At 72.3% G+C, this 55834-nt stretch carries 53 protein-coding genes and 2 pseudogenes (1 of these 55 cut by a window edge); 28 read left to right on the top strand and 27 right to left on the bottom strand.

The window, feature by feature from the left end; all coding sequences use genetic code 11:
• Positions 1 to 2550, top strand: the 3' portion of a protein-coding gene (locus tag ACWCV3_RS22870; protein ID WP_451227158.1) for an ATP-dependent Clp protease ATP-binding subunit. The gene continues 30 nt to the left of window position 1, outside the view; only the last 2550 of its 2580 coding nucleotides appear in the window; its start codon lies beyond the left edge, outside the window; the stop codon is at positions 2548 to 2550.
• A gap of 98 nt (positions 2551 to 2648) precedes the next feature.
• On the top strand, positions 2649 to 2939 hold the full coding sequence (locus ACWCV3_RS22865) for a hypothetical protein (protein ID WP_451227155.1): 291 nt from the start codon (positions 2649 to 2651) through the stop codon (positions 2937 to 2939).
• 76 nt (positions 2940 to 3015) lie between these two features.
• Here ACWCV3_RS22865 and ACWCV3_RS22860 read toward each other — a convergent pair whose 3' ends face one another.
• Entirely contained in the window at positions 3016 to 3492 is a 477-nt protein-coding gene (locus tag ACWCV3_RS22860; RefSeq protein ID WP_451227153.1) for a GreA/GreB family elongation factor, read from the bottom strand.
• Between the two features lie 406 nt (positions 3493 to 3898).
• On the opposite strand from ACWCV3_RS22860, the gene ACWCV3_RS22855 reads away from it, so the two are divergent.
• Positions 3899 to 3976: a 50S ribosomal protein bL37 gene (locus ACWCV3_RS22855; RefSeq protein WP_370454205.1), complete on the top strand. Its 78-nt coding sequence runs from the start codon at positions 3899 to 3901 to the stop codon at positions 3974 to 3976.
• A gap of 184 nt (positions 3977 to 4160) precedes the next feature.
• Here ACWCV3_RS22855 and ACWCV3_RS22850 read toward each other — a convergent pair whose 3' ends face one another.
• Entirely contained in the window at positions 4161 to 5450 is a 1290-nt protein-coding gene (locus tag ACWCV3_RS22850; protein WP_451227150.1) for a YhgE/Pip domain-containing protein, read from the bottom strand.
• A gap of 339 nt (positions 5451 to 5789) precedes the next feature.
• Between ACWCV3_RS22850 and ACWCV3_RS22845 the strand changes: the two genes are divergently transcribed.
• Positions 5790 to 7247, top strand: a complete 1458-nt coding sequence (locus ACWCV3_RS22845) for a phytoene desaturase family protein (RefSeq protein ID WP_451227148.1) — start codon at positions 5790 to 5792, stop codon at positions 7245 to 7247.
• Here ACWCV3_RS22845 and gap read toward each other — a convergent pair.
• Positions 7233 to 8228, bottom strand: coding sequence for a type I glyceraldehyde-3-phosphate dehydrogenase (gap, locus tag ACWCV3_RS22840; RefSeq protein WP_451227145.1), 996 nt, complete (start codon positions 8226 to 8228; stop codon positions 7233 to 7235). The two genes, ACWCV3_RS22845 and gap, sit on opposite strands and share 15 nt — an antisense overlap.
• A 94-nt stretch (positions 8229 to 8322) precedes the next feature.
• Positions 8323 to 9279: a GlxA family transcriptional regulator gene (locus ACWCV3_RS22835; protein WP_451227142.1), complete on the bottom strand. Its 957-nt coding sequence runs from the start codon at positions 9277 to 9279 to the stop codon at positions 8323 to 8325.
• 358 nt (positions 9280 to 9637) lie between these two features.
• On the opposite strand from ACWCV3_RS22835, the gene ACWCV3_RS22830 reads away from it, so the two are divergent.
• The gene (locus ACWCV3_RS22830; RefSeq protein ID WP_451227139.1) at positions 9638 to 9859 is read left to right on the top strand and encodes a CbtB domain-containing protein; all 222 of its coding nucleotides are present in this window, start codon (positions 9638 to 9640) and stop codon (positions 9857 to 9859) included.
• A 20-nt stretch (positions 9860 to 9879) separates the two neighbouring features.
• Complete coding sequence (locus ACWCV3_RS22825) at positions 9880 to 10635, top strand: CbtA family protein (protein ID WP_451227137.1); 756 nt, start codon at positions 9880 to 9882, stop codon at positions 10633 to 10635.
• A 40-nt stretch (positions 10636 to 10675) separates the two neighbouring features.
• Here the strand turns inward: ACWCV3_RS22825 and ACWCV3_RS22820 are convergent, their stop codons facing one another.
• The 3 genes from ACWCV3_RS22820 to ACWCV3_RS22810 all read right to left on the bottom strand — a co-directional run bounded on the left by ACWCV3_RS22820 (position 10676) and on the right by ACWCV3_RS22810 (position 12486).
• The gene (locus ACWCV3_RS22820; RefSeq protein ID WP_451227134.1) at positions 10676 to 11239 is read right to left on the bottom strand and encodes a histidine phosphatase family protein; all 564 of its coding nucleotides are present in this window, start codon (positions 11237 to 11239) and stop codon (positions 10676 to 10678) included.
• A 78-nt stretch (positions 11240 to 11317) separates the two neighbouring features.
• A complete protein-coding gene (locus tag ACWCV3_RS22815; RefSeq protein ID WP_451227131.1) occupies positions 11318 to 11452 on the bottom strand; it encodes a hypothetical protein in 135 nt (44 codons plus the stop codon).
• Positions 11453 to 11508: 56 nt separating this feature from the next.
• Positions 11509 to 12486, bottom strand: coding sequence for a DUF5996 family protein (locus ACWCV3_RS22810; protein ID WP_451227129.1), 978 nt, complete (start codon positions 12484 to 12486; stop codon positions 11509 to 11511).
• Positions 12487 to 12938: 452 nt separating this feature from the next.
• On the opposite strand from ACWCV3_RS22810, the gene ACWCV3_RS22805 reads away from it, so the two are divergent.
• Positions 12939 to 13733: an SDR family NAD(P)-dependent oxidoreductase gene (locus ACWCV3_RS22805; RefSeq protein WP_451227127.1), complete on the top strand. Its 795-nt coding sequence runs from the start codon at positions 12939 to 12941 to the stop codon at positions 13731 to 13733.
• Here the strand turns inward: ACWCV3_RS22805 and ACWCV3_RS22800 are convergent.
• Positions 13709 to 14209, bottom strand: coding sequence for a GNAT family N-acetyltransferase (locus tag ACWCV3_RS22800; protein ID WP_451227124.1), 501 nt, complete (start codon positions 14207 to 14209; stop codon positions 13709 to 13711). The two genes, ACWCV3_RS22805 and ACWCV3_RS22800, sit on opposite strands and share 25 nt — an antisense overlap.
• Positions 14210 to 14410: 201 nt before the next feature.
• Between ACWCV3_RS22800 and pgm the strand changes: the two genes are divergently transcribed.
• The gene (pgm, locus tag ACWCV3_RS22795; RefSeq protein ID WP_451227121.1) at positions 14411 to 16051 is read left to right on the top strand and encodes a phosphoglucomutase (alpha-D-glucose-1,6-bisphosphate-dependent); all 1641 of its coding nucleotides are present in this window, start codon (positions 14411 to 14413) and stop codon (positions 16049 to 16051) included.
• A gap of 24 nt (positions 16052 to 16075) precedes the next feature.
• On the opposite strand, the gene ACWCV3_RS22790 is transcribed toward pgm, so the two are convergent.
• The gene (locus ACWCV3_RS22790; RefSeq protein ID WP_451227118.1) at positions 16076 to 16975 is read right to left on the bottom strand and encodes an SGNH/GDSL hydrolase family protein; all 900 of its coding nucleotides are present in this window, start codon (positions 16973 to 16975) and stop codon (positions 16076 to 16078) included.
• A 187-nt stretch (positions 16976 to 17162) separates the two neighbouring features.
• On the opposite strand from ACWCV3_RS22790, the gene ACWCV3_RS22785 reads away from it, so the two are divergent.
• From ACWCV3_RS22785 to ACWCV3_RS22775, 3 genes are all read left to right on the top strand, one after another.
• Positions 17163 to 17819, top strand: a complete 657-nt coding sequence (locus ACWCV3_RS22785) for a maltokinase N-terminal cap-like domain-containing protein (RefSeq protein ID WP_451227116.1) — start codon at positions 17163 to 17165, stop codon at positions 17817 to 17819.
• Positions 17820 to 18033: 214 nt separating this feature from the next.
• Positions 18034 to 19887 carry a M1 family aminopeptidase gene (locus ACWCV3_RS22780; protein ID WP_451227113.1) on the top strand — a complete coding sequence of 618 codons (1854 nt, stop codon included), beginning with the start codon at positions 18034 to 18036 and terminating at the stop codon, positions 19885 to 19887.
• 116 nt (positions 19888 to 20003) lie between these two features.
• A complete protein-coding gene (locus tag ACWCV3_RS22775; RefSeq protein ID WP_451227111.1) occupies positions 20004 to 20855 on the top strand; it encodes a lysozyme in 852 nt (283 codons plus the stop codon).
• A 57-nt stretch (positions 20856 to 20912) separates the two neighbouring features.
• On the opposite strand, the gene ACWCV3_RS22770 is transcribed toward ACWCV3_RS22775, so the two are convergent.
• Positions 20913 to 21269, bottom strand: a complete 357-nt coding sequence (locus ACWCV3_RS22770) for a hypothetical protein (protein WP_451227108.1) — start codon at positions 21267 to 21269, stop codon at positions 20913 to 20915.
• Positions 21270 to 21437: 168 nt separating this feature from the next.
• Between ACWCV3_RS22770 and ACWCV3_RS22765 the strand changes: the two genes are divergently transcribed.
• Positions 21438 to 22076 (top strand): hypothetical protein, encoded by a 639-nt coding sequence (locus ACWCV3_RS22765; protein WP_451227105.1) that lies wholly within the window; start codon positions 21438 to 21440, stop codon positions 22074 to 22076.
• Here the strand turns inward: ACWCV3_RS22765 and ACWCV3_RS22760 are convergent.
• Complete coding sequence (locus ACWCV3_RS22760; RefSeq protein ID WP_451227225.1) at positions 22053 to 23252, bottom strand: AI-2E family transporter; 1200 nt, start codon at positions 23250 to 23252, stop codon at positions 22053 to 22055. The two genes, ACWCV3_RS22765 and ACWCV3_RS22760, sit on opposite strands and share 24 nt — an antisense overlap.
• A 275-nt stretch (positions 23253 to 23527) precedes the next feature.
• Here ACWCV3_RS22760 and ACWCV3_RS22755 point away from each other — a divergent pair.
• From ACWCV3_RS22755 to hypE, 7 genes and pseudogenes are all read left to right on the top strand, one after another.
• Positions 23528 to 25236: pseudogene (locus ACWCV3_RS22755) on the top strand (hydrogenase maturation protein).
• Positions 25233 to 25820: a hydrogenase maturation protease gene (locus ACWCV3_RS22750; RefSeq protein WP_451227103.1), complete on the top strand. Its 588-nt coding sequence runs from the start codon at positions 25233 to 25235 to the stop codon at positions 25818 to 25820. The pseudogene ACWCV3_RS22755 and the gene ACWCV3_RS22750 overlap by 4 nt, the downstream one beginning before the upstream one ends.
• Before the next feature lie 59 nt (positions 25821 to 25879).
• Positions 25880 to 26623 carry a hydrogenase nickel incorporation protein HypB gene (gene hypB / locus ACWCV3_RS22745; protein WP_451227100.1) on the top strand — a complete coding sequence of 248 codons (744 nt, stop codon included), beginning with the start codon at positions 25880 to 25882 and terminating at the stop codon, positions 26621 to 26623.
• The gene (hypF, locus tag ACWCV3_RS22740) at positions 26620 to 28971 is read left to right on the top strand and encodes a carbamoyltransferase HypF (RefSeq protein WP_451227097.1); all 2352 of its coding nucleotides are present in this window, start codon (positions 26620 to 26622) and stop codon (positions 28969 to 28971) included. Before hypB ends, hypF begins: the two co-directional genes overlap by 4 nt.
• Before the next feature lie 46 nt (positions 28972 to 29017).
• Positions 29018 to 29308 (top strand): HypC/HybG/HupF family hydrogenase formation chaperone, encoded by a 291-nt coding sequence (locus ACWCV3_RS22735; protein ID WP_451227094.1) that lies wholly within the window; start codon positions 29018 to 29020, stop codon positions 29306 to 29308.
• Positions 29305 to 30450, top strand: a complete 1146-nt coding sequence (gene hypD, locus ACWCV3_RS22730) for a hydrogenase formation protein HypD (RefSeq protein ID WP_451227091.1) — start codon at positions 29305 to 29307, stop codon at positions 30448 to 30450. The genes ACWCV3_RS22735 and hypD overlap by 4 nt, the downstream gene beginning before the upstream one ends.
• Entirely contained in the window at positions 30443 to 31516 is a 1074-nt protein-coding gene (gene hypE, locus ACWCV3_RS22725; RefSeq protein WP_451227088.1) for a hydrogenase expression/formation protein HypE, read from the top strand. The genes hypD and hypE overlap by 8 nt, the downstream gene beginning before the upstream one ends.
• Before the next feature lie 55 nt (positions 31517 to 31571).
• Here the strand turns inward: hypE and hypA are convergent, their stop codons facing one another.
• The 10 genes from hypA to ACWCV3_RS22675 form a co-directional block, all read right to left on the bottom strand.
• A complete protein-coding gene (gene hypA, locus ACWCV3_RS22720; RefSeq protein WP_451227085.1) occupies positions 31572 to 31919 on the bottom strand; it encodes a hydrogenase maturation nickel metallochaperone HypA in 348 nt (115 codons plus the stop codon).
• A 7-nt stretch (positions 31920 to 31926) separates the two neighbouring features.
• Positions 31927 to 32127, bottom strand: a complete 201-nt coding sequence (locus tag ACWCV3_RS22715) for a hypothetical protein (protein WP_451227082.1) — start codon at positions 32125 to 32127, stop codon at positions 31927 to 31929.
• Between the two features lie 20 nt (positions 32128 to 32147).
• Positions 32148 to 32354, bottom strand: coding sequence for a hypothetical protein (locus ACWCV3_RS22710; RefSeq protein WP_451227079.1), 207 nt, complete (start codon positions 32352 to 32354; stop codon positions 32148 to 32150).
• Positions 32355 to 32374: 20 nt separating this feature from the next.
• Positions 32375 to 32959, bottom strand: a complete 585-nt coding sequence (locus ACWCV3_RS22705; protein WP_451227076.1) for a DUF5947 family protein — start codon at positions 32957 to 32959, stop codon at positions 32375 to 32377.
• A complete protein-coding gene (locus ACWCV3_RS22700; RefSeq protein WP_451227073.1) occupies positions 32956 to 33528 on the bottom strand; it encodes a NifU family protein in 573 nt (190 codons plus the stop codon). The genes ACWCV3_RS22705 and ACWCV3_RS22700 overlap by 4 nt, the downstream gene beginning before the upstream one ends.
• Positions 33521 to 35314 (bottom strand): nickel-dependent hydrogenase large subunit, encoded by a 1794-nt coding sequence (locus ACWCV3_RS22695; RefSeq protein ID WP_451227071.1) that lies wholly within the window; start codon positions 35312 to 35314, stop codon positions 33521 to 33523. The genes ACWCV3_RS22700 and ACWCV3_RS22695 overlap by 8 nt, the downstream gene beginning before the upstream one ends.
• A 69-nt stretch (positions 35315 to 35383) precedes the next feature.
• The gene (locus ACWCV3_RS22690) at positions 35384 to 36475 is read right to left on the bottom strand and encodes an NADH-quinone oxidoreductase subunit B family protein (RefSeq protein WP_451227069.1); all 1092 of its coding nucleotides are present in this window, start codon (positions 36473 to 36475) and stop codon (positions 35384 to 35386) included.
• Between the two features lie 51 nt (positions 36476 to 36526).
• Positions 36527 to 38017, bottom strand: a complete 1491-nt coding sequence (locus ACWCV3_RS22685; RefSeq protein ID WP_451227066.1) for a hypothetical protein — start codon at positions 38015 to 38017, stop codon at positions 36527 to 36529.
• A gap of 126 nt (positions 38018 to 38143) precedes the next feature.
• Positions 38144 to 38800 (bottom strand): DedA family protein, encoded by a 657-nt coding sequence (locus ACWCV3_RS22680; RefSeq protein ID WP_451227063.1) that lies wholly within the window; start codon positions 38798 to 38800, stop codon positions 38144 to 38146.
• 473 nt (positions 38801 to 39273) lie between these two features.
• Positions 39274 to 40302 carry a LysR family transcriptional regulator gene (locus tag ACWCV3_RS22675; RefSeq protein ID WP_451227060.1) on the bottom strand — a complete coding sequence of 343 codons (1029 nt, stop codon included), beginning with the start codon at positions 40300 to 40302 and terminating at the stop codon, positions 39274 to 39276.
• Positions 40303 to 40509: 207 nt separating this feature from the next.
• Here ACWCV3_RS22675 and snpA (ACWCV3_RS22670) point away from each other — a divergent pair, with 207 nt between their 5' ends.
• From snpA (ACWCV3_RS22670) to ACWCV3_RS22655, 4 genes are all read left to right on the top strand, one after another.
• Positions 40510 to 41178 carry a snapalysin gene (snpA, locus tag ACWCV3_RS22670; RefSeq protein ID WP_451227057.1) on the top strand — a complete coding sequence of 223 codons (669 nt, stop codon included), beginning with the start codon at positions 40510 to 40512 and terminating at the stop codon, positions 41176 to 41178.
• A gap of 223 nt (positions 41179 to 41401) precedes the next feature.
• On the top strand, positions 41402 to 42070 hold the full coding sequence (snpA, locus tag ACWCV3_RS22665) for a snapalysin (protein WP_451227055.1): 669 nt from the start codon (positions 41402 to 41404) through the stop codon (positions 42068 to 42070).
• A 518-nt stretch (positions 42071 to 42588) separates the two neighbouring features.
• On the top strand, positions 42589 to 43767 hold the full coding sequence (locus tag ACWCV3_RS22660; protein WP_451227053.1) for a Cmx/CmrA family chloramphenicol efflux MFS transporter: 1179 nt from the start codon (positions 42589 to 42591) through the stop codon (positions 43765 to 43767).
• Positions 43764 to 44774: an IS481 family transposase gene (locus tag ACWCV3_RS22655; protein WP_451227050.1), complete on the top strand. Its 1011-nt coding sequence runs from the start codon at positions 43764 to 43766 to the stop codon at positions 44772 to 44774. Before ACWCV3_RS22660 ends, ACWCV3_RS22655 begins: the two co-directional genes overlap by 4 nt.
• Here the strand turns inward: ACWCV3_RS22655 and ACWCV3_RS22650 are convergent.
• Positions 44771 to 45640 (bottom strand): DMT family transporter, encoded by an 870-nt coding sequence (locus tag ACWCV3_RS22650; RefSeq protein ID WP_451227047.1) that lies wholly within the window; start codon positions 45638 to 45640, stop codon positions 44771 to 44773. The two genes, ACWCV3_RS22655 and ACWCV3_RS22650, sit on opposite strands and share 4 nt — an antisense overlap.
• A gap of 198 nt (positions 45641 to 45838) precedes the next feature.
• On the opposite strand from ACWCV3_RS22650, the gene ACWCV3_RS22645 reads away from it, so the two are divergent.
• Entirely contained in the window at positions 45839 to 46615 is a 777-nt protein-coding gene (locus ACWCV3_RS22645; protein WP_451227045.1) for a beta-glucanase, read from the top strand.
• 255 nt (positions 46616 to 46870) lie between these two features.
• On the opposite strand, the gene ACWCV3_RS22640 is transcribed toward ACWCV3_RS22645, so the two are convergent.
• Positions 46871 to 47608 carry an SDR family oxidoreductase gene (locus ACWCV3_RS22640; protein WP_451227042.1) on the bottom strand — a complete coding sequence of 246 codons (738 nt, stop codon included), beginning with the start codon at positions 47606 to 47608 and terminating at the stop codon, positions 46871 to 46873.
• 209 nt (positions 47609 to 47817) lie between these two features.
• Here ACWCV3_RS22640 and ACWCV3_RS22635 point away from each other — a divergent pair, with 209 nt between their 5' ends.
• The gene (locus ACWCV3_RS22635) at positions 47818 to 48642 is read left to right on the top strand and encodes a helix-turn-helix transcriptional regulator (RefSeq protein WP_451227039.1); all 825 of its coding nucleotides are present in this window, start codon (positions 47818 to 47820) and stop codon (positions 48640 to 48642) included.
• A 277-nt stretch (positions 48643 to 48919) separates the two neighbouring features.
• Here the strand turns inward: ACWCV3_RS22635 and ACWCV3_RS22630 are convergent, their stop codons facing one another.
• On the bottom strand, positions 48920 to 50281 hold the full coding sequence (locus ACWCV3_RS22630; protein WP_451227036.1) for an alpha/beta hydrolase: 1362 nt from the start codon (positions 50279 to 50281) through the stop codon (positions 48920 to 48922).
• A 362-nt stretch (positions 50282 to 50643) separates the two neighbouring features.
• Positions 50644 to 51291, bottom strand: a complete 648-nt coding sequence (locus ACWCV3_RS22625) for a hypothetical protein (protein ID WP_451227033.1) — start codon at positions 51289 to 51291, stop codon at positions 50644 to 50646.
• Positions 51292 to 51422: 131 nt separating this feature from the next.
• Here ACWCV3_RS22625 and ACWCV3_RS22620 point away from each other — a divergent pair, with 131 nt between their 5' ends.
• Positions 51423 to 52034 (top strand): TetR/AcrR family transcriptional regulator, encoded by a 612-nt coding sequence (locus ACWCV3_RS22620; protein ID WP_451227030.1) that lies wholly within the window; start codon positions 51423 to 51425, stop codon positions 52032 to 52034.
• Between the two features lie 68 nt (positions 52035 to 52102).
• Positions 52103 to 52321, top strand: a pseudogene (locus tag ACWCV3_RS22615) (hypothetical protein); the annotation flags it as partial.
• Positions 52322 to 52585: 264 nt separating this feature from the next.
• On the opposite strand, the gene ACWCV3_RS22610 reads toward ACWCV3_RS22615, so the two are convergent.
• Complete coding sequence (locus ACWCV3_RS22610) at positions 52586 to 53260, bottom strand: SDR family NAD(P)-dependent oxidoreductase (protein ID WP_451227027.1); 675 nt, start codon at positions 53258 to 53260, stop codon at positions 52586 to 52588.
• 276 nt (positions 53261 to 53536) lie between these two features.
• Entirely contained in the window at positions 53537 to 54010 is a 474-nt protein-coding gene (locus ACWCV3_RS22605) for a cupin domain-containing protein (RefSeq protein ID WP_451227024.1), read from the bottom strand.
• A 66-nt stretch (positions 54011 to 54076) separates the two neighbouring features.
• On the opposite strand from ACWCV3_RS22605, the gene ACWCV3_RS22600 reads away from it, so the two are divergent.
• Positions 54077 to 55039: a DUF5937 family protein gene (locus tag ACWCV3_RS22600; RefSeq protein ID WP_451227021.1), complete on the top strand. Its 963-nt coding sequence runs from the start codon at positions 54077 to 54079 to the stop codon at positions 55037 to 55039.
• The last annotated feature ends 795 nt before the right edge of the window (positions 55040 to 55834 follow it).

Genomic DNA, 55834 nt, shown 5'->3' with positions numbered 1-55834 from the left:
TCCTCCGACCCTTTCAGTGATCTGCTGAACCGATTCTTCGGCATGTCGCCGGCGTCATCGCCCCCTGCTGTGCAGCGAGTTCCCATTGGCCGGCTGCTCACCGAATCCTCGTGGGAACTACTCAACCTGGCCGCGCAGAAGGCCGAGGAGGACGGTACCTCCGACCTGGACACCCAGCACCTGCTGTGGGCCGCGACCAAGGTCGAGCCCAGCCGCCGCATCCTCGCGCAGGCCGGCGTCGACCCCGACAAGCTCGCCCGGACGATCAGTGAGGTGCTGCCCGGCGAGTCCGGCACACCGTCCGCCGAGCCGGGCCTCACCCCGGCCGCCAAGCGCACCCTCGCCGACGCCTTCGCCCAGTCCCAGGCGGCCGGAAACTCCTACATCGGCCCGGAGCACATCCTCGCCGCACTGCTGGACGACGCCGACTCCGGGGCCGGGCGTCTGCTGTCCGCCGAGGGCGTCGACGGGCGGAAGCTGGCCTCGCGCACCGAGCAGGCCGCCCGCCAGGACCGGGGCCGTCCGGAGGGCGGCCCCACCAGCACCCTGGACGAGTTCGGCCGCGACCTCACCGAGGAGGCCGAGCAGGGCAAGCTCGACCCGGTGGTCGGACGGGCCGACGAGATCGAGCAGACGGTGGAGATCCTCTCCCGCCGCTCCAAGAACAACCCGGTCCTCATCGGCGAACCCGGCGTCGGCAAGACCGCCATCGTCGAGGGACTCGCCCAGCGCATCGTGACCGGTGACGTCCCCGACACCCTGAAGGACAAGCGTGTCGTCGCCCTCGACATGTCCGGCCTGGTGGCCGGCGCCCAGTACCGCGGCCAGTTCGAGGAGCGGCTGAAGAAGGTCATCGAGGACGTCCAGGCGTCCGAGGGCGACGTCATCCTCTTCATCGACGAGCTGCACACCGTCGTCGGCGCCGGCGCCACCGGCGAGGGCTCGATGGACGCGGGCAACATCCTCAAGCCCGCTCTCGCCCGCGGCGAGCTGCACGTCGTCGGCGCGACCACGATCGACGAGTACCGCAAGTACGTCGAGAAGGACGCCGCCCTCGAACGACGCTTCCAGCCCGTCATGGTGCCGGAGCCCAGCGTCGCGGAGACCGTGCTCATCCTCGAAGGGCTGCGTGACGCCTACGAGGCCCACCACCGGATCCGCTACGAGGACCCCGCGCTCGAAGCCTGCGCCGCGCTGTCCGACCGCTACATCACCGACCGCTTCCTCCCGGACAAGGCCATCGACCTGATGGACCAGGCCGGAGCGCGGGTCCGGCTGCGCAGCGCGGCCCGTTCCACCGAGGTCGTCGCCCGCGAGGACAAGATCGCCAAGCTGCGGCGTGAACTGGACGAGGCCGTGTCCGGCCAGGACTACGAGAGGGCGAACGAGCTCAAGGGCAGGATCGCCGAGGTCGAGGGCGAACTCGCCGGGATCGAGGAGCGCCGCGAGGGCGTCGTCACGGTCACCCCGAACGACATCGCCGACATCGTCTCCCGCCGTACCGGCATCCCCGTCTCGCAGCTCACCGCCAGCGAGAAGGAGCGGCTGCTCAAGCTGGAGGAGGAGATGCACGCCCGCATCGTCGGGCAGAACGAGGCCGTCACCGCCGTCTCCCAGGCGGTGCGCCGCAGCCGCGCGGGCATGGGCGACCCGGACCGCCCGGTGGGCTCGTTCCTCTTCCTCGGCCCCACCGGTGTGGGCAAGACCGAACTCGCCAAGGCCCTCGCGGAGCTGCTGTTCGGCGACGAGGACCGCATGATCCGCTTCGACATGAGCGAGTTCCAGGAGAAGCACACCGTCTCCCGCCTCGTCGGCGCGCCCCCCGGGTACGTCGGCTACGAGGAGGCCGGACAGCTCACCGAGAAGGTCCGCCGCCAGCCGTACAGCGTGGTGCTGTTCGACGAGATCGAGAAGGCGCACCCGGATGTGTTCAGCACTCTGCTCCAGATCCTGGACGACGGCCGGCTGACCGACGGCCAGGGCCGCACCGTCGACTTCCGGCACACCGTCATCATCATGACGTCGAACATCGGCGCCCATCTGATCCTGGCGCACCAGGGCGACGTGTCCGAGATCAAGGACGACCTGCTGGAGGAGCTGCGGGGCCGGTTCCTGCCGGAGTTCCTCAACCGGATCGACGACATCATCATCTTCCACGGTCTCACCGAGGACGACCTCTCCGAGATCGTGGACCACCTGCTGGACCAGAGCCGGCGCCGGGTGACGGCGCAGGGAATGCACCTGGAGGTCACCGAGGCGGCGAAGAAGCTGCTGATCGCCCACGGTCACCAGCCGGAGTTCGGCGCGCGTCCGCTGCGCCGCACGATCCAGACCGAGCTGGACAACCGCATCGCAGAGCTGCTCCTCAGCGGCCAGGCCGATCCGGGGGACACGATCGTCGCGGATGTGCGGAACGACTCGCTGCACGTCACCGTGCGCAAGGCGGACGAGAAGGAGTCCGAGAAGGACGACGGGGTCGCGGGGGAGAGGGCGGCGGCCGAGAAGACCGCGTCCGGCGGCAGGAGGAAGGCCGACTCGAAGGACGCCTAGGGTCTTTCGTCCGGATCAGGCCGGACCCCGCGAGCCCGGCATGATCCGGACGGGAGGGCCTGGGCCAGGCAGGACTCACGGCGGCAAGGAGAACCCCCATGGCCCACCACCACAAGTCCAACAAGAACGTCGAGGGCGACCCCCGTCGCGGACACGGGCGCGGGCTGCCCCGCCGCCCCGACGACACCGAACTGCAGGAACGCACCCAGCAGGACCGGCGTGACGTCGGCCTGCCGGTCCGCAGGCAGGAGAGCCCGGAGCGGATCCACGAGCAGGAGAGCGCCGAGGTCCACCGCCAGGTCGAAAGGGGCGAGGTGGAGGCGGGTGACCTGACGCGCCGGCAGCGCGAGCAGGAGTACCCCTTCCCGCCGTCCCACTACGACAGCTGACACGCGGAAGACGACGCCGGGCGGACCGGGCACCCACGTCCGGCCCGCTGGCGCGACGTCCGCTCTCAGCCCTGACTCAGCCCTGACCGCCGGGGGTGCCCAGGGAGACGACGACCGCAGTGGCCTCGCCCTCCGGCGTGTCGTAGCCGACGGTGTCGCCGGGAGCGCGGCCGAGGAGCGCGCGGCCCAGCGGGCTGTCGGAGGTGACCAGCCTCGGGTCACGGGGGTCGGCGATCTCGCCGATGTGCAGGGTGTCCGTGGTGCCGTCCGAGAACCGGACGGTGACCGTCGTGCCCATGCCGACCTTGTCGGTGGGTGCCGGTCCCGCGATGCCGGCCTGGCGCAGCCGCTCCTCGATCCGGTCGATGCGCTCGTCCAGCCGGTTGAGCTGATCGGCCCGCTGGATCTCGTCCGCCTGGTCGGCGCGGTCGCCGACCTCGTCGGAGTCCTTCAGCGTCGCGGCGACCGTCCTCCGCTCCTCACGCAGATCGGACAGTTCCCGTGTCAGCGCCTCGCGTGCGTCGGCGCTGATCGGCTCCGGACCACCGGTCATCCCTGCTCCAGTGCTACAGAAGGAAGTGCTGGACACAAGGCACCTTACTGGTGTGATCCCGGCACCGGGAGAACCTCGGGCACCCAGGGGCGCGGCAGCACCCGGCCCTCCAGCGTGTACAGGGCGGGGAACGTCGTGCTCCGCGCGGGATCACGGGTCACCCCGAAGACGACCGGAGCGTCGGCCTACCAGGTTCCGGCCATCGGCGGGTGCTCCTCACCCCGGCGGCGGGCGCGCCCCGTTCCCGGACTTTTCGTCCGCGCCCCGGACCTGGCGCGCGAGCCGGGGCGTGCGCCCCGGCGGCCGTGCTCGGGGGGATATCCGCATGTATGGTGTCCGGACCGCGGGGCAGGAGATCATCCGTCCCCGCACCGAACGTGTCCGACCACGCCAGAAGGAGGCCCGCATGTCCTCGAAGCGACGCCGGAAGAAGAAGGCCCGCCGCAAGAACGGCGCCAACCACGGCAAGCGGCCCCAGTCCTGAACGACGGCCGTACCGGGCCCGGTCACCCCACCAGGGGGCGACCGGGCCCGGCCCGTTCTCCGGCTTCCCGCATCCGGCTGCGGCCCCGGCCGGCCCGGAGCCCGGGCCCGGAGGGCTCCGAGGTCCCCGCGACGCCACCAGTCCCGCTTGCGGACCCGCAGCAGACCTCCGGAGCGGCGGGTGGTCAGCCGGGCTGCGGCACCATCCGGTGCAGGCCCCGGCGGTCGTAGTAGCGGGTCGCCGCGAAGCCGAACGCCAGGGCCACCACGAAGCCGATCGCGATCATCGTCCAGGCGCGTCCCAGCCCGGCGTCGGCACGGGCGTCGAAGTAGAGGATGGCCCGCACCCCGGCCGCAAGCTGGCGCATCGGCTCGAAGGCGCCCAGGAACCGGTAGAAGCCCGGTACCGCCTCCAGCGGCACGGTGGCGCCGGAGGACGGCAGCGCGAACGCGATGAAGACGAACATCGACACGAGCTGGCCCAGGCTGCCGAAGGCCGCGTTGATCGCCTGCACCCCGAGCCCCACCGTCAGCACCGCGCAGTACGAGAACACCCACAGCAGCCCCGGGTGCGGGGCGTCCATGCCGAGCACGACGATCGTCGCCAGCATGATCAGCGAGGTGGTGAGCAACGAGAGGCCGGCCGTCATCACGATCTTCAGCACCAGCGTCTGGGTCCAGTCGATGTGCACCGTCGGGCGCCGCGAGTGCCACGGGCCGATCTCGGTGTCGGCGTAACCGAGCCCGCTGTCGACGCCGTTGTGGATGATGTTGCCGCCGATGAACCCGGCCAGCACCAGCAGCAGCGCGTAGTAGAAGGCACTCAGCCCCAGCCCGCTGTGCGCGCCGATGGGATGGCCCACCCGGGTCCGCACCTCCACCGGATCGGCGATCAGCACGCGGGTAGCCGCTCCCGCCCGCTTCACCGCGGGGGACGCCGACAGCTGCCTGCCGACCGCGACCGACACCTCGTGCGCCGCGTTCTGCGTGATCCGGCCCGCCAAAGAGGAGGCCAGGCTGCCGGCGCCGGGGTTGGTCAGCACGGACAGTACCGGACGGGACTTCGCGTCCGGGGTGGCCAGCGCGCCCACGGTCGCCGTGAAGTCCGCCGGGATCACCAGGGCGCCGTACACCCGGCCCGACGCCAGCTCGTCCCGTGCCTTCGCCCATGTCGTCGGGCGCCAGCGGACCCGGTCGTCGGCTGAGCCCGAGGAGAGGACGGCGCGGGCGGCCTGCGTGCCGACGTTGGCCCGCTGCCCCGGCAGCGGCTCACCCGTGTCCTGGTTCACCAGCGCCACCGGCATCCGGTGCAGGCTGCTCTCCGGGGTGAGGATGCCGCCCATGTAGAGCAGCGACAGCACCAGCGCGACCAGCGAACTGAGCACGGCCGGCATCAGCCACAGCTTCCACCGCCCCAGCAGCTGCGCCGCGCTCACCCCCGGTCCGGACGCGTGCGGGGACATCCCGGAAGCCATACCACTCCAAGAGGTGCAGTCGGCGGCAACCGCCGAACGGGCTGCGGCGCCCGTACCAGCGCGTTCGGCCGCCGGACCGCACCGCCTGCGGACGCAGGCCGACGATAGATCGCGGACACCGAAACGTCCCGCCACCACACCGGCCGGCCGTTCACGACGACCGGCACGGACGGACCTTGCCGGGCCCCTTCCGGCCGACCCGCCCACGCCGGGGTGCACCTCACCCCGGCGGCCCGGCCTGGTCCCGGCGCGACGGGCCGGGCGGCGCGTCCCGTGATCGCATCCGGCCCCGTTCCGGAGAGGAGCCGGGACACGTGCGGGTGAGGCAGACTCGGCCCCATGACATCCATGACGCGGTCGCGAGCCACGGGCGTGGTCGTCGGCGGAGGCCCCAACGGCCTTGCCGCGGCCGCGCTGCTCGCGAAGGCGGGGCTCGACATCACGCTGCTGGAGGCCGCCGACGAGGTCGGGGGCGGCACCCGCAGCCACGCGGGTCTGCTGCCCGGCCTGCTGCACGACCACTGCTCCGCCATCCACCCCATGGCCGTGAACTCACCGGCCCTGCGTGAACTGGAGCTGGAACGGCACGGACTGCGCTGGCTCCTGCCCGAGGTCGACTGCGTCCACCCGCTCGACGACGGCACGGCGGGCGTACTGATGCGCTCCGTCGAGGAGACCGCCCGCCTCCTCGGCCCCGACGGCGACCGCTACCGGGCGCTGATCGAACCCTCGGTACGGCACTGGGACGCGCTCGCCGGTGACGTGATGGGCCCGCTGCTGCGTGTCCCCTCCCACCCGCTGCTGCTCGCCCGTTTCGGTCTGCCGACCATCCTGCCCGCCACCGCTCTCGCCCGCCTCTTCCGCGCCCCGCGGACGCGCGCGCTCTGGGCCGGGATCGCCGCCCACGCCTTCCAACCGCTGGGCCGCCCGTTCACCTCGGCCATCGGCCTGGGCATCCTGGTCTCCGGGCACGCCGCCGGATGGGCCGTGGCCGAGGGGGGCTCGCAGTCCATCGCCCGCGCGCTGGAGAGGGCGCTGCGCGAGTACGGGGGGCGGGTCGAGACGAACGTCCGCGTCACCGACCACCGTCAGATCCCGGCCGCCGACGTGACCCTCCTGGATCTCGACCCCGGCCAGGCCGCGACCGTCTACGGCGACCGGCTGCCCGCCCGGACCCGGTCCGCCTACCGGCGGTTCCGCCGGGGCCCCGGCGCCTTCAAGATCGACCTCGCGGTCGAGGACGGCATCCCCTGGACGAACGAGAAGGCCCGGCGCGCCGGGACCGTCCACCTGGGCGGCACGCTCGACGAGGTCGCGCGGGCCGAACGGGACGTCACGGCCGGACGCATGCCAGACCGGCCGTTCGTCCTGGTCGGCCAGCAGTATCTCGCGGACCCCGGCCGCTCGGCCGGGAACGTGCACCCGGTCTGGGCCTACGCGCACGTCCCGTACGGCTACACCGGGGACGCCACGGAGGCGATCCTGCGCCGGATCGAACAGTTCGCCCCCGGCGCCCGCGACCGGATCGTCGGCCTGAGCGCCACCACCCCTGCCGGATTCGCCGCCGGCAACGCCAACTTCACGGGCGGCGACATCCTCACCGGCGCGAAGACCGCCCCCCGGCTCGTCCTCGGTCCCCGCCCCGCCCTCGACCCCTACACCACCGGCCTGCCGGGCGTCTTCCTGTGCTCGGCGGCCACCCCGCCCGGACCGGGTGCCCACGGGATGTGCGGGGCGGGGGCGGCCGCTTCGGCGCTGCGGTACCTGAGGGCTGTCCCGCCCTCAGCGCGCGAGTAGCTCCAGCGTGTCGATGACACGGTTGGAGAAGCCCCACTCGTTGTCGTACCAGGCGACCACCTTGACGTGGCGGCCGTCGACGCGGGTGAGGGCGGAGTCGAAGACCGAGGAGGCCGGACTGCCGACGATGTCGGAGGAGACCAGGGGGTCCTCGGAGTACTCGAGGACACCGGCGAGCGGGCCCTCGGCGGCCGTGCGGTAGGCGGCGAGCACCTCCTCGCGGGTGACGTCGCGGGCGACCGTCGTGTTCAGCTCGACGATCGAGCCGACCGGTACCGGTACCCGGATCGAGTCGCCGGACAGCTTGCCGTCGAGGCCCGGCAGCACCAGGCCGATCGCCTTGGCCGCGCCCGTGGTCGTCGGCACGATGTTGACGCCGGCCGCGCGCGCCCGGCGGGGGTCGCGGTGCGGGCCGTCCTGGAGGTTCTGCTCCTGGGTGTAGGCGTGCACGGTGGTCATGAACCCGTGCTCGATGCCCGCCAGTTCGTCCAGCACGGCGGCCAGCGGGGCCAGCGCGTTGGTCGTGCAGGAGGCGTTCGACACGATGGTGTGCAGGGCCGGGTCGTAGGTGTCGCTGTTCACCCCGTACGCCAGCGTCACGTCGGCGCCGTCCGAGGGGGCGCTCACCAGCACCCGCTTAGCGCCCGCGTCCAGGTGGGCGCGGGCGGCCTTCGCCGAGGTGAAGCGGCCGGTCGCCTCCAGCACGATGTCGACGTCCAGCTCCGCCCAGGGCAGCTGCGCCGGCTCGCGCTCGGCGAGGACCTTGATGCGGCGGCCGTCGACCACGAGGGTGTCGCCGTCCACCTCCACAGGGCGGCCCAGGCGTCCGGCCGTCGAGTCGAAGGCCAGCAGCCGGGCCAGCCCCGCGGGTTCGGTGAGGTCGTTGACCGCGACGACCTCGAGGTCACTGCCCCGCTCGAGCAGAGCCCGCAGCACGTTGCGTCCGATGCGGCCGAATCCGTTGATGGCGATGCGCGTCATGAATGGTGTCCCTTCCGTCCGCCATCAGGTTCGCGGACGAAGACCCTGTGCGGCAGTGGCAGGAGCGCCATGGTTCACAAGGATCGCGCCAGAGTCACTCGCCCCGCGCGAACGTCCGCCGGTAGTCGCCGGGCGTGGTCCCCAGCACCCGCTGGAAGTGCAGCCGGAGATTGTTGCCGGTGCCGAGCCCGACCTCGTCGGCGATTCTCTCCACGCTCCGCTCCGAACGCTCCAGCAGTTCCCGCGCCAGGTCCACCCGCGCCCGTGTCACCCACTGCATCGGCGTGTACCCGGTGTCCTCCGCGAACCGCCGGGAGAACGTACGCGGCGACACCGCCGCGTGCCGGGCCAGCGCCTGCAGGCTCAGCGGCTCACCGAGCCGGTGCAGCGCCCACTCCCGCGTCGCGGCGAACCGCTCGCCCAGCGGCTCCGGCACACTGCGCGGCACGTACTGCGCCTGGCCGCCGCTGCGATAGGGCGCCGCGACCAGCCGCCGGGCCGCGTGGTTGGACGCGGCCACCCCCAGTTCGCCGCGCAGCATGTGCAGGCACAGGTCGATGCCGGAGGCGGCCCCGGCCGACGTCAGCACACTGCCCTCGTCCACGAACAGCACGTTCTCGTCCACCAGGACCAGCGGATACCGCGCCGCCAGGGCGCGCGCGTAGTGCCAGTGCGTGGTGGCCCGTCTGCCGTCCAGCAGTCCGGTGGCCGCCAGCGCGAACGCCCCCGTGGAGATCGCCGCCAGTCGCGCACCCCGTCCGTGTGCCGCGACCAGCGCCGCCACCACCGGCTCCGGGGGATCCTCCCGGTCCGGGAACCGGTAGCCCGGCACGAACACCAAGTCCGCCCACTCCAGCGCCTCCAGGCCGTGCGCCACGTGGTACGACAGACCGTCGCCGCCCGTCACCAGACCCGGCGCCGCCCCGCACACCCGGACCTCGTACGGCATGCTCGCGCGGGTCGTGAAGACCTGCGCCGGGATACCCACGTCGAGCGGCTTGGCGCCCTCCAGGACGAGAACGGCGACACGGCGGAAACGGGAGGTCGGCACGGGCAGCAGCGTACGCACACCGGCCCACGAGGTCGGCCCGAATCCCCTTCAGGACGCCGGACCACGCCTCGACACGCGGCTGTTTCCCGCGACGGGACCGACGACTTGCGGCCCTTCCTCTCCCGGGGGCGCGCCCTCGGGAGAGGAAGATCACCCGTGGGAGCGCGCTCTTGGCCAGGCAGGTCGCACACGGTACCGTCGGGGCCGTATCGACGACGGCGGAACGGAAGCCGGTGGGAAACCGGCACGGTCGCGCCACTGTGTGCGCGGTCCCTCAAGTGGCCGCGCGAGTCAGACCCGTGGCCGTCGTCCTGTGCACCACCGAGATGGGACGCGAACTCCCAGAGGAGGTTCTGCCATGGCGCAGTCCGTCGCTCAGCCGACAGCCGGAAACCCCACCGTTCCCGCCAAGCTGCCACTGAGGGAGACAGCGCCCTGGGCGGTCTTCTTCGGCGTGCTCATGCTGGTCCTGCTGTACTTCGTCGGCGCCGAGCAGGGCGCCACCTCCGTGTTCAACGGCACGGACGTCCACGAATGGGTGCACGACGCCCGCCACCTGCTCGGCTTCCCCTGCCACTGACGCGAGGGACGCCGCACACCATGAACTCCGCAACCGTGAGAAACCTGCTCGTGCGGGGCATGCTCGCCGGCCTCGGCGCCGGAGTGCTCGCCCTGATCGCCGCGTACCTCCTCGGCGAGCCCCATGTGGACAGCGCCATCAGCTTCGAGGGCCACCACTCCCACGAGCACGAGGTCGAAGTCGTCTCCCGCTCGCTCCAGTCCACCGCAGGACTGGCCACCGGCGTGCTCGTCTACGGGGTCGCCTTCGGCGGCATCGCCGCGCTCGCCTACTGCTTCGCGCTCGGCCGCGTCGGGCGCTTCGGCCCGCGCGCGACCGCGCTGCTGCTGTCCGGCACCGCGCTGCTCGCCGTGTACGTGGTGCCGTTCCTGAAGTACCCGGCCAACCCGCCCTCGGTCGGCGACCCGGACACCATCGGCAAGCGCACCACGCTGTACTTCCTGATGATGCTGCTCAGCGTGCTCCTCGCCGTCGGTGCCGGCCTGCTCGGCAAGAGGCTCGCCCCGCGCCTGGGCAACTGGTACGCGACCCTGGTCGCCGTGGCCGCCTTCGCCCTGCTGGCCGGACTGGCCTACGCCTTCCTGCCGGTCGTCGACGAGGTACCGGAAGACTTCCCGGCCACCCTCCTGTGGCGCTTCCGTCTCTCCGCGCTGGCCATCCAGACGGTGCTGTGGGCCGGATTCGGGCTGCTCTTCGGCGAGTTGGCCGAACGCCTGCTGAATCCCCGCACCGCGACGGCACGCACCACGGCCCCCAAGGTCGCCGCCTCCCACTGAGCCGACGACGAGAGGGGCCCCGGAGATCAGCGGGCCCCTCTCACTCACCTCCGAGCGCACGCCCCAGCCGCAGGTTCCAGCGGCCGGCCCGGCCCGACAGCTCCGTCGCGGTGAGGGGAGCCGCGTCCAGGCGCCAGAAGGCCCCGGGGGGCAGACCCAGCGCGTGCACCACGGCCGCCCGGACCACCTCGGGCTCCACCACGGCGACCGTACGACCGTCGGGCACCGACTCCAGCCAGCGTCCCACCCGCGCGCACACGTCCCGCACCGACTCCCCGTCCGGTGCCGCGCAGTCCGGGTCGGCCAGCCAGCGGGCCACCGCCTCTCCCTCCGTCGCGGCGACCTCGGCCAGCGTGCGCCCCCGCCACCGCCCGGCGTCCAGCGGCGCGAGTTCCGCCGCCACGGCGCCCCGCAGCCCCAGCGCATCGGCCGTGTCCCGGCACCGCGCACCGGGTGACAGCACCACCCGTGCCGCCTCCGGGAGGTCCCCGGCCGCCGCCCGAGCGGCTCCCGCCTCGTCGATGGACGAGGAACCGTCGTAGAACCGGGCCTCCCGCAGCGCGGGCCCCATGGCGGGCGAGACGAGCAGCAGCCGACCGGTCACCCCGAAAACCTCCTGATCGCGCTTGTCCGTCCCGGCCCGCGGCGGGCCGGGACGGACAAGCGCACGTACCGACGCAGTTCACCCCGCACGGTAGGCGCTCTCACGGGTGGGGCCGCGCACCGGGACCGGTTCGATGTCCACCAGGTGGCCGAGAGCGGGCGGCACCCCGCTCGGCACCGTCGTCCGGGTGACCAGGTCGGCGCCCCGGTACACGCCCGCACGTGCGAGCGTGGCCTCGGGGGGAGTCCGTGTCGGCGGGCCCGGTCAGCTCAGCCCTGACGCACCGTGTGCTCACGGTGCCCGGACGGCTGGTGCTCGCTCATGTACCAGCCGTCCACCCGCGGCCCGAGCAGGTCCGTCGGCCATCCCGCCGATCGCACGGCCGCCTCGTACACGGCGTCGCCGAACCGGACGATCGCCCCGTGCGGGTCCGGCAGCCGGCGCAGGTTCTGCCACGGCAGCAGCGCGAGTCCGAGGTCCGGGTGCCAGTCGGCGCCCTCGACACCCCAGGACCGGCCGGTGAGACCGTCCGGCTGCGGCCAGATGTAGGCGTACATCCCGATGTCCAGCGGGCTGCTGCCGTCGCCGTGGGTGTTGTCGAAGGAGAACCCCACCGACACGTACTCGTGCAACTGGGCGTTGCGCATGAACGGCGGCCCCTTGGGGCCGGGGTCCGTCCGCTTCGGGCGCCACCGGGTCGCCGACAGGTCGAACCCGCCCCACATCACGCCGACGCGCGGCCGGTGCCCGAGGAAGGGGGCCTGCCACGCCTCCAGGCCACCCGCCGCGAGGTCGAACGCCTCCCAGATCAGCCGCGCCGCGTGCGCGTCCCACACCCGCTCCACCCGGTCGTCCTCGAAGTTCGGCGGGGCGGCGGGGATCTCGCAGAACTGGGCGCTGCGCGGGTGCGGGATGCCGAGCTTCGACGCGGCCTGGCAGAAGGACGCGTAGAAGTCGGCGACCGACGTCCGCCCCAGCGACAGCGTCCGCGCGCCGCCGTCGGTCTCGATCACCACGTCTCCGTCGAGCAGACGGTAGTGCACCGCGAAGGTCACCCCGTTGCGCCGGAACGCCGGTGTGCGCAGCCCGCGCGGGGAGACCTCCAGCACGATGTTGCCCCAGCCGACCTCGAAGGGGTCGTCCAGCGAGTACTTGCCCGCGACCTGAACCACCCGGTTCACATACTCGATCATGGGGCCCAGTTCCGCGTGGTCCAGCACCGGCCACGCCTCGGGACGTTCGCTCACGGGAGCCTCCCGGCGGATCGATCCTCGTGTTCCCGACGGCCGCACGACGCCGGTGAAGTACCACCCGATTCCCGGCATGACGGCCGTACGACCGCACACCCCCCGATTCTCCCACGGGCCTCAGGGGCTCGCCTCCTTCCCGCCCGCACCGGATCGCACCCCGCGTGACACGGTGACGGGACACCCCGCCTCGGTACGCCGGTTTCGCGGAAGGCGCGGCCCTCGGAGCCCGCATCACGGCCGCCGCCGACGACACCGGGGTCGACGGCGCCGCCGTCCAGAAGTCCCGGCCGGACTGACGACCCGACACCGGAGCTCTGGGGCCGGATGCGGGGGAAGCGGCTGCGGGGGAGGGGGAACACGCGGGTGGAGGGCGCTTGTGCGTCCTACAAGCCCCGCCGCCGCACACTGGGCGCAGCCGCCGCACCCGCACCGGAAGGAACCCCCGTAGCATGCACCTCGATCTGAGCGGACGCACCGCCCTGGTCACCGGCTCCACGCAGGGCATCGGCGCGGCCATCGCGCTGGGTCTCGCCCGCGCCGGCGCCCGCGTCGCCGTCAACGGCCGCGACAAGGAGCGTGTCTCCGCGAGCATCACCGAGTTGGCCGCTCAGGCCCCCGACGCCGAGTTCGTCGCGGCCGCCGCCGACGTCTCCACGGAGCAGGGCGCCCAGCAGTTGCTGCGCGACCTGCCCCAGGTGGACATCCTCGTCAACAACCTCGGCGTATTCGGCACCGCGGACCCGCTGGAACTCACCGACGACGAGTGGCGGCGCTACTTCGACATCAACGTCCTCGCCGCCGTCCGGCTGACCCGGCTCTACCTGCCCGGCATGACCGACCGGGGCTGGGGACGCGTGCTGTACATCGCCAGCGACTCGGCCGTCGTCATCCCGGCCGAGATGATCCAGTACGGCATGTCGAAGACCGCCCTGCTCGCGGTGGGCCGGGGCTTCGCCAAGAAGGCCGCGGGCACCGGTGTCACCGTCAACTCCGTCATCGCGGGCCCCACCCACACCGCGGGCGTCGAGGACTTCGTCTACGAACTGGTCGACGAGAAGCTGCCCTGGGACGAGGCACAGCGGGTCTTCATGCGCGAGTACCGCCCGCAGTCCCTGATCCAGCGCCTGATCGAGCCCGAGGAGATCGCCAACATGGTCGTCTACCTCAGCTCCCCCCAGGCCTCGGCCACCACCGGCGGTGCCCTCCGCGTGGACGGCGGCTACGTGGACGCCATCCTCCCCTGACCGTCCCGAAGCCGTGCATGCAGGCACCCGTCGACGGGCAAGGCGGGCACCACCCCGGCCCGCTCGTAGCCGCACCTGAGTGCCACCCGGCAGGACGCCCTGTCGTCCGTCGGGTGCAGCGACTCCGGCCGGTCCAGCCCCCGGCCGAAGGCCCACCCGGTCAACGCCGTCAGCGCGCGCGGGGCCACGCCCCGGCCCCGCGCCCGCGCGGCCTTCCAACAACCGACCCCGGCCCGGCCGCCTCCCGCGACCACGTCCCCGAGCACGATGTGACCCAGCAACTCCCCTTCTCCTTGAGGGGAGCCGGAGGTCTCGAGAGAGCCGTACGTGCCGGGGGAGCCGGGGGAGACGGCCGCCACGACGGCGAGTCCCAGACGGTCACCCGTCTCCCACCCCCGCGCCTGCCCGGCGATCCACGCGAGCGCGGCCGCCTCGTCGTCCAGCGCCGCCAGCAGCAGACCGTCCGCATCTATCACGCCTGCCGCTCCGGTCCCTCGCGTGCCGGCCATGCTTGCACACGCGCCCGGTGGGGCAGATGAACCCGGACGCGCGGACTCCGGTGGAGCGGAGCGCGGAAGAGGGCGCCGGCCCGGGTGGGTCCATTCGCCGGTACGGCCTCTGACGAGCCAAGATGGCTCCGAGCGTTCGAAGAGACACTGATGCGGAGGAGCGGACCCATGGCGCACGAGCGAGCCGGCCGTCCGGCCGGCCCCGAGGACCTCGTCGATGTGGCCCGGCTGGTCACGGCGTACTACGCCCTGCACCCGGACCTGGACGACCCCGCCCAGCGGGTCGCCTTCGGCACCTCGGGGCACCGGGGCTCGTCCCTGGCGGCCGCTTTCAACGAGGACCACATCGCCGCCACCAGCCAGGCGATCTGCGAGTACCGCGCCGCCCAGGGCACCGACGGCCCGCTGTTCCTCGGCGCCGACACCCACGCCCTGTCCGTGCCCGCCAAGGTCACCGCGCTGGAGGTGTTCGCGGCCAACGGCGTCACCGTCCTGATCGACAGCGAGGACGGCTACACCCCCACCCCCGCCGTCTCGCACGCCATCCTCGCCCACAACCGCGGCCGCACCGACGGCCTCGCGGACGGCGTGGTCGTGACCCCCTCGCACAACCCGCCCGCCGACGGCGGTTTCAAGTACAACCCCCCGAGCGGCGGCCCGGCCCCCTCGGACGCCACCTCGTGGATCCAGGACCGTGCCAACCAGATCATCGCGGGCGGATGCAAGGACGTACGCCGCATCCCCTGCGCCCGCGCGCTCGCCGCCGACACCACCGGCCGGTACGACTTCCTCGGCGCCTACGTCCGCGACCTGCCGAGCGTGCTGGACCTGGCCGCGGTGCGGGACGCCGGGCTGCGCATCGGCGCCGACCCGCTCGGCGGGGCCTCCGTCGGCTACTGGGGCCGGATCGCCGACGAGCACGGCATCGACCTGACCGTGGTGAACCCGCACGCCGACCCCACCTGGCGCTTCATGACGCTGGACTGGGACGGCAGGATCCGGATGGACTGCTCCTCCCCGTACGCGATGGCCTCGCTCATCGAGCAGCGCGACCGGTTCGGCATCTCCACCGGCAACGACGCCGACGCCGACCGGCACGGCATCGTCACCCCGGACGGCGGGCTGATGAACCCCAACCACTACCTCGCCGTCGCCATCGACTACCTCTACCGCCACCGCGACCAGTGGCCCGAGGCGACCGGGATCGGCAAGACCCTCGTCTCCTCCACGATGATCGACCGGGTCGCCGGCGACCTGGGCCGCAGGCTCGTCGAGGTGCCGGTCGGCTTCAAGTGGTTCGTGGACGGACTGCTGAGCGGGGACCTCGGCTTCGGCGGCGAGGAGTCGGCGGGCGCCTCCTTCCTGCGCCGCGACGGCTCGGTGTGGACCACGGACAAGGACGGCATCCTCCTCGCCCTGCTGGCCTCCGAGATCACCGCCGTCACCGGCCGCACTCCCTCCGAGCACTACGCCGGCCTCACCGAGCGCTTCGGGGAGCCCGCATACGCCCGCATCGACGCCCCGGCGACGCGCGAGCAGAAGGCGCTGCTCGCCAAGCTGTCCCCGGCCCAGGTCACGGCCGACACCCTGGCAGGCGAGGAGGTCACCTCCGTCCTCACCGAGGCGCCCGGCAACGGCGCGCCCATCGGCGGCATCAAGGTCACCACCGCCAACGCCTGGTTCGCGGCCCGCCCCTCGGGCACAGAGGACGTGTACAAGGTGTACGCCGAGTCGTTCCTCGGCCCGGACCACCTCGCGCGGGTGCAGGAGGAGGCCCAGGGCGTCGTCCTCGGGGCGCTCGGCGACTGATGCTCCGCCAGGGGGCGCCGCCGGTCAGCGCCGGCCGTGCCCCCGCTCCAGCCTGTCCAGCACCGCGCGCGCCATCGCCGCCTCGCCCAGTGCGTTGGGGTGCGCGGGCGCCGCGGGGGACGCGGGCCGGAGCGGCTCGATCCAGCGCACGCCGGGCGCCTCGCACATGTCGTGTCCGACCGTGGGCCCGTAGGTGTCGACGTACTCCACCCGGTTCCAGGCCGCGACCAGGCGCAGCATCAGGTTGACCCGCTTCCCGGTGTCGCGCAGGTACGGGAAGTCGCCGCGCGCGAACGGCACGGCGGGGAAGCACCCGGAGCCGTCGTCGGGCAGCAGGTCCGGGTAGCCGACCAGCAGCACCCGGGCGTGCGGCGCCCGCGCGCGTACGGCCCGCAGCACCCGGTCGACCTTGGGCGCGGTACGAGCGGCGGCGGCCGTCAACTCGTCGTATCCGGCGGCTTGGTACGAGCGCTCGCACGGGTTGCCCGTCGGGTCGGCCGCGCCGAGGCGGGCGCAGGTGGCGATGATCGAGCCGAAGCCGACGTCGTTGCCACCGATCTGCACCGTGACCAGATCGGTGCCCCGGCTCAGCGCGTCCAGCTGCGGACCGTTGCCGCCCTGCGCCCGCCACATCTCGGCGGTCGTCGCGCCCGAACAGCTCACGTCCCCGAAGGCGTCCACCCGCCGTGCCGCGGCCACCAGCGAGGGGTAGTTGCTGTTCGAGCGGGCGCAGCCGGCGTCCACCTGGTCCGGGATGAGCGGGCCCGAGGTGTACGAGTCCCCGAGGGCCACGTACTCGGTGCCGCGGCCGTGGGGCTGTGCCGCCGCCGGGACCACGGAACCGGCGACCAGTGCGCAGCCGCCGAGCAGCGCTCCGAGTCCCGCCAGCCGACGCCGTCTCGCCGTCTCTCCGCCACGCGCCATGAGTTCGTCCCCTCGGTTCCGGCCCGGCGCTCCCCGCGCCCTCGACCGGCCTTGTATACCTCCGGCGCGCCCCCCACGGCCAGAAGCCGGACCACGTCAACTGCCGCCCCGCAGGTCACAGTAGCGACGGAACCGGTGTGGAACACTCCGGAGGTTCCGTCACCGAACGCAGGAGGGGCGCCGCCCGATGGCCGTCATCCACAGGACCACCCTCACTCCGACCAAGGTCCGACTTCTCACCGCCTGGCTTCCCGGCCGCCCCTGGTACCGCGGTTCCGGCACGCCCGAGCTGGAGCGGACCGGCGGCTTCCGGCTGGACGACCCGGCGGGCGAGGTCGGCATCGAGTTCATGGTGGTCACCGACCGTTCCACCCCCGAGGCCACCGCCTACCTGGTCCCGCTCACCTACCGCGACGCCCCGCTCGCCGGTGCCGAGGACGGTCTGATCGGCACCGCGGAACACGGCGTCCTGGGCAAGCGCTGGGTCCACGACGGCTGCCACGACCCGGTGCTGACCACCGAACTGCTCGCCCTGATCGGCGGCACCGCCCAGGCCATGGCCCAGAGCGTCACCGACACCCCCGACCACGAGGTCGTCCGCTCCCACACCGGCGAACCGCTCCCGTCGGCCCCGCACATCCCCGTCCCCGCCGACGACGCGGGGGGCACCGCGCTGCCCGCGCCCCGCGGCACCGTGCTGCACGTCCACCGCGTCCTGCGCCCGGTCGCCGGGGCCGAGGCGCCCGGCCGTCCCGAGGGAGCGGTCGGCCATGTGGCGACCGGCTGGCCCGGCCCGGACGGCACCCGGCTGCGCGCGGTCCTCATGGAGCTGCGCCCGGCCTGACCGGGCTCCGGGCCGGTGCCGCTCGCCGGGCGGTACCGGTACTCCGGCCCACCATCTGGCATGGCCAGGTCAAATCTGTCACTCTTTCGGCAGCCACGCCCGAGCGGGCGTGGCGCAGTGCTCGCGCAGCCCCGCCCCACGGCCGTCCCGGCGTAACCCGCCGGCACCGGCCACCGAGCAGGCCGGACCCCGGCCGCCGCCAAAGGAGTAGCGTGTGAGACCCACCCCCCACCGGGCGCTCGCCGCCGGCGTGTTCACCGCCGCCGCCCTGATCGCCCTCTCCCTCCCCGCCACCGCCGCCCAGTCCGGACCCTCCGCCGCCACCGCGTGCACCCCGACGCAGTCGGTCGTCAACGGCGGTTTCGAGAACGGCACCTCACCCTGGACGGAGTCCCCCTCCGGGCTCGTCACCAGCCGCACCGGCCAGAGCGCCCACGGCGGCACCTCGTACGCCTGGCTCGACGGCACCGGCCGCACCCGCACCGACACCCTCACCCAGAGCGTCACCGTGCCGGGCGGCTGCACGACCGCCACGCTCAGCTTCTACCTCCACGTCGACACCGCCGAGACCACCTCGTCCACGGCCTACGACAAACTCACGGTCAAGGCGGGCTCCAGCACGCTCGCCGGCTACTCCAACCTCGACCGGGCCTCCGGCTACGTACGCAAGACGATCGACGTCTCCTCCTACGCGGGCCAGACCGTGAACCTCGCCTTCACCGGCACCGAGGACTCCAGCCTGCAGACCAGCTTCGTCCTGGACGACATCGCCCTCGACACCTCGGGCGGCACCACCCCGCCCCCGGCCGACTCGGTGCGCACCCCGGCCGCGCCCGCCTACACCGTCAGCCTCAGCAGCGACAGCACGGGCACCGTCTGGAGCGGCCACCAGAGCGCCACCTTCACCAACGCCTCCGCCACCGCGCTCAGCGAGGTCTACCTCCGGCTGTGGGACAACTACCACGGCACGTGCTCGGCGCCGCCCATCAAGGTCAGCAACGTCACCGGCGGCACGGCGGGTGACCTCTCCGTGGCCTGCACCGCGCTGAAGATCACGCTGCCGGCTCCGCTCGCCCAGGGCCAGAGCACCACCATCGGCTTCGACCTCGGCATCACCGTGCCCGACGGAGCCGACCGGTTCGGCCACGACGGCGCCTTCAGCTTCATCGGCAACGCGCTGCCCGTCCTCGCGGTCCGCGACGGCGCGGGCTGGCATCTGGACCCGTACACCAACAACGGCGAGTCCTTCTACTCGCTGGCCGCCGACTTCAAGGTCACTCTCGACCACCCCAGCGGCCTGCTGGTGCCGGCCACCGGCACCTCCACCGACACCCCCGGCAGCAGCGGCCGTACGGTCACCACCGCCACCGCCTCGAAGGTCCGTGACTTCGCCTGGGCCGCCGGGCCCTTCAGCAAGGTCTCCGGCACCTCACCCGGCGGGGTCCCGGTCAACGTCTACTCCGTATCCGGCATCAGCTCCACCAGCGCGCAGTCGATGCTCAGCACCGCCAAGAGCGCCGTCGACGCCCACGCGGGCCGCTTCGGGGCGTACCCCTACGGCGAGCTGGACGCGGTCATCGACAACAACTTCTGGTTCGGCGGCATGGAGTACCCCGGCTTCGTCCTCGACCTGGTCAGCACCAACGCCCTCACCCACGAGATCGCCCACCAGTGGTGGTACGGCATCGTCGGCGACGACGAGTACAACACCCCCTGGCTGGACGAGTCGTTCACCGACTACGCCACCGATCTCGCGCAGGGCAAGACCGGCTCGGGCTGCTGGAGCAGCGTCTCCTGGGCCTCCAGCGCCGAGAAGATCACCAACTCGATGGCCTACTGGGACGCGCACTCCTCCCGCTACTCCACCGTCGTCTACGGCTACGGCAAGTGCGCCCTGCACGACCTGCGCCGCGTCCTCGGTGACACCGCGATGGCGAAGCTGCTGAAGGACTACGCCGCCGCCCACTGGTACGGCGTCTCCACCACCGCCGAGTTCAAGGCCGCCGCCCAGGCCGCCACCAGCACCGACCTCACCTCCTTCTGGACCCAGCACCGCATCGACGGCTGACCCGTCCGGCTTGTCCGGCCCGGCCGGGGCGCTCCCCGGCCGGGCCACCCACATGGCCCAGGCGGCACCATCGCCCGGCGGTACCCCGCGTGCGGGACGGCCCGATGGCGGGTCAGATGGAGGACGTGCGAAGCGACATACTCCTCCCCAGCGGCCGCAGCTCACGTCTTGGTCTCACCGGCGTCCTGACCGGCCTCCTCCTGTTCCTGTCGCCCCCCGCCGCCGTGCCCCATTCCGGCGGGCCGACCGCCCCGCGCGGCAGCGCCTACATGGGCGTGGGCGTGCGCGCCCACGACGGGGGTGCGCCTCTCGCCGGTGACCGGTCGGCCGGCTACCGGGTGACCCAGACCGAGGGCGTGGACGTCTCCAGCCACCAGGGCGACGTCGCCTGGTCCACGCTGTGGAGTGCGGGCACCAGATGGGCCTACACCAAGGCGACCGAGGGCACGTACTACAAGAACCCCAGCTTCGGCCAGCAGTACGACGGCCCCTACGGCGTCGGAATGATCCGGGGCTCCTACCATTTCGCCACCCCCGACACCACCGGCGGCAAGGCCCAGGCCGACTACTTCGTCGACCACGGCGGCGGCTGGTCCAAGGACGGCAGGACGCTGCCCGGTGTCCTGGACATCGAGTGGAACCCCTACGGGGCGTCCTGCTACGGCAAGTCCAAGAGTGCGATGGTGAGCTGGATCAAGGACTTCCTCAACCGCTACAAGGCCCGTACCGGCCGCTCGGCGGTCATCTACACGGCCACCAACTGGTGGAAGGACTGCACCGGGAACTACGCCGGCTTCGCCTCCTCCCACCCGCTGTGGATCGCCCGCTACGCCTCCACCCCCGGCACCCTGCCGGCCGGCTGGTCCACGCACACCATGTGGCAGTACACCTCCTCCGGCAAGACGGTCGGCGACCACGACAAGTTCAACGGCTCCCTCTCCAGGGTGCGTGCCCTCGCCAACGGCTGACGCCCCGGCAGCCCACCCCGTGCGCGGGAACCGGCCCCCGGGCCGGCCCGCGCACCGTCATGCGACGACCACCTGCCAGAGCAGTGCCAGCCCGCCCGCGTACACCAGCGCCCCCAGCGGGATTCCGCACCACGGCCAGAGACCGCGCCGCCGGGCGGCGACCGCGAGCGCCGCGCCCGCCGCGCACACCAGGCCCACCCACGGCAGCCCCCACATCAGCAGGAGACCGCCACCCGTGCAGCGCAGCGGCTCCGGGCGGGTGATGCCGCAGTCGTCGGTGGCGAAGACGGCGGCGTAGCACAGCATCAGGTTCAGCAGGGCGCCGCCCGCGGCCAGCACACCGACGACCACCAGGTAGGCCGCCGGCCACGGTCCCCGCTGCCGTGCCCCGACGACTGCTGCGTACCCGCCCATGACCCCACCCCTCGGTTCCCGCCGCTCCGGCACCCCCGACGCTACGGGCCGCCCGGTGCCGGACACGTGAGCCCGGGTACTCATCCCTGACGGAGCCGCTACTCAGCACGGCGGCGTCCGGATACCCGCACCCAGGCGTACTTCCGCCCGTTCGGGCAGGCTGAGGGCATGACGACGCCATCACCGAAGACTCCGGCACCGCGGCTGTGGGCGGGGCTGGCCGCGCTCGGCGTGACCGTCGCGTGCGCAGGGGCCGCGCTCGCCTGGTCCGGCCGGAACGGCGACCGGCCGCGGGTGACCGACATCCGCGCGGGGGTCTCCTACACCGTGCCGGAGGGGTGGCGCCACGACCCGGCGGCGGACCGGGAGCTGCTCGGCGCGTTCTCCTCCCGGATCAGCCGCACGTCCGACGCCGCCCCGGCCGGCGACGCCGCGGTGCTGACCGGGGCCGCCGGGCGGCCCGTACCGAGCACCGAACTGCGCCGGACCGCCGAGGGCGCCGCCCGCTCCAACGCCGCCTTCTTCTTCCCCGACGCGGCCCCCACCCTCACCGAGTCCCACCGCACCGAGCTGGGCGGCCATCCCGCCCACACCGTCGCCCTGGACGTCCCGCACGACGGTCGCACCGCCCGCGTGGAACTGACCGTGGCCGCCGGTGCCCACCCGGCCTTCCTCCTCGCCCTCGCCTCCGACGCCGGCGACAGCCGCGTTCTGGCGGACCTGCACGCCGTGGAGGCCAGCGTCACCCTGGGCAGCGGCGCGAGCCAGGACCTCTCGTCCGCGTCAGGCCGGCGGAGGCGCCCGTAGCGCCCCCAGGACCGACCAGAGCACCGAGACGAACGGCACCGCCACCACCGCGCCGATCACCCCGGCCACGATGCTGCCCGCGATCACGGACACCGCGACGACCAGCGGATGCAGCCGTACCGCCCAGCTCATCACCAGCGGATGCAGTACGTGCCCCTCCAACTGGCCGATGACCACGACGAGCACCAGCACCGCGGCGGCCGTCAGCGGGCCGCGGCCGGCCAGGGCCACGACCGTGGCCACTCCGAGCGCCACCGGAGAGCCCACGAGCGGGACGAACGCGGCGAAGAACTCCAGCAGGGTCAGCGGCAGCGCCAGCGGCACCCGCAGGACGAACAGCACGATGCCGACCAGGACCGCGTTGGTCGCGGCGATGATGATGATGCCCCGGGTGTACCCGGCGAAGGTCCTCCAGGCCGCCCTGCCCGCGCGCTCCCACACCGGCCGGGCCCCGCGCGGCAGCAGGCGGAGGCTCACCCAGCTCCACAGCTTCTCCCCGGAGTGGATGAAGAACACCGAGGCGAACAACGCCAGCGCCCCGCCCGTGATCACCTCCACCAGGCGGCCGAGTCCGGACACCGCGCTGCTGAACAAATCGGCCCGGTGCCGGGAGAGATAGTCCGTCACCTCCTGCTGGAACGCGGCCAGCCGCCCCTGACTCAGCCGGAGCGGCGGCTGCCGCAGCCACTCCTCGATCCGGTGCACCCCGCCCCGGAACTCCCCGCTCAGCCGCGCCGACTCGCCCGCCACCGCGTTGCCCACCAGCGCCAGCAGGCCCAGCACCAGCAGAACGCTGCCGATCAGCGCGACGGCCACGCCCAGCGGCCTGGGCATGAACCGGTCGAGCGCATCGGCGAGCGGCCGCAGCACCGAGGTGACGACCAGCGCCAGGAACAGCGAGACGGCGATGAGCTGGAAGCGGCCCAGCACACCGAAGAGGCCCCAGACGACGATCCCGACCACGATGAGCCGCCACGAGTAGGCCGCCGCGATCCGCAGCCACCCCACCGTCCGCTCCGCCGTCGGGGGACGCGGGACCGGCCGGGTCGCCGGGGGCAGCCGCACGGAGTGCGCCGCACGGCTGCCCGGTACCGCGCCCCGCGCGCCCGCACGGGAACGCCCGCGCCCCGTCCGCCGCCCGTCACCACCCACCACGAGCCCGCCTCGCCTCCGCAGCCGCCGAGCTGACCGCCGGTCACCTCCGACGCTACGGGCAAACCGGACACCGGGAGACACTCACTGGGCCGCGTGGGCTACCCGGGCCGTACGCCCTGGACCGGCGTGCCGCGGCCCGGCCCGCCCCGCATCCGAATCCCGGACCGGCGACCGAACACGTGCTTGCCCCGAACGGGCCGGAATGCCCTGGTACGGGAGCAAGCGGCCGGGAGCGAGCGAGGAAACGGTCCGATGGTCCTACATGCCGTCCATAAAATAGACGAATATACGGCCTCATGGACATTTTGCTGGTCGCCAGCGCGTTCAACAGCCTCACCCAGCGCGCCTACGCCGAACTCTCGGACGCCGGACACCGGGTGGACGTCGTGCTCGCCACGCACGGCCCCGACCCCGTCCGTGCCGCCGTGCGCGAGACACGCCCTGAGCTGATCGTCGCGCCCATGCTGAAGACCGCGATCCCCGAGGACGTGTGGCGGGAGCACACCTGCCTGATCGTGCACCCGGGACCGCCGGGGGACCGGGGCCCCTCCTCACTGGACTGGGCCGTGGAGGGCGAGGCCGGCCAGTGGGGCGTCACCGTCCTCCAGGCCGAGGCGGGCATGGACGCGGGCGCCGTCTGGGCCGACGAGCCCTTCGCCGTACCGGAGACCGGGAAGAGCGACCTGTACCGCAACGAGGCCGCCGACGCCGCCATGACCGCCCTGCACCGGGCCGTGCGCCGGTTCGCCGGCGGCGAGCACAAACCCCGCCCGCAGACCGGCGACTGGCCCGAGGTCGTCTGGCGCGATCCCTTCCGCCAGGACCGGCGCCGTATCGACTGGGAGCGCGACGACACCCGCACCGTGCTGCGCCGGCTGCGCGGCGCCGACTCCCAGCCGGGCGTGCTGGACGAACTCCACGGCCGCGAGGTCTTCCTGCACGGAGGCCACCTCGAGGACCGGCTCCGCGGCCGTCCCGGCGACCTCCTCGCCACCCGCGGCGGAGCCGTCTGCCGCGCCACCCGCGACGGCGCCGTCTGGATTCCCGAGCTGCGCCCCCGCAGGAACTCCGGCGACCCGGCGCCCTTCAGGCGCCCCGCCGCCACCGTCCTCGCCTCCTGGACCGCCCCGCACACCCCGCCCTGCCCGAGATCCCGGCCCCGCTCGACCTACCCGCCGAACGGCGCACCTTCTGCGACGTCCGCTACCACGAGCAGGGCGGCACCGGCTTCTTGCGCTTCTCCTTCCCGGGCGGCGCGATGAGCACCGAGCAGTGCCGCAGACTCCTCGCCGCCTACCGGTACGCCCTCACCCGCCCGACCTCGGTGCTCGTCCTCGGTGGCGCCCGCGACTTCTTCTCCAACGGCATCCACCTCAACGTCATCGAGGGCGCCCCCGACCCCGGCGAGGAGTCCTGGCGCAACCTCAACGCCATGGACGACGTGGTGGAGGCCGTCCTGCGCACCACCGACCGGCTGGTGATCGCCGCGCTCGCGGGCAACGCGGCAGCCGGAGGCGCCATGCTCGCCCTCGCCGCCGACGAGGTGTGGTGCCGCACCGGGGCCGTCCTCAACCCGCACTACCGGCGCATGGGCCTGTACGGCTCCGAGTTCTGGACCTACACCCTGCCCCGCCGCACCGGCCCCGGGACCGCGCGCCGCCTCACCACCGAGGCCCTGCCGGTGAGCGCCGCCCGAGGAGCGCGGCTCGGGCTGGTGGACCGTCTCGTCCCCGCCGCGCCCGGCGAGTTCGCGGGCACCGTCCAGACCATGGCGGCCGAAGTCGCCGCCGCCCCCGGCCTCGCCGACCGGATCGCAGCGAAGGCCGCCGCCCGCCACGCCGACGAGGCCGTACGCCCCCTCGCCGACCACCGGCGCGACGAACTCGCCCGGATGCACGCCGTCTTCTCCGACCCCGCCGCGCCCTACCACGCCCTGCGCTCGGCCTTCGTCCGCAAGGTCCCCGCCGCCACCACCCGGCCCCTGTGCCCCGGAGACGGCCGGTGACCGCCCCCGAGCCCCTGCTGGTGGCAGGCGTCGGCAACATCTTCCTCGGCGACGACGCCTTCGGCCCCGAGGTGATCCGCGCCCTCGGCAGGCGCCCCCTCCCGCCCGGTGCGCACGTACGGGACTTCGGCATCCGGGGCATGGACCTCGCCTACGCCCTGCTGAGCGGCTGCGCCACCGCCGTACTGATCGACGCCGCGCCCCGGGGACAGCGCCCCGGCACTCTCTCCCTGGTCGAGGCCGACCCCCCGGACGGCACGGTCGTGCCGGAGGCGCACGGCATGGACCCCGAGAAGGTGCTCGCCCTCGCCACCCACCTCGGCGACGAACCCCTGCCCCGCGTCCTGGTCCTCGCCTGCGAGCCCGCGGTGCTGCCCGGCCCGGACGAGGACATCGCCCCCGGCCTCAGCGACCCGGTGCGCGAGGCCGTGGAGCGGGCCGTCGACGCGCTGCACACCCTGGTCCCCGTCCTGCTGGACGACCCGGCCGCGTCACCGCCCCCGTTGGGCCGCCCGGTGGAATCCGGGCCCCCGCACGCGGCTGCGCTGCCCGGCCGGAGGGCGGGCGGCCCCGAAGATCGGTGAGACCCCTGGGCCGTGCCCGGCACGGCCCGGGCCCACGATCTTCCCGAGGAGCTGTGCCCATGTGCCGGTCCGACGTCAAGCAGGCCGTCCTGGCCAAGAACGACGATCTCGCCGCCCGCCTGCGTGAGGACCTCACCGAACGGGGCGTCACGGTGGTCAACCTGCTGTCCAGCCCGGGCAGCGGCAAGACCGAGCTCCTCGGCCGCGTCCTGGCCCGCGCCGTCCAGCGCGGTGTCCCCGTGGCCGCCCTCACCGCCGACCTCGCCACCGAGAACGACGCCCAGCGCCTCGCCCGCTCCGGCGCCCCCGTCCAGCAACTGCTCACCGACGGGCTGTGCCACCTGGAGGCCGGCCAGGTCCGCGACCGCGTCGACGGCTGGCTCCCCGCCGACACCGAGGTGCTGTTCGTGGAGAACGTCGGCAATCTCGTCTGCCCGGCCTCCTACGACCTCGGCGAGACCCTGCGGATCGCCCTGATGGCCGTCACCGAGGGCGAGGACAAGCCGCTGAAGTACCCCACGGCCTTCGGCTCCGCCCACCTGGTCGCCATCACCAAGACCGACCTCGCCGCCCCCGCCGGATTCGACGAGGCGGCCTTCCGCGCCAACGTCCAGCGGGTCAACCCCGGCGTGGAGACGGTACGTACCTGTGCCCGGAGCGGCGACGGCGTCGACGCGCTGCTGGAGCGCGCCCTCGCCGTTCGGCACGCGCCGCCCGCCCACCGCCCGCCGCTGGCCCCGGGACCGCACGGCCACGACCACGGCGGCCACGACCACCACCGGGCCGCGGCCCCCCTCGCATGACGGCCCCCGCGACGGGCCGGGTGCGCCGCCGCCTCACCGTGCGGGGCACGGTGCAGGGGGTCGGCTTCCGGCCCCATGTGCACCGGCTCGCCGCCGAGCACGCCCTCGCCGGATTCGTGGGCAACACCGCCGACGGCGTCCTCGTCGAGGTCGAGGGCCCGCTGCCCGACGTGGAGCGGTTCTGCGCGGCGCTCGCCGAGCACCCGCCTCCGCTCGCCTCGGTCACCGGCATCGGCCACGAGGACCTCCCCGCCACCGGCACGGACGGGACGTTCACCATCCGGGCCACCCGGCACACCCCCGGCCGGACCCAGTTGCCGCCCGACACCGCCACCTGCGCCGACTGCCTGCGCGAACTCGCCGACCCCGCCAACCGCCGCCACCGGCATCCCTTCGTCACCTGCACCCACTGCGGTCCCCGCTTCACCATCGCCACCGCGATGCCGTACGACCGCGCGGCCACCACCATGGCCCGCTTCCCGATGTGCCCCGCCTGCGCCCGCGAGTACGGCGACCCGCTCGACCGGCGCTTCCACGCCCAGCCCGTCGCCTGCCCCGACTGCGGACCCGGTCTGAGCCTCGTCCCGGCCGACGGCGCCCTCACGCGCCCGGCCCGCGGCGCCGAGGCGCTCGCCGGGGCACGGGCCCTGCTCGCGCGGGGCCGGATCGTCGCCGTCAAGGGTGTCGGCGGCTATCACCTCGCCTGCGACGCCACGGACCCGCGTGCCGTCGCCACCCTGCGCGCCCGGAAGGAACGGGGCCGAAAGGCGTTCGCCGTGATGTGCGCCGACCTCGCCACGGCGGAAGGCGTGGCCCACGTCACCGGCGCCGAGCGGGCCGCCCTCACCGGCCCGGAACGCCCCATCGTCCTGCTGCGCGCCCGTACCGCCGGCGACGGCCTCCGCCTCGCCGACGGGATCGCGCCCGGCAGCCCGCACCTCGGCGTCCTGCTGCCCTACACCCCGGTGCACACCCTGCTGTTCGGTCTGCCCGGCGACCCGCCCGGACCCCGTGTCCTCGTGATGACGAGCGGCAACCGCTCCGGGGAGCCCATCGTCACCGACGACGCACAGGCACTCATCCGGCTCGCCGGACTGGCCGACGCGTGGCTCGTCCACGACCGCGCCATCGCAGCCCCCTGCGACGACTCCCTGCTCCGCGTCCGCGCCGACGGCACTCCTCAACTCCTGCGCCGCTCACGCGGATACGCCCCGAGACCCCTCACCCTCCCGGTGCCGGTGCGGCCCGCGCTCGCGGCCGGCGGGGATTTGAAGAACGCGCTCTGCCTCGGCGAGGACGACCAGGCGTGGTTCGGCCCGCACATCGGGGACATGGGCGACCTCGCCGCCCTGGACGCCGCCCGCCGCGCCGAGGCCCACCTCTCCGCCCTGACCGGTGTCACCCCGCGCCTGATCGCCGCCGACCGGCACCCCGGCTACCGGTCGACGGCCCACGCCCGGAGGCGTGCCGCCGAGACCGGACTGCCCGCTCCGATGCTGGTCCAGCACCACCACGCCCACATCGCCGCCGCCATGGCCGAACACGGCCTGGACGGCGCCAGCCCCGTCATCGGCGTCGCCTTCGACGGCACCGGATACGGAGACGACGGCACCGTCTGGGGCGGGGAGATCCTGCTCGCCGACTACACCGCGTACCGCCGCTTCGCCCACCTCGCCCCCGCCCCGCTGCCCGGCGGCGACGCGGGCGTCGCCAACCCCTGCCGGCAGGCCCTGGCCCGGCTGTGGGCGGCCGGCCTCGACTGGGCGCCCGACCTGCCCAGCGTGGCCGCCTGCACCGAAACCGAACGCGCCGTGCTTCAGGGCCAGCTGGCCCACGGGATCGCCTGCGCGCCGACCAGCAGCATGGGCCGCCTCTTCGACGCCGTGTCCTCCCTCACCGGCGCCTGTCACCGCGCGGGCCACGAGGCCGAGGCCGCGCTCGCCCTGGAAGCCCTCGCGCTCCAGGCGCGGGACGCCGACCGCGGGGAGTACGTCTTCGCGTTCACCCCCGGGCCACGGGCCGACCCCGCCCCCGTGCTGCGCGCCCTCCTCGCCGACCTGCGCCAGGGCGTACCCGCGCCCGTCCTCGCCGCCCGCTTCCACCGGGGCGTCGCCGCGGCGGTCGCCGGGCTGTGCCGACGGGCCCGCGAGGCCACCGGCCTGACCACGGTGGCCCTGACCGGCGGGGTCTTCGCCAACGCCCTGCTGGAGGAGGACAGCGCCGCCCGGCTCGCCGCCGACGGCTTCACCGTGCTGCGGCACGGCCGGGTGCCGCCGAACGACGGCGGCCTCGCGCTCGGCCAGCTCATGGTCGCGGCCCACGTGACCCCGCCGGCCCGCCCCCGCTGAGCCGGCCCCGGTCATCAGCCCCACCCCAGACGAGACGGAGTGACCCATGTGTCTTGCAGTGCCCGGCAAGGTCGTCGCCATCGACGAAGGCGCCGACCCGCTCACCGGGCTCGTCGACTTCGGCGGCGTGCGGAAGCAGGCGTGCTTGGAGTACCTGCCCGATGTTCGGGTGGGGGAGTACGTCATCGTGCACGTCGGCTTCGCCCTCCAGAGGCTCGACGAGGAGTCGGCCCGCGCCTCGCTGGAGCTCTTCGAGCAGCTCGGGCTGCTGGAGGAGGAGTTCGGCGACGCCTGGGAGCAGGCCGGGCGCCAGGGAAGCGGAGCTGAGAACCGGTGAAGTACATCGACGAGTTCAACGACCCCGCGCTGGCCCGCCGTCTGCTGGACGAGATCCGGGCCACCGTCACCCGGCCCTGGGCCCTGATGGAGGTGTGCGGCGGCCAGACCCACTCCATCATCCGGCACGGCATCGACCAACTCCTGCCCGACGAGGTCGAGCTGATCCACGGGCCCGGCTGTCCGGTGTGCGTCACCCCGCTCGACGTCATCGACAAGGCCCTCGCCGTGGCCGCCCGCCCCGACGTGATCTTCTGCTCCTTCGGCGACATGCTCCGGGTGCCCGGCAGCGACCGCGACCTGTTCCGGGTCAAGGGCGAGGGCGGCGACGTACGCGTGGTGTACTCCCCGCTCGACGCACTCGAACTGGCGCGGAGGAACCCCGACAGGCAGGTGGTGTTCTTCGCCATCGGTTTCGAGACCACCGCACCCGCCAACGCCATGGCGGTTCACCAGGCCCGCAGACTCGGCCTGGACAACTTCAGCCTGCTGGTCTCCCACGTCCGGGTCCCCCCGGCCATCGAGGCGATCATGACCGCCCCGGAGTGCCGGGTGCAGGGCTTCCTCGCCGCCGGGCACGTGTGCAGCGTGATGGGCACCGGCGAGTACCCCGATCTGGCCGAGCGGTTCCGGGTGCCGATGGTCGTCACCGGGTTCGAGCCGCTGGACATCCTGGAGGGCATCCGCCGCGCCGTGCACCAGCTGGAGCGCGGGGAGCACCGGGTGGAGAACGCCTACCCCCGTGCCGTGCGCGAACAGGGCAACCCCGCCGCGCTGCGCATGATCGAGGACGTCTTCGAGGTGACCGACCGCAACTGGCGGGGTATCGGCCTCATCCCGTCCAGCGGCTGGCGCCTGGCGGAGGCGTACCGCGCCCACGACGCCGAGCACCGCTTCGACGTCACCGGCATCCGCACCGAGGAACCCGCCGTGTGCCGGGCCGGAGAGGTGCTCCAGGGGCTGATCAGGCCCACCGAGTGCGAGGCGTTCGGCACCACCTGCACCCCGCGCACCCCGCTCGGCGCCACCATGGTCTCCAGCGAGGGAGCCTGCGCCGCCTACCACCTGTACCGCCGCATGGAAGACGGTCCCGCGCCGCGCGGACCGCGCATCCCGGGCAAGGAGATGAACCCCGTTGGCTGACCTCACCGAGGCCCCCGCGGCCGACCCCGCCGACTGGACCTGCCCCGTCCCCCTGCGCGACCAGGGCGTGGTCGTGATGGGACACGGCGGAGGCGGTGCCCTCTCGGCCGAGCTGGTCGACCAGGTCTTCGCGCCCGCCTACGGCAACCCCACCCTCGCCGGGCTCGCCGACTCGGCGGTGCTCCGCCTCGGCGGCGCCCGACTGGCGTTCTCCACGGACTCCTACGTGGTGCGCCCGCTGTTCTTCCCCGGTGGCTGCCTCGGCGACCTCGCCGTCAACGGCACGGTGAACGACCTGGCGATGAGCGGCGCGGAGCCCGCCTACCTGTCCACGGCGTTCGTACTTGAGGAGGGCGTCGAACTGGACGTCGTCGACCGCATCGCCCGCGCCCTCGGTGCCGCCGCCCGCGCCGCGGACGTCACCGTCGCCACCGGCGACACCAAGGTGGTCGAGTCCGGCCACGGCGACGGCGTCTACGTCACCACCGCCGGGATCGGCCTCGTCCCCGACGGCGTCGACATCCGCCCCCAGCGCGCCCGACCCGGCGACGCCGTCATCGTCAGCGGGCCGGTGGGGCTGCACGGGATCGCGGTGATGAGCGTGCGGGAAGGGCTGGAGTTCGGCGTCGAGATCGCCTCCGACACCGCGCCGCTCGCCGGTCTGGTCGCCGGCATGCTCGCCGTCACCAAGGACGTGCACGTGCTGCGGGACCCCACCCGCGGCGGTCTCGGCGCCTCCCTGAACGAGATCGCCCGCGCCTCCGGCACCGGAGTCCGGATCACCGAACGGGCCGTGCCGGTGCCGGACGAGGTCGCGGGCGCCTGCGGCTTCCTCGGCCTGGACCCGATGTACGTCGCCAACGAGGGCCGGCTCGTCGCCTTCGTCCCCCGCGAGCACGCCGACGCCGTGCTCGCCGCCATGCGGGCCCACCCGCAGGGCACCGGGGCCGCGCTGATCGGGGAGTGCGTCGCCGAACACCCCGGCATGGTCACGGTCGCCACCGGCCTCGGCGGCACCCGCGTGCTCGACCTGCCGCTCGGGGAGCAGCTTCCGCGCATCTGCTGAGCACACGAACCGGCCCCGCCCGCGAAGGGACGGGGCCGGTGCGCGCGTGCGGGAATCAGGGCACCGCCTCCACGGCGGTGATCTCCAACTCCCTTCCGCTGCGCAGATCCTGCGACGGCCGGTCACAGGCCGGGCACCAGAAGAACGGGGGCATGCCCACCGCGAACTCCTCGGCGCATCCGCCGCACCAGGCCACCGCCGTCACCTGTTCCACCACCAGCCGGGCCGAGGCGAGCGGGGTGCCGTCCCGGGCCACCTCGAAGGCGAAGTGCAGCGCGTCCGGCACCACACCCGCCAGCTCACCCACGCGCACGGTCACCGACGAGACGTCCCCGGCGCCGTCCGCGCGGGCGATCTCCCCGGCCCGCTCCACGATCGCGGTCGCGATCGACAGCTCGTGCACCGGTGCCTCACGGGTACCGGCGGAGCGCGCGGCGGCCGCCGGTCATCCGGTAGATCTTGATCTCCCGGAGCATGCCGGGGACCTCCTTCACGAGCAGCAGCAGCGTCAGACCGGCGAGCACGGCGGCCTGGGCGGCGAGCACCCGCCGCCCCGTCCACAGGGTCCGCTCCGTCTCCTCGACGGCTCGCGCGGCTTTCCGGATCTTCATGGCGCTCACTTCCTGCCCTCTCATCCCGGTGGAATGTTCGGCATGACGTCGAGAACGGCGTCGTGCCGCTTGGTGCGGACACCCGTGGAGCGGCGCGAATCCGCGGTGCCGTCGGCGTGATGGCCGGCCTGCGCCTGACAGGGGCCCTGATTGCCCTCGTGGAGGCCCGGCACGTGTGTCGGCGTGTCCGGCTTCACCTGGGGACGGCCCACTCTGATCCTGCCCATGATCGTCTCCTCTCTGGGCTTCACGAACGCTCGGTGAGCTCCGCGAAGAACCGTTCGACGGCCGGCCACACCCGGCCGCCGCCGGACAGCCCCTGCCACTCCGCGCGGACCAGGGCCACCATCCGGAAGCAGTCGTCGACGGGCACGATCCAGTGCTCCTCCCGGCCGCGCACCGTGTTGACCAGCAGCGCCTCCACGTCGGGTACCACGGAGGCGAGCGGAGGACACGCGGCGGCCAGTCCCCGCCAGGCACCGGAGTCCACCTCCCACCGCATGGCACCGGCCGGGCTCGGCCCCTGCGCGGTCACCGTGCCGTCGGCGCGCGGCACGAAGAACACCAGCCCCACCGGTACCCCCAGCGCCGCCGTGTCGACCGGCGCCAGCCGCATGCGCCGCCGGGGCACCAGCCGGTACCGGCCGCCGCCCGACCCCTGCTCGGCGAAGAGCACCGAGCAGGGACGGCAGACACAGCGGACCTCGTCGGCCGCCGTCTCGAACAGGTGCGGATGCTCCTCGGCCACCGGCGCGGCACACAGCTCGCACGTCTCGGGCCGCCCGGCCCCGGCAGCCCCGGAGCGGATCAGCCGGGCCAGGGCCCCGCTCACCGTGTCCCCTGCGGCCGCTCCGCCCGGCGCGTGGTCAGCGTGGCGAGCGGCACGAACGCGGGCGGCCCGGCCCGCTCGGCCGTGACCGCCTCCACCGCCCGCAGCTCCGGGGCCGCGGCCAGTACGGTCGCCCGCACCACCTCGGTGACGTCGCCGCCGCCTTTGCCGCATCCCGACCCGCAGCCACCGCCGCCGGAGTCGACCCGCACCCGGGCCACCTCGCCCTCGACGCCCAGCCACTGAAGGTCCCCGCCGCGCTCGCGCACCGCCGGCCGCAGCCGCTCCACCGCACGCTCGGCCCGCCGTTCGGGCGGCTCGGGGTGCAGTGAGTGCAGCACGAGCAGATGCGCGAGCAGTTCGTCGCCGGCCGCCCGGTCCAGCAGGGCGGCGTCGGCGCCGTCGAGCATCCGGGCCAGCGCCTCCCCGTACACCTCGGTCAGCAGGCCCACCGACTCCAGGGCCTCGGCGGACTGCTGGTCGCTGCCGGACTCCAGCCGCTCCAGCAGCTCGTCCAGCCGGGCGAGCCGGGCCTCGACCGCGGGGTCGGCGAGCCGTGCGCCGTCAGCCATGGCCGGCGCCGTAGGTGGGGGAGTGCACCACGTCCAGTGTCCTGCCCTTGCCCATGTACATGTGGACACCGCAGGGCAGGCAGGGGTCGAAGCTGCGCACGGTGCGCATGATGTCGACGCCCTTGAAGTCGTCCGGGCCGTTCTCCTCGAAGACGGGCTGGCCCTGGACGGCGTCCTCGTACGGGCCGGGCGTGCCGTAGATGTCGCGGGGGCTCGCGTTCCACGGGGTCGGCGGGTACGGGTGGTAGTTGGCGATCTTCTTGTCCTTGATCACCAGGTGGTGCGAGAGGACCCCGCGCACGGCCTCGTGGAAGCCGCAGCCGATCGCCTCGTCCGGGACCTCGAAGTCCTGGAACACCTTGGTCTCGCCCGACCGCAGGAGTTCCATGGACTCCTCCAGGAACTGCAGGGCCATCGCGGCCGCGTACGCCACGAAGTAGGGCCGCGCGCGGTCGCGTTCGAGGGTGTTGCTCCACTTCGGGATGGACCACTCCAGTGTGGTCTCCGGGAGCGACTCGCCCTTGGGGAGCTGGATGCGCACCTTGCCGTTCGCCGCCTTGACGTACCGGGTGTCGACCAGGCCGCTCAGCGCCGTCGACCAGAGGCGGGCGAGGGGGCCGCCGCCGGTGTCCAGGGCGAGGTGCTTGTCCGACTCCTGGTGGTACCAGCGCGGGCTCATCACCCAGCTGTAGTTCCCGTCGAACTCGCGCTTCTGCGGCACCGGGACGGTCGTCTGGTTCCACGGGTGCCGCATGTCGACCGGGTTGCCCAGCGGGTCGTGGGTGACGAACGGCTGCTCGTTGACCCAGTCGTCGTAGTACGAACTCCCCAGCATGATCCTCATGTTGAGGTTGATGTCGATCAGGTTGTTGGTGACCAGCTCGCCGTCGACGATGACGCCCGGCGTCACGTACATCGCCTTGCCCCACTCGTTCATCGAGGCGTAGCGGTAGTCCACGACGGCGGGGTCCTGCCAGGCGCCCCAGCAGCCCAGCAGGATGCGACGGCGTCCGACCTCCTCGTATCCCGGCAGGGCCTCGTAGAAGAAGTCGAAGACGTCGTCGTTCATCGCCACTGCCTTCTTGACGAAGTCGATGACGTGCATCAGCCGGCTGAGGTAGTCGGTGAAGACGCTCGGCTGCGGCATGGTGCCGACCCCGCCCGGATACAGCGTGGAAGGGTGCACGTGTCGCCCCTCCATCAGGCAGAACATCTCCCGCGTGACCCGGCTGACCCGGAGGGCCTCCTTGTAGACCTCGCCCTCGAAGGGGTTGAACGCCTTCATGATGTCGGCGATGGTCCGGAAGCCGTGGATCTCGCCACGCGGGGCGTCGGTGCGCTCGGCGCGGGCCAGCAGCGTGGGGTTGGTCGCCTTGACCATGGCCTCGCAGAAGTCCACGAACACCAGGTTGTCCTGGAAGATCGTGTGGTCGAACATGTACTCGGCCGCCTCGCCGAGGTTGGTGATGTGCTCGGCCATCGGCGGCGGCTTGATCCCGTACGCCATCTGCTGGGCGTAGTTGGAGCAGGTGGTGTGGTTGTCCCCGCAGATGCCGCAGATGCGTGAGGTGATGAACCCGGCGTCACGCGGGTCCTTGCCCTTCATGAACACCGAGTAGCCGCGGAACAGCGACGAGGTGCTGTGGCACTCGGCGACCTCGCGGTTGGCGAAGTCGATCTTCGTGTAGATGCCCAGGTTGCCGATGATCCTGGTGATCGGGTCCCAGGACATGTCCACGAGCTGTGCGGGTTTGCGCCCCGTGGGCCGGGATTGGGTGGTCGTCATCTGCGGTACTGCCCCTCGCTGTCGGGGTGGTGGGAGTGGGGTGGGGTCGCTCGCGTGGCCGGACCGGCGTCAGGGGCGCCAGTACGGGTCGTAGCCGCTGGTGAGCTTGCGCTTCCTGTGCCGCCACTTGGGCTCGTGGTTCACCATCTCGTTGGTCACGCCGCGCAGTCGGCGCACCACCGCCCCGTACGGCTTGATGACCAGGGAGGACAGGGTGCCGCCGGGGGGTTCGTCCATGAACGGCATGAACGCGTCCGGGAAACCGGGCATGGTGCAGCCGATGCAGATGCCGCCGACGTTCGGGCAGCCACCTATGCCGGCCATCCAGCCGCGCTTGGGCACGTTGCAGTTGACGACCGGTCCCCAGCAGCCGGTCTTCACCAGGCACTTGGGGGAGTTGTAGTCGAGGCCGAAGTCGCCCTGCTCGTAGTACGAGCCCCGGTCGCAGCCCTCGTGGACGGTCTTGCCGAACAGCCACTGCGGCCGCAGCATGTGGTCCAGCGGGGGCGGCGGCGCGTCTCCGGCCGCGTGCTGGAGGACCCAGATCAGGGTCTCCATGAAGTTGTCCGGCTGGATCGGACAGCCGGGCACGTTGACGATGGGCAGCCCGGCCGTCGACCTGTAGTCCCAGCCCAGGTAGTCCCCGAGGCCCATGGATCCGGTCGGGTTGCCGGCCATGCCGTGGATGCCGCCGTAGGCCGCGCAGGTGCCCGCCGCGACCACCGCCCACGCCTTCGGGGCGAGCTGGTCGATCCACCAGTTGATGGTCTGCGGCTGCCCGGTCGCCGGGTCGTTGCCGAACGAGGTCCAGAAGCCGTCGCCCTCGATGATGTCCTGGTTGGGCACCGAGCCCTCGATGACGAGGATGAACGGGGTGTCCAGCTCACCGCGCGCCGCCGCCCGGTAGGGGGCGAGGAAGTCCTCGCCGCCCAGGCTCGGCGAGAGCACCTTGTTGACCAGGTTGACCTTGGGCAGTCCGGGGATCAGGCCGAGCACGACGTCCTCGACGGAAGGCTGCGTGGCCGCCGTCAGCGACACGGTGTCGCCGTCGCAGCTCATCCCCTCCGAGATCCAGAGGATGGTGATCTCGTCCATCCCCTGAGTTCCCTCGGATCGTTCGACGCGTTCACGGGCCGCGGTGGTGTGGCTCTCGCTGGTCATGTCGCCTGCCTTCGCTGCGGTCGGTCGGCCGCTGGGGAGTGGGTGTCGCCGTCAGGGGCGCCCGGGGCTCGGGTCCGGCGGGGGCTCGGGTCGCGGCTCGTCGTCCCCGAGGGGCTCGAGTTCGCCGGGCCGGAAGTAGTGGAAACGGCCGTACCAGCCGTGCAGTTCGGCCGCCGGATCGTCGTCCACGGTCACCGCCAGGTGCACGCTGCCGTCCACGTCGTGGAAGACCGCGGCCACCTCGGCTGTCCGCCCCACCAGGAACATGTCCTGGGCGTCCGCCCCGCGCAGCCGGGGGTTCAGCCGCACCCGGCTGCCGGTGCCGAGCGGGACGCCGGCCACGGTCACCGTGTCCGTGGTCGGGGACAGCCCCGCGTCGCCGCCCTCCTGCCACCAGGCGGGCCGCGCCCCGGAAGTCTCCTGCGCCGGGGCCAGCGAGCGGATCGCGCCGTGCAGGTTGGCGAAGACCTCGGGCGGCATCGTGTCGACCCGGTCGAGGATGCGGGCCGCACGCGGGTCGGTGGCCCGCGCCTCCGCCTTCTCCTCGTCGGTCAGCAGCATCGTGCGCAGCGTCAGGATCTCGTCGATCTCCGCGGCGTCGTGCAGGTCACCCGGACTTTCCGGCGCCACCTGCGGATGATCCGGCAGGATGATCGGCGCGGAGAGCAGTACGGGCCCGGTGGCGCCGTCCGCGCTCAGCCCGGCCGGTCCGCCCAGCACCGGGAAGGTGAAGGCGCTGCGGCAGCCGCGAGCCCGCTCCCGCAGTGCGGCCGGCGGGTCGGTCTGCGACACGAACTCCAGCCCCTCACCGCCGAGCAGGGTGTGCGCGGCGAGCAGCGCCTGCCGCAGCGCCTCGGCTCGCGGGGCACGGGAGTTCGGTGCCTCGCCGGCGTTCTCGGTGCGCACGCACAGCCGGTACAGGCCGTCCGCCGCCGTCTCGGCCGCCACGGTGGTGTGCGCCCGTACCTGCTCGCGGCGGCGCACCACCCGCCCGACGCCCAGATCCCCGGTCTCCACGGCCGGGGGCGCGGAGACGTCCGCGGTGCACGGGCCACGCAGCAGCTCGGCCAGCGGCCACGCCAGGTCCACCTCGTACGGGACCGCCTCGTCGAAGCTCAGGTGCGCCGTCCCGTCGTCCCCGCGCAGCGACTCGACCGGCCGGTACCGTCCGTCCTCTCCCGGCGCCTCCACCTGCTTGCGCTGGAGCTGGAGGTACCGCACCCGTACCCGCAGCACCGCGTCCGCTGCGGCCCGTACCAGGCACTCGGTGCGCTGGTACCAGGAGTCCGCCGAACCGGAGACGCCCTCGGCGACCGGGCCGTCCGCCTCCACCCAGGTACGGGGGAGCAGTACCCCGAACTGCCAGCGGACCCGGTTCTTCGCCGAGGAGCGCCGGTAGGGGTAGAGCAGGTAGCCCTCGTACAGCACGGCATCCGCGACCGCGCCCACCTCGGTGAACGGATCGCCGGACAGCCCCTCGGGGACGTCCGGGCCGGGCGCGGCCGCACACGCGGTGCCGCCCTCGCCTCCCGTGTCAGCCATGCCGCCTCCTCGCCGCCGGTGCACGGTTACATCCCTGCCACCGTGCTCAGCCACCGTCACACCCCGCACGTGGCCTCGCCCGCCGGGCGTACTCCGGTTGGGCCGGGCGGGTGACGCGCGGGCCCCTCAGTCGCCCGTGCCGTCCTGGCCCCGCCCGCTCCGGCGGCGCCGGGAGCGGTACGCCTCCGCCAGCAGCGGCAGCAGGGAGATCACGACGACCAGCGCGATCAGCGGGAGGAGGTAGTCGTCGACGTGGTCGACCGACGCGCCCAGCGCCCAGCCCGCCAGGACCAGGCTCTGGGACCACAGCATCCCGCCGACGGTCTGCCAGACGGTGAAGACGCGGGCCGGCACCCCGAGCGCCCCGGCGGCGGGATGCAGCACGGAGCGCAGCATCGGCACGAACCGGCCGATCACCAGCGCCTTGCGATACCCGTACCGGGCCAGCAGGCGTTCCGCCCGCGCCACGCTCTCCCTCGCCCGGTGGCCGGAGGTCCTGGTGAGCAGCGCCCGGCCGCCGTGCCGGCCGATGAGGAACCCCACCTGCGCGCCCGCCACCGAGCCCACGGCCGCGCACAGTGCCACCTGCCACAGCACCAGCCGTGGCGGCTGCCCGCCGTGCTGGACCGCGCAGAGCACCCCGGCCGGGAACAGCAGCGTGTCACCCGGCAGGAAGAAGCCGGCGACCAGCAGCCCGGACTCGGCGAAGGTCACCGCCAGCACACCCAGGGCGCCGAAGGCCGCCAGCAGGGACGCGCTGTCCGTGGGGTTGACGGCGTTCACCCGCCCATCGCCTCCCGGCCCGCCGATCGGTCGTCCGGCGTCCAGTCTCACGTGAACCGGGCCCGCGCGCCCGCGCATCGTGCGGCACGCCCACAAGCTGTCGTGTACCGGACACCGGCCACGGACCGCCCAGCGACCTCGCCGCCTCGTCCCGGGAAGCCTCCGGCTACCTCACGGCGTCCGCCACCCGCGCCGGGGACCGAGCGCCTACGAGTGCGGAGTGCACCGGTCCGGTCACCGGCAGCTTCACCCTCGAGGCGTGCTGCGGCCGCGCCGTGTACTCCCTCGCCGTGACCGTGACCGTGACCGTGACAGCGAGGCGTCAGGCCGTGCTCCGCCGGCGGGCGGAACCACCCGCGGCACACGATCCGGCTGCCCGCCGGAACCACTTCGTGCACGGCCCGGGGCATCGCAGCGCGCGCCCGTCTCCTGCACCGCGCGGCTCGGGCCGGGCTGCGCGTCGACCGAACCCACTACACCACGCGGACGTTCGGGTCGGGTACCTGACCGGATCCGCGGTCCGGGCCCGGCACGGTCCGCGTGACGGGTCCGCACGCCGAGGCGGGGTGCTGCTCCGGCCCGCGCTCCAGCCAGTCCCGGTACGCGGGCGCCTGGTGCGCCACCTCCCAGTAGGCGTCGGCCAGTTCCTCGAACCCCCGGTCGAGGTCGTTCTCGGTGCGGGCCGCAAGCAGCAGCCGCACCCCGATCGGGTCGCCGTGCAGGGGGCGGATGGCGAGGTCGGAGCCGGGGTGCGCGGTGGGCTGGCTGACGGTGACCACCTCGCCGGTCGCGGCCAGCGAGTACGCGGTGAGGTAGTCGCCGTGCAACAGGTCCGGCTCGATCCCGGCCTCGCGCAGCACCCGGCAGATCGCGTCCCATTCGCCGTCCACCGTGGAGTCCACCATCCAGCGGTCCTCGGCCAGCTCGGTCAGCCGCACCTCGCTCCGGGCCGCCGCCGGATGGTCGGCCGCCAGCGACACGAACTGCGGTTCCCGCTCGACCAGCACCCGTATGTGCAGCCCCGGCGGGACCCGCAGCGGACTGCCCTCCACCTCGTGCACGAACGCCAGCTCCAGCGCGCCCTCGGCGACCTGGCGCAGCAGGGCGTTGGCGGAGGCGTCCATCTGGAGCGAGGGCTCGGCCGCCGGGACGCGGGAGCGCAGCCGGCGCAGCCAGCCCGGCAGGGCACGGCTGGCGGTGGCGCCGATCCGCAGCCGGGGCCCGGCGGAGGCGCGGGCGGCCGCCGCGCGCGCCTCGGTGACCAGTGCGTCGAGTTCCCCGACCAGCGGCCGGGCGCGGCTCAGCACCAGCCGGCCGAGTGGGGTGGCGCGGCAGCCTGTGTGGTCGCGGGTGAAGAGGGGTCCGCCCAGCGTGTTCTCTATCCGGCGCAGTTGGGTGCTCAGCGAGGGCTGGGCCAGGCCGAGTTCGCGCGCCGCCTGATGCAGGCTGCCCGCATCGGCGATGGCGCACAGAATCCGGAAGTGCCTCACCTCTAGCTCCATGACGGGAGCCTAGGGCGGTTTTGCATGCTCACGCCAGACGCATAAATCGCCGCGCACCGCCACGAGTTGCCGGTGATAGCCCGGTGCTATCGCAACTTGCCATTATCCGGAACCTGTTGATCTATCCAAGACTCGGAGGCAGCCGGTCGTTCACCCCCACTCGAACGACGGCCACCCCCACACGCATCGAAAAGAGGAGCACCCCACATGTCGTCCTCGAGCATGCCCGCCAAGAGCACCAGAATGATCGTCGCCCTCGGTCTCGGCGTGGCCGCCGCCACGTTCGGCGCGGCCGCCCCGGCGTCCGCCCAGCCCGCCCCCGTCGCCGCGCACGCCGGGTACACCGGCTCGGCCCAGGAGGCGGCGAACACCAAGGCGTTCTTCGACGCGGTCATGAAGTCCGTCGCCGAGAAGCGGGCCGAGAACCCGGGCCTGAAGTCGGTCACCATCACCTACAACCCGTCGGGCGCGCCGACCTTCAGCTCCCAGATATCGAGCGCCGCCTCGATCTGGAACAGCTCCGTCTCCAACGTGAAGCTGTCGGCCACCTCCGGCACCGGCGACTTCTCCTACCGCGAGGGCAACGACTCGCGCGGCTCGTACGCCTCCACCGACGGTCACGGCAGCGGCTACGTCTTCCTGGACTACGCCCAGAACCAGGAGTACGACTCGGTCCGCGTCGTCACCCACGAGACCGGCCACGTGCTGGGCCTGCCGGACCACTACAGCGGCCCGTGCAGCGAGCTGATGTCCGGCGGCGGCCCCGGCCCGTCCTGCACCAACTCCAGCCCGGACGCCAACGAGCGCGCCCAGGTCGACCAGCTCTGGGCCAACGGCTTCGCCAAGGCGCTGGCCAAGGTGAACCAGGCCCGCTGACCCCGGGCCCGCCCGGCCGTACACCCCGGACCGCGGATCGTCGCACCCCACGCGACGGTCCGCGGTCCGTCGCGTCCCCGGTCCGTCGCGCGGTGCCGCCGATAGCACGCTGCTATCCCAACTTGCCATCATCCGGACGCCGTTGACCTGTCCGAGACTCAGGAGCAACCGGCCGTTCACCCCCAATGGGCGGCCCTCCCCACGTACGAAACGAGGACCCCACATGACGTCGTCCCGTACGTCCGCCAAGACCGTCAGATCCCTCCTCGCCCTCGGCCTCGGCGTGGCCGCCGCCACGTTCGGCGCGACCGCCCCCGCGTCCGCCCAGCCCGCCCCCGTCGCCGCGCACGCCGGGTACACCGGCTCGGCCCAGGAGGCGGCGAACACCAAGGCGTTCTTCGACGCGGTGCTGAAGTCGGTCGCCGAGCAGCGGGCCGAGAACCCGAGCCTCAAGGCCGTCACCGTCTACTACAACGCCAGCCAGGCGCCGAGCTTCCGCTCGCAGATATCGAGCTCCACGTCCATCTGGAACAGCTCGGTCTCCAACGTCAAGCTCGCCTCGACCACCGGCACCGGCAACTTCTCCTACTACGAGGGCAACGACTCGCGCGGCTCCTACGCCTCCACCGACGGCCACGGCCGGGGCTACGTCTTCCTCGACTACGCGCAGAACCAGCAGTACGACTCGATCCGGGTCACCGCACACGAGACCGGCCACGTGCTGGGTCTGCCCGACCACTACAGCGGCCCGTGCAGCGAGCTGATGTCCGGCGGCGGTCCCGGCACCTCCTGCACCAACCGCTACCCGAACGCCACCGAGCGCTCCCGCGTCAACCAGCTCTGGGCCAACGGGCTCGCCAAGGCGCTGGCCAAGGTGAACCAGGACCGCTGAGCGTCCCCCCGCAACGCGCGGGCCGCCGTCCACCGGGTGGACGGCGGCCCGTCCGCGCGGGGCCTTGGCCTGTCCGGCGGATCATGTCGCGGACGCGGGGTCTTGCACGCCCGTCCGAGGGGTTGCCGTCACTCGCCGACGCTGCGCGCCGACTCCCTCCTCCGCCTTGCACCCGGACGCACCAGACCCCGCTCACCTGGGTCGACCGGCACCGCCGCTTCCCCGCCCCCTGATCCGCCGGACAGGCCCTAGTTGTTGCGGGACATGACGTTGATGACACAGGCCGATGTCACTGAAACCAAGATGCTTCGACGGGCATCGGTCAGGTAGCGTGCGGGCCATGTCGAGTCCTGAGTCAGACAAGGTGGGGGCTTTCGGTCACGCCGTCAGCCCCCAGAACCACTGAGCTCGTAGCCCTGTCGTCGCGCCGCATTCTGCGGCCGGGCGAGTGTGCCCATGGGGCTGGCCGCGGTGACGAGATGACCTTCTCGTGCTTCTCCTCACCTCGGAGCCACTCGATGCCTCTCCCGCTGTACCTGCTTGCCATGGCGGTTTTCGCCATGGGCACCTCGGAGTTCATGCTCGCCGGCCTCTTGCCGGACATCGCCTCAGACCTCGACGTCACCGTCGGGACAGCCGGAACGCTCACCTCGGCCTTCGCGGTCGGCATGATCGTCGGCGCCCCGCTTGTGGCCGCGCTTGCCCGCAACTGGCCCAGGCGCGCCAGCCTTCTCGGGTTCGTCCTCGTTTTCGCGGCAGCTCATGCCGTGGGCGCCATGACCACGAGCTTCCCGGTCCTGTTCGCCACCCGGATCGTCGCCGCGCTTGCGAACGCAGGGTTCCTTGCCGTCGCTCTGACGGCTGCGGCCACGCTGGTTCCACCCGACAGGAAAGGACGTGCGCTGGCCGTGCTGCTGTCAGGCACGACGGTGGCCACCATCGCCGGTGTCCCTGGCGGCTCGGTGCTCGGCGCGTTGCTCGGCTGGCGGGCCACATTCTGGGCTGTCGCCGCTCTCTGCCTGCCGGCCGCTCTCGGCATCCTGAAGGGAATCCCAGCAGGACGTGATGAGGATGAGGCGACTGGCAGGCCAGCGTTGCGAGCGGAGCTGGCCCAGCTCACGCGGCCGCGGTTGATTCTGGTGATGCTGCTCGGCGCGCTGGTGAACTCGGCAACCCTCGGAAGCCTCACCTTCCTCGCCCCCGTGGTGACCGACAGCGCCGGCCTGGGCGAGTTGTGGATCTCTGTCGCTCTGGTGCTCTTCGGCGCGGGTTCCTTCGTGGGCGTCACCGTCGCCGGCCGGCTGTCCGACCGGCGTGCCGGTCCGGTCATCGCGGTCGGCGGCCCGCTGCTGCTCATCGGCTGGCCGACCCTCGCGATGCTGGCGAACGAGCCGGTCGCCCTGTTCATCCTCGTGTTCGTGCAGGGCGCACTGTCGTTCGCGCTGGGCAGCACGCTGATTACGCAGGTCCTCTACGAGGCCGCGGAAGCCCCCACCATGGCCGGCTCGTATGCGACCGCGGCGCTCAACGTGGGCGCCGCCGTCGGCCCCGTCATCGCTGCGGCCACCCTCAGCACCGAAGCCGGGGACCTCGGGCCTCTCTGGGCAAGCGGACTCCTCGTTGCGGTCGCGCTGCTCATCGCGTTCCCCCTCCTCACCGCCCTCACGGCCGGCCGGAGCACCGAGGTGCTCCGGTGACACACGCGAACGCCCCCTTGAACATCGAGGGACGCCGAAGGCTCGTGGAGCGCTGCCGCACCCGTCCGATCGCGCACGTCGCCGCCGAGGCCGGTGTCTCCCGCGCCTGCCTGTCCAAGTGGAAGAACCGGTACGACACGCACGGCGAACTCGGGCTGCAGGACTGCCCAAGCATCCCGCGATCCTCACCGCCCCAGACCCCACCCGATGTCGTCGGACGCATCGAGCAGCTGCGGCGGGACAACAAGTGGTCCGCCCGCCGGATCACCCTCGAACTCGCAGGTCAGGGAGTGTGGATCGGCGAACGCACCGTAGGCCGGTGGCTGGCGCGCCTGGGCATCAACCACCGCCGGTTCCTCGACCCCGACGGCTCGGCCAACAGGCGCCCGTCGAAACGGATCGTGGCCCGCTACCCGGGCCACATGGTCCACCTGGACGTCAAGAAGGTCGGACGGATCCCCGACGGCGGCGGGTGGCGGGCCCACGGTCGGGGCTCCGAGCAGGCCAGGGCCGCACAGCGCGCGAAGACCGCTGGCGCCGAGAGCGGGTACGTCCACCTGCACTCCGCCGTCGACGGATTCTCCCGCTTGGCCTACACCGAGCCCCTTCCCGACGAGAAGGCCGCCACCACCGTGGCGTTCCTCAGCCGCGCCCGCGCGTTCTCCGCCGCCCACGGCATTCACCGGGTCGTGCGCGTGGTCACCGGCAACGGCGCAAACTACCGCGCCGCAGTCTTCGTGCGCTCCCTGATCTCGTGGGCCTCCCGCCACCAGCGGATCAAGCCCTACACGCCCCGGCACAACGGCAAGGTCGAGCGCTACCAGCGCATCCTTGCCGAAGAACTCCTCTACGCCGGGCAGTGGACCTCTGAAGCAGAACGAGCTCGGGCGATCGCGGTCTGGAACGTCCACTACAACTACCACCGGCCTCACACCGCCACCGGTAACCGTCCTCCAGCCTCACGCCTCCACGCGAGCGTCACCAACGTCATGGCCAGCAACACCTAGTCGTCCGAGCCGGGCGGTGGACGCTCGATGATGTTCTGCACCGCCCGGCTCAGCACCAGCACCCCGCCGACGATGAAGAACGCCCCCAGCGCCTCCGGCACCAGCCACCACCCGGTACGGACGCGCTCGTGGAAGAGGAAGACGCCCAGGGCCAGACTGACCACCGCGTCCCCGATGGTCAGCGCCGGCTGGGCGGCGGCCAGCGGGCCCGCCTGGAGCGCGTTCTCCAGCAGCAGCACGGCCGCCGTTCCCGCCAGCGCGAACCCGTACGTCTGCCAGGCCGCGAGGAACGCGAGGAACCCTTGGTCGGCGAATGTGCTCGAAGCCGACTTCAGCAGAGCCGCCGTCAGCGCGTTGGCGATCGCGGAGCCCGAGGCCAGCAGGGCGGCACGCCCGGCCGCCGGGCGCTCGTGCCGGGCCAGCAGCGTGATTACCGCGACCGCCCCCACGCACAGCACCAGTGCCGGGACCCAGCGGGTGAGCGACGCCTGGTCGCCGGCGCCGCGCGGAGCGGCCGCCGCCAGCAGGACGGCCAGGCCCGCGACCACCGCCCCGACCCCCCACCAGCCGTAACGGGGAAGGTGCCGGTGCAGCAACGGCCCGACGATCAGCAGGGCGAAGGGCAGCTCCAGGATGAACAGCGGCTGCACCAGCGCCAGCGGCCCGTTGACCAGCGCCAGGCTCTGGAACACGGCGGCCCCGATCACCCCGGCCATGCCCAGCATCCACGCCGGGCGGCGCACCAGTTCGGCCAGCAGCCCGAAGCCGCCGCGCTCGCTGGTGGAGGCCGCCTTGCGCTGGAACGCCGTACCCATGGCGTTGCTCGCGGCACCCGCGACGGCGAAGGCCGCGGCCAGTTCGATCACTGATTTCTCCCGCCTGCGTAAAGGCCGTCAAAGCCTACGAAAGCCCTGCCCTGCCCGCCGCCGGACCGCGCGCCGCGCACACCCGTCCGCGCGGGAACCGTGCCGAAGTACCGGCCCGTATTCACTCGTTCGGGTTCTTTCTGTGCTGATGTCCTGGTCTGCACGCATGGCGCGTCGCTGGACGGAGAGAAAACGGGCATGGACGAACCGAATCCGGGCAGCCCCCTCCCCGGCCCGCGGTCCGCCGCCGCATCCGACGTGGTGTTCACCGCCGACTTCACGTCCGAGCGGCAGTGGGTGGCGGGCCGCTCCTGGGCCTATCCCAACGGCGGCCCGGTCAATCCGGGCGACGACAAACTCGACTACCTGGTGGCCGACCCCGCCTACAGCCGCTCGGGCGTCTTCCGGGCCAGACGCAGAGCGGACGGCCGGTGGAACACCGGACTGCTCACCACCGAGGGCAGCCGGGACGGCTTCGAGGTCCGCACCGGCGACGTCCTGGAGGCCCGCGTCCGGCTGCCCCGGGAGATCGGTGCCTGGCCCGCCATCTGGACCTGGCGGGACGGCGGCCAGGAGGTGGACGTCTTCGAGTACCACCCCGACAACCCCGACCTGCTGGAGTTCACCAACCACGTGCGCGGCAGCAACCGCTACTTCCGTGACGACATGGTCGGCCCCGGCGCCTGGCTCGACCTGCGCACCGAGTTCGGCGCCCGCTCGGTGGTCTGGTGGGCCAACGGCCGGCGTGTCTTCGACGACCAGCGCGGTACCGGGCGCGACTGGCACGCGTACCTCATCGTCAACCTGTCCGTGTGCGGCGGGCGCTACCATCCGCCGCCCCGCCGTGAGACGTCCGAGATGTCGTACACGGTGAGCAGGCTGATCGTGCGCCGCCCGAACGCCGGTCCCTCCGCCGCCTCGCCGCAGGCCGCCACGAGGGAGGAGGGAGCCGACGAGCAGCGCGCCGAAGCCTGACCCACCGCCCGCGCCCAGTCCACCGGCCAGGTGTGCACCGGGGCGTCCAGGCGCACGTGGTGATCAGGGAAGATCGCCCGCGGACGCGGCTCCAGGCCGATCTTCGGTCTCAGCAGCCTTGGTCATCTGGCTTCGCGTCCGCCGTTTCCAGTCGGGCATACCACCCGGCCCACCGGCCGGCGGGCCCGTATCGCCATGTGCTCCGTGGAACACTCCCGTGGACGCGCTTGTCCACACCGGCAGGACCAGGGGAGATCAGCTCTGGGCGGTGGGCCGGACGACGATTTCGTTCACGTCGACCGCGGCCGGCTGTTCGATCGCGAAAGCGATGGCCCGGGCGATCGCGGCGGGTGGGATCGCGATGTCGTCCCGCATCTTCGTGATGCCTGCTCTGACCTGGCTGTTGGTCGACGCTTCGGCGAAGTCGGTCGCAGTGGCACCAGGTGAGACGGTGGTCACCCGCAGGGAGTCGCCGGCTTCCTGGCGCAGTCCTTCACAGATGGCCCGGACCGCGAACTTGGTGCCGGCGTACACGGCCATGGTCGGCACGACGCGAAACGCCGCCGTGGAGCCGATGGTGATGAAGTGGCCGGTTCCCTGAGCCCGGAAGACCGGCAGCGCGGCGCCGATCCCGTGCAGTACGCCCTTCACGTTGACGTCGACCATGTGGTCCCACTCCTCGACACGCAGATCGTCGAGCGGTGAGATGGTGCCGTCCCCGGCGTTGCTGACGAGCACGTCGAGCCGGCCGAAGCGCTCACTGGCCAGCGCGACCAGGGCCCGCAGGTCGTCCCGCCGGGTCACGTCGGTGCGGATCTGCACGGCCGTGCCGCCTGCCCTCTCGATCCGGGCCACCACCTCCGCCAGGCGTTCGGACCGGCGTGCACCGAGGACGAGTCGCGCACCGCGTTCGGCGAGCAGCAGCGCGGTCGCCTCGCCGATGCCACTGCCGGCTCCCGTGATCGCCACCACTTTGCCCTTGATTCCGCACATGAGTTGCCCTCTCCATCTTCGGTACCGGGGCCGGAGCGCCGAACGGCAGCGAGCCCTGGAGGAACGTCCGCCAGTCGTTGCGCACTGGACGGCCGGGCGCCGGTGTGACCGTCGGTCGTGCTGCGGCCCCGCGCTCGCACACCAGTCTCCGACGGGCTTAGCCTGGTATCCAGACCGCATTTATTCTGGAACTGAAAGTGCCATCCGTGATGCCCACGCAGCCGGACCAACGCCATCAGCTGAGTGAATTCCTCCGCAGCCGGAGAGAACGCCTGACCCCTGACGAGGTGGGCCTGCCCCGGACCGGCCGCCGCCGGACTCCGGGACTTCGCCGAGAGGAACTGGCACTGCTGGCCGGGATCAGCGCCACCTGGTACACGTACCTGGAGCAGGGACGAAAGATCCGCGTCTCCGAACAGGTACTCAACGCCCTCGCCGCGGCGCTGAGGCTCGACCGGCACGAGCACGACCACCTTCTCCAGCTTGCCGGTCACGCACCTGCGGCCGAAGCCGAGGAACGCGAGCCGCTCACGGCCGAGGCGGGGGCTGTCCCCCTGCTGCTCCAGCCGAACCCGGCGTACATCATCGGCGGCAACTACGACGTCCTCAGCCACAACCAGGCGGCCCACGAGTTGTTCCCGGGGCTCATCACTGAAGGGGACCGGCCCGCCAACTTCGCCCGCTGGGTGTTCCTCGAACCGGTGGCCCGTGACGTCCTGGTCGACTGGGAACCCGAAGCACGCGGCCTGCTCGGACGGCTCAGGACGCTGGCGGCACGCCACTTCGGCGACCCGCGCTACACCCGGCTCGTCGAGGACCTGAACGAGGGAAGCCCGGAGGTGCGGGACTGGTGGCCGCAGTACGAGGTGCAGGCCCGGCACAGCGGTCGCAAACGGCTACGACATCCGCAACGGGGAATGACCGATTATGCGTACACCGCATTTCACCTGGCCGAACAGCCGGAACAGACGCTGGTCGTCTATGCCGACAGCAGCGAACCGCCTGACGGCGGCGCAGCCGTGACCGGCGAATGAGGGAAGAAGCCCGGGGCAGTACCGGCGCTTACGCCACGGCGGCGGACAACAGGGTGATCGCCGCCGGCTCCGGCCAGGCAGGAAGTGCCGGGAGCACTCCCCGCCTCGCTGCCCGTGCCTGTGGCGCCTCCGGTTCACCGAGCAGGCACGGAAGCCCGGACCTGAACTGGCGTCCCCAGCCGCGGCCTTGCCTTCTGCGAGGCCTGCGAGCGTGGACTTCTGCCCGCTCGACGGTCATGCCGTGCGGGTACGTGTGCGGGTGAAGACCGGCTGTGGCTCAACGGTTCGTGAGGACGAGGGGGCGGGTGGTGGCGGGCCTGTCTGTCTTGCACACGGTGCCGTCGGCGGGATGTGTGCCGTGGATGAGGGCGGCGTCGACCGCGCTGTTGACGCAGGAGTTGGTGCCGTAGGAGCCGTGTCCGACTCCTTCACGCGTGAGCAGGACCGCAGAGTCCAGGGTTCGGGTCATGTTCTCGGCCCAGTGGTGGGGGGTGACGGGGTCCAGTCGGCCTGCGACCAGCAGTGCCGGCGGCGCGCCGGTGCCTGTGAGCGGCTTGGTGACGCGGTCCGTGTTCGGCGCGGGCCACCGGGCGCAGTTCAGGGCGGAGTAGGCGGCCCGGGTCCCGATCCGCTCGGCCTCGGCGACGGCCTTGGTGGCTGCGGTTTGGTGCGCGGCGATGCCGGCCGGGGTCTGCCAGTCGGCGCAGCGTATCGCGGTGTGGGCTTCGAACATCGCGGTGGGGACGGGGAAGGGTGAAACCGTGACGGCGCGCCACAGGGTGTACAGAGGTGCGCCGTTGCCCTTCTGTGCGGCCAGTAGCGCCGAGGTCAGCAGCGGCCAGGTGTGCTGGTCGCCGGCCAGGGCTCGGGTGGCCTCAAGGGTCATGGCGCCGTCGAGTTCGCCGCCCGGCGTGGCGCCCTTGGCGGGTGCGATCTTCAGCGGCTTCGCTTCCAGAGTGTCGATCAGCGTGTCGAACGCCGCCTGCGGTTCTCCCGCGCCGAACGGGCACACCGCGGTCCCTTCGGTGCGGCAGGTCTCGAACCAGGCGTCGAGCGTCCGTTCGCTCGCCACGGCCACGTCGTCGAGAAAGGTGAGGGAGTCGCCGAACCACAGGTTGGTGTCGACGGGCGCGTCGAGCACCATCCGGCGGACGCGGTGAGGGAACAGGGTGGCGTACATCGGGCCGACCACGGTGCCGTAGGACAAGCCGTAATAGGTGATCTTGCCCTCGCCGAGCGCGGAACGGACCTGGTCGATGTCGCGGGCCACGTTGTCTGTGGACAGGCTGGCCAGGAACTTCCTGCTCTGGTGTCTGGCGCAGCCCTCGGTGAACGCGGCGGCATCGGCCAGCAGTCGCGGCAGGGGCTTGCCCCCGGGGACGGCAGGGTCGAAGGCGGTACCGGCGGCGTCGGCACGCTGCTTGTCGGTCAGGCAGCGAACGGCCCGCGATCCGCCGACGCCGCGCGGGTCCATCGCGATGATGTCGAACCTGGCGAGCACCGCGGGCGAGAAGGCGCCGGGAGTGCCGGCTGCTTCGGGAAGATCGCGCAGTGTTTCGGTGGCGGAAACCCCGGGTCCGCCCGGGTTGAAGATCAGGCTGCCGATGCGATGGCCGGGATCAGTGGCCCGGTGCCGCATGACCGCGAGCGGAATCTGCGCGCCATCAGGTTCGGTGTACTCCTGCGGCACCTTGAGCGTGGCGCACTCGAGGTTCTTCCCGCACGTGCTCCAGGTGAGCGGGGCCGGGGCCGGGACGGAGGCCGACGTGGCCGCTGCGGACGCGCCGCGCGGTCCCGAGGCGCCGGACGAACACCCGGTCAGGACCAAGAGGGCTGCGGTGATCACAACCCCGTACCGGGCGGCGGGCCTTGACCTTGACTGGATCATGATGATTTTCCTTTCTCCGTGCTCGTGCATTTCCCTGCGGCCGGGTTGTGCCGGTCCCGCGAGAACCCGAACGAAGAGGCCTGACGTGGTCGTGCCTTCCTCGTTTCGAGAGGTCAGTGACCGGCCGTGTCGAGCAGGGAGGAGAACCGCAGGCGGAGCGCGCGCTCAAAACTCGCCACAACGGCCCCACCCCCCAGGGCGAGGTTCAGCCAGATCGGCAGGTGTACCGGTGCCTCGAATGTTCCGACCCGCCGCGCGACGGCGGGAATGTGAGAGACAGGTCCAGCGAGCTGCAACAGGTTCAGGCCCACACCGATGACGAGCAGCAGCACCGATCCGATGCCGATCGCCCGGCTCAGTCCCGGATGGCGGGTGCCGAAACGCGCCCGCCGTCCCTCCGCCGAGGCCGGGTCGGGTGTGAGCTGACGCGGGTGGCCGCCCAAGGGGCGGTAGTGGCAGCGCCTGACCCCGTAGTTGCTCATCGCCACCTCGATGACACCCCCGTCGACCGGGAAGACAGCGGGCAGTTTCGACTCGGCCACGTGCCTGCCGTCCACGAACAAGTGCGCCCGGATCCTGCTGTTGTCCAACCGCGCCCAGTGCCGTACGTCGACGGCGTGCAGGCGGGCGTGCCCGCCGGCACCGGGAAGCCGTAGCCAGAACAGGGAGCGCAGGGGGAGCTGCCACCAGCGGAACCGCTGCAGTTCCCTGCCGTCGCCCGGCTTGAGGCGCCTCGACGCTGCCCACTGCTTCCAGGCCATGCTCCGACCCTCTTTCGTCCCTAGGCCGCACCCTCACTAGTACAGCGTGTCAGTGGAAACGCTAACACGCTGTACTAGTACGACGTGCTAGTACAGTGAGGGGGCTGGGGAAGAACGAAGGAGAGCGGGGCATGGAAACACGGGAGAAGATCCTCCAGGCCGCGGCAGAGATGATCGCCGAGGACATGGCGGCGAAGTTGAGCGTGCGAGCGGTCGCCGCACGTGCGGGAGTGAGCACCGGCTCGCTGAGGTTTCACTTCCCCACCCAGCGCGCCCTTCGGGACAGCCTGCTCGCGCGGATCTACGAACACCTGCTGCCCGGCGACCCGATCCGGGACCGGGCGCTGCCGCCCCGCGAACGGCTGCTGAACTGCCTGCGGCAGGTCCTCGCACCGCTCGGCACCAACGAAGACGCGCGGACCGCATGGGGCGCGTTCTATCGGACCTTCATCGAACCCGAGCCCACCGAACCGGTACGCGCCGCATACCTCGGCCATGAGCGGGAGATGCAGCGCCGGGTCGAACACTGGCTGACCGTGCTCGCCGAGGAAGGCGCGCTGCCCCCGGGAGACCACACCCGCAACGTCAGGTTCCTTCTCACCGTCCTCAACGGACTCTCGGTCGAACGCGCCATGCCCAGCCGCGAATCCGTCCTCGGCGCCGAGACCGAGACGCTCAACGCCGCCGTCGACCACGTCCTCTCCACCGGCCCCGCAACACCCGCCGGGCCGACTCGGCCGTGAACCGAAACCCCGCACCGGTTGCCCCGACCGGTGGGGGCGCGAGAGCACGGCGAGACGTGCACTCCCTTGTGCGGACCGGGGAGTGCTTCGGAGGCTGGACCAAGACCTTCACCGACCCCCGCCTCTGCGCGGGCACCGTCGACCGACTCACCTTCAACCGCACCATCATCGAAACCGGTACCGACGCCGTGGCAAGAGCCTCGATCGGCTCCCGGACCGCGACGTTCATCAGAAGTCGACTGCCCGCCGTTCCCTTGTGCATCTGCAGGAAGACGAATCCCGGCTGAGCCGTCATGAACTCCGCCCGCCTCCGAAAGAGGATCAGGAACGCCTCGATCCTCTCCTTCGGAACGAAGAAGGTGTTGGCCAGGCGATGGGCCCGGTCTCCTCCTTGAACTGTGCGAACACCGGCGTGTTCGAGTCCAGGCTCTACAGCTTGGCCATCTTCGGTACTTCCTGCCGCAATCGGTTGTCCCAAGGTACCGAGGCCGGCCACCACCGTACTGGCGGATCAGAGATCAACGATGGTGGTACGGGGGGCCGGGACGGCGTCACACGGTGAAGACGCGTTCGACTTCGTCGCGCTGCATGTGCAGGTCCCAGTAGAGGGGGGCGACCTCCTCGGCCGAGGCCGCCGGTACTCCGGGTGGGCCGCCCGTGCCGATCCACACGCCGATGGCGACGTGCGCGGCCTGGACGCCGGTGTCGGCCAGTTCCTTGTGCAGGCTGAGTACCCAGTTGCGCAGCGCGGCCTGGGCGGCGTTGAGGTTGCCGAGCATCGGAGTGGGGTCGACCGAGCCGGCGCCGTTGGTGTAGAGCAGGGTGCCGGCGCCGGCCTCGCGCATCACGGGCAGCACGGCCCGTGTGGCGGCAATGGCCCCGTAGAGCAGGATGTCCATCGCCCACTGCACATCGGACGGGTTGGTCTCGGACGGAGCGGTGAGCGGCGTGGATTCGAGGCTCCCGCCTGGGGAGTACTCCAGGACGTCGATGCCGCCGAAGCGGGTGGCGGCGTCCTTGAGCGCCTGGGTGAGTGCGTCATGGTCGAGTACGTCCGCGGGGAACGCGGCGGCAGTGATGCCTTCGGCGTCGAGCCGGCCGGCCAGGTCGTTGAGCTTGTCGCGGTTACGAGCGATGAGAGCGACGTCGAAGCCGTGGGATCCGAAGGTACGGGCGATGGCCAGGCCCATACCGGGGCCGGCTCCGACGATGGCGATGCTGGGCACAGTGAATTCCTTTGCTGGGAAGCCGTTGCAAAAGGGGTGGATCGGGCGACGGTGAGCGCGGTCTTGCCGAGAATGCTGGCGCCGAACGCGGCGAACGCCTCGCCAGCCTGCACCAGGTCGTAGGCAGAGATCACCAACACCTTGAGGACCACTGCGGACGAAGTCGGCCTCCGGACCCGGCTCGGCGGTGGCGCTCACGCGCGGGAGCACTTCTACGACCGCATTACAGGTAGTGGGGTGGGACGGGAGCCGGGGTACATGCCGTTGCCGGTGCCCTCACCGTCCGTAGTCGTCGACGAAATGGTTGTCGTGGGCTTCGTGAAGCCGGTTCAGGTCACGCTCGTTCACAGTGGCGAGCTGTGCAAAGTACTCCTCCCGCGTTACACCTGGCGAGAGTGCCATCAGGAGGGTGGCAGGTTCGGCGCCCTCCTTCCGGAGGGCGTGAACGTCGCCCGCCGCGGCATGTGCAGTGTCGACGGGCAGCAGTGTTCGCCAGGCCTGCCCATCGAAGTAGTCGACTTCACCTTCTTCAACGATGAAGGTCTCGCTGAAGGTCGTGTGAAAGTGCGGGGCAGGTCCCCGACTGGAGGGCGACATGCGCCACCGGTAGATGCTCATGATCCCGATGGTCTCCGCCGGACCCGCGAGGACTTCGATGGTCGACCCGCTGGCGCCCAGCCGGATCTTTCGCGTCTGTCGGGCTCGCTCGGGCTTCTTGGAACACCGGGCAGTCGACTTTGTGTCGGTCATGACCCGAGTCTCGGTGCCTCGCCGTTCTACTCGCGCTCACTTCGGCGGTGGCCTAACAATAGTGCAGTGATCCGCTACCGATTGGGCGTTGGCGCTGTGAGCGTGCGGTGGGCGATGTCGCCGATACACGAAGTGGTCAGTCTTGCCCAGCTCTTGACCGAACCGCAGCGTCACCCGATGTTCCACCCGTGGCTTCGCCGTCGCCGCCGTCGTCTCTCGCTCCCGGACCTGAGGGCGCTCACGGTCTTCATGGCCGATGGCGTGTATCGACCCGACTTCCTTGACCCGTCGCCGATGTCCAGTGAGCCAACGTTCGAGGAAGGCATGGATGCCCTCCTCGCCGCGCCGGCGGACCAGACGTACGCCGAACTGGTCGACGCTACGAGGGAACGCGGGGCAGAAACAAGCCGCCGATTGCTCGATGACCCCGACCGGGCCAGGTCCGAGGCCGCCGATGCGCTGCGCCGCCTCTGGAAGGCAGTTGTCGAACCGGAATGGCCGTCCATGCGGGAGGCGCTGCGTGCCGAGATGCTGGATCGGGCCATCCAGGTCAACCGCGAGGGATTGCGCGCAGTCCTTCCGCGACTGCACCCTTCTGCTGCGTGCGAGGGCGACACCATCACCGTCGAAAAGACCGTCGACGTCGACGTCGACTGCCCTGAGGGACTCCTTCTTGTTCCGTCGCTGTTCATCACCGACCGGATACAGTGCACCACCTCGGACCACTGGACACCGGCGATCTATTACCCGGCATCCGGGCGGTACCTATGGGCGGCACCTCCCACTCCGAGGTCGCTTGACCGGCTTCTGGGGATGACCCGATCGAGGATCCTGGCCGCGCTCGCCACTCCGCTGCAGACGACCGTTGTGGCCAGGCTGGTGAGCGTCACTGCCCCGACGGCCAGCGAACACCTGGCAATCCTGCGAGACGCCGGGTTGATCGACAGCAGCCGGGCCGGTCGCACGGCCACGCACGAGCTCACCAAGGCTGGACGTGCTCTCCTTGACGCGGCCTCGCCGCGGTCATGACAGGTCGGAGAGTTGCTGATGGGCAGTCGAGCGCGGCGCCTGCCGCAACCAACCCTGCGGGCGGCTCTTCCACGGCCCAGAACTGTCAGCCCAACCGCCTTGATCACGGCTCATTTTCGGGCGACTTCACCTACTGCCCGGAGAAGCTCAGCCGTCAATCAGCGTGGCCGTGTCACAGAAGTCGAGCCAGAACCCGAGTCCTGACAGCACCCGTCCGGACCTTCCTCATCGCCTATCGCTGACACCCCCCCACTGGACCGAAGCCCCGGCGGCATGCGCGTCGCCGGGGATCCCTTCCGGGTTTCCACGCGCACCCTTGCCCGCCAACTGTCTGCGCAGGCTCTTGCGAAGCTGTCGTGCTTCCGGACGTGATTGCCGCGTTTCCGCTGGTCGGGCGTGGGGCCGGTGATTCGGTGGGGTGAACCGCGCTCGCTCCGGCCAGGTCGGCGTTCTGGACCCGGGGACCCCGGCCACACGCGGCATCATCGCCGTGCAGGAGGACGGCGACCTGCCGTCTTCGCCGGACTGTCTGCCGGCGGCCTTCGGTGCGAGTGGCCGGCCCTTGTCGTACCTCCGCGCCCGCCCGCCCGCCTGATCTCGCCCCGGCGTACGCGCGCCGCCCCAGGACGGCCTCTGCTGGGCGATCCGCCTCGCAACCCTGTGAGCCCGACCCTGCCGGAGCGGTGCACCGGGGGAGGGGGTGAGTTCCCCGGCGGGGGGGGGGCGCCGGGGGGCCGGACCCCCCCGCCCCCCCAGGGGGTAGGGCCCCACGACAAGCGCCCCCAGGGAGGGGTC

The sequence above is a fragment of the Streptomyces sp. NPDC001781 genome (assembly GCF_053596035.1).
This window is presented reverse-complemented; position numbering and strand designations above follow the sequence as displayed.

Bases quoted from the DNA above. Each gene is read 5' to 3' on its own strand.
- ACWCV3_RS22860 (WP_451227153.1), bottom strand. From the start codon at position 3,492: ATGACCGGTGGTCCGGAGCCGATCAGCGCCGACGCACGCGAGGCGCTG.
- ACWCV3_RS22850 (WP_451227150.1), bottom strand. From the start codon at position 5,450: ATGGCTTCCGGGATGTCCCCGCACGCGTCCGGACCGGGGGTGAGCGCG.
- ACWCV3_RS22765 (WP_451227105.1), top strand. From the start codon at position 21,438: ATGACGACGCCATCACCGAAGACTCCGGCACCGCGGCTGTGGGCGGGG.
- ACWCV3_RS22710 (WP_451227079.1), bottom strand. From the start codon at position 32,354: ATGGGCAGGATCAGAGTGGGCCGTCCCCAGGTGAAGCCGGACACGCCG.
- ACWCV3_RS22685 (WP_451227066.1), bottom strand. From the start codon at position 38,017: ATGGCTGACACGGGAGGCGAGGGCGGCACCGCGTGTGCGGCCGCGCCC.
- snpA (WP_451227057.1), top strand. From the start codon at position 40,510: ATGTCGTCCTCGAGCATGCCCGCCAAGAGCACCAGAATGATCGTCGCC.
- ACWCV3_RS22865 (WP_451227155.1), top strand. From the start codon at position 2,649: ATGGCCCACCACCACAAGTCCAACAAGAACGTCGAGGGCGACCCCCGT.
- ACWCV3_RS22830 (WP_451227139.1), top strand. From the start codon at position 9,638: ATGGCGCAGTCCGTCGCTCAGCCGACAGCCGGAAACCCCACCGTTCCC.
- ACWCV3_RS22805 (WP_451227127.1), top strand. From the start codon at position 12,939: ATGCACCTCGATCTGAGCGGACGCACCGCCCTGGTCACCGGCTCCACG.
- ACWCV3_RS22785 (WP_451227116.1), top strand. From the start codon at position 17,163: ATGGCCGTCATCCACAGGACCACCCTCACTCCGACCAAGGTCCGACTT.
- snpA (WP_451227055.1), top strand. From the start codon at position 41,402: ATGACGTCGTCCCGTACGTCCGCCAAGACCGTCAGATCCCTCCTCGCC.
- ACWCV3_RS22695 (WP_451227071.1), bottom strand. From the start codon at position 35,314: ATGACGACCACCCAATCCCGGCCCACGGGGCGCAAACCCGCACAGCTC.
- ACWCV3_RS22845 (WP_451227148.1), top strand. From the start codon at position 5,790: ATGACATCCATGACGCGGTCGCGAGCCACGGGCGTGGTCGTCGGCGGA.
- ACWCV3_RS22605 (WP_451227024.1), bottom strand. From the start codon at position 54,010: ATGACCGACACAAAGTCGACTGCCCGGTGTTCCAAGAAGCCCGAGCGA.
- ACWCV3_RS22640 (WP_451227042.1), bottom strand. From the start codon at position 47,608: ATGTGCGGAATCAAGGGCAAAGTGGTGGCGATCACGGGAGCCGGCAGT.
- ACWCV3_RS22770 (WP_451227108.1), bottom strand. From the start codon at position 21,269: ATGGGCGGGTACGCAGCAGTCGTCGGGGCACGGCAGCGGGGACCGTGG.
- ACWCV3_RS22775 (WP_451227111.1), top strand. From the start codon at position 20,004: ATGGAGGACGTGCGAAGCGACATACTCCTCCCCAGCGGCCGCAGCTCA.
- ACWCV3_RS22625 (WP_451227033.1), bottom strand. From the start codon at position 51,291: ATGGCCTGGAAGCAGTGGGCAGCGTCGAGGCGCCTCAAGCCGGGCGAC.
- hypF (WP_451227097.1), top strand. From the start codon at position 26,620: ATGACGGCCCCCGCGACGGGCCGGGTGCGCCGCCGCCTCACCGTGCGG.
- ACWCV3_RS22660 (WP_451227053.1), top strand. From the start codon at position 42,589: ATGCCTCTCCCGCTGTACCTGCTTGCCATGGCGGTTTTCGCCATGGGC.
- ACWCV3_RS22645 (WP_451227045.1), top strand. From the start codon at position 45,839: ATGGACGAACCGAATCCGGGCAGCCCCCTCCCCGGCCCGCGGTCCGCC.
- ACWCV3_RS22715 (WP_451227082.1), bottom strand. From the start codon at position 32,127: ATGAAGATCCGGAAAGCCGCGCGAGCCGTCGAGGAGACGGAGCGGACC.
- ACWCV3_RS22675 (WP_451227060.1), bottom strand. From the start codon at position 40,302: ATGGAGCTAGAGGTGAGGCACTTCCGGATTCTGTGCGCCATCGCCGAT.
- ACWCV3_RS22735 (WP_451227094.1), top strand. From the start codon at position 29,018: ATGTGTCTTGCAGTGCCCGGCAAGGTCGTCGCCATCGACGAAGGCGCC.
- ACWCV3_RS22700 (WP_451227073.1), bottom strand. From the start codon at position 33,528: ATGGCTGACGGCGCACGGCTCGCCGACCCCGCGGTCGAGGCCCGGCTC.
- ACWCV3_RS22690 (WP_451227069.1), bottom strand. From the start codon at position 36,475: ATGACCAGCGAGAGCCACACCACCGCGGCCCGTGAACGCGTCGAACGA.
- ACWCV3_RS22620 (WP_451227030.1), top strand. From the start codon at position 51,423: ATGGAAACACGGGAGAAGATCCTCCAGGCCGCGGCAGAGATGATCGCC.
- ACWCV3_RS22790 (WP_451227118.1), bottom strand. From the start codon at position 16,975: ATGGCGCGTGGCGGAGAGACGGCGAGACGGCGTCGGCTGGCGGGACTC.
- hypB (WP_451227100.1), top strand. From the start codon at position 25,880: ATGTGCCGGTCCGACGTCAAGCAGGCCGTCCTGGCCAAGAACGACGAT.
- ACWCV3_RS22635 (WP_451227039.1), top strand. From the start codon at position 47,818: ATGCCCACGCAGCCGGACCAACGCCATCAGCTGAGTGAATTCCTCCGC.
- gap (WP_451227145.1), bottom strand. From the start codon at position 8,228: ATGACGCGCATCGCCATCAACGGATTCGGCCGCATCGGACGCAACGTG.
- pgm (WP_451227121.1), top strand. From the start codon at position 14,411: ATGGCGCACGAGCGAGCCGGCCGTCCGGCCGGCCCCGAGGACCTCGTC.
- ACWCV3_RS22825 (WP_451227137.1), top strand. From the start codon at position 9,880: ATGAACTCCGCAACCGTGAGAAACCTGCTCGTGCGGGGCATGCTCGCC.
- ACWCV3_RS22630 (WP_451227036.1), bottom strand. From the start codon at position 50,281: ATGCGGCACCGGGCCACTGATCCCGGCCATCGCATCGGCAGCCTGATC.
- ACWCV3_RS22855 (WP_370454205.1), top strand. From the start codon at position 3,899: ATGTCCTCGAAGCGACGCCGGAAGAAGAAGGCCCGCCGCAAGAACGGC.